Annotated in this window: 45 protein-coding genes and 1 tRNA gene (2 of these 46 cut by a window edge); 20 read left to right on the top strand and 26 right to left on the bottom strand. The window is 59.5% G+C overall.

Annotation, left to right across the window (positions count from 1 at the left end; genetic code table 11):
• Together N675_RS10385 and N675_RS10380 are read right to left on the bottom strand one after the other, a co-directional pair.
• Positions 1 to 3,561 carry the 5' portion of a DEAD/DEAH box helicase gene (locus tag N675_RS10385; RefSeq protein ID WP_038039850.1) on the bottom strand. It extends 1,488 nt beyond the left edge of the window, so only the first 3,561 of its 5,049 coding nucleotides appear in the window; it begins with the start codon at positions 3,559 to 3,561; its stop codon lies off the left edge, out of view.
• 238 nt (positions 3,562 to 3,799) lie between these two features.
• Positions 3,800 to 4,111: a hypothetical protein gene (locus N675_RS10380; RefSeq protein ID WP_038039849.1), complete on the bottom strand. Its 312-nt coding sequence runs from the start codon at positions 4,109 to 4,111 to the stop codon at positions 3,800 to 3,802.
• On the opposite strand from N675_RS10380, the gene N675_RS10375 reads away from it, so the two are divergent.
• Positions 4,110 to 4,403, top strand: a complete 294-nt coding sequence (locus tag N675_RS10375) for a hypothetical protein (RefSeq protein WP_038039848.1) — start codon at positions 4,110 to 4,112, stop codon at positions 4,401 to 4,403. The two genes, N675_RS10380 and N675_RS10375, sit on opposite strands and share 2 nt — an antisense overlap.
• A gap of 525 nt (positions 4,404 to 4,928) precedes the next feature.
• Here the strand turns inward: N675_RS10375 and N675_RS14670 are convergent.
• From N675_RS14670 to N675_RS10365, 3 genes are read right to left on the bottom strand one after another with little or no spacing between them, the layout of a single operon-like run.
• Positions 4,929 to 5,654, bottom strand: coding sequence for a hypothetical protein (locus tag N675_RS14670; protein WP_051914630.1), 726 nt, complete (start codon positions 5,652 to 5,654; stop codon positions 4,929 to 4,931).
• Positions 5,549 to 9,043 (bottom strand): Eco57I restriction-modification methylase domain-containing protein, encoded by a 3,495-nt coding sequence (locus N675_RS10370; RefSeq protein ID WP_051914629.1) that lies wholly within the window; start codon positions 9,041 to 9,043, stop codon positions 5,549 to 5,551. Before N675_RS10370 ends, N675_RS14670 begins: the two co-directional genes overlap by 106 nt.
• A 29-nt stretch (positions 9,044 to 9,072) precedes the next feature.
• Positions 9,073 to 11,988 (bottom strand): helicase-related protein, encoded by a 2,916-nt coding sequence (locus N675_RS10365; protein ID WP_038039846.1) that lies wholly within the window; start codon positions 11,986 to 11,988, stop codon positions 9,073 to 9,075.
• Between the two features lie 416 nt (positions 11,989 to 12,404).
• On the opposite strand from N675_RS10365, the gene N675_RS10360 reads away from it, so the two are divergent.
• Positions 12,405 to 12,875 (top strand): YccF domain-containing protein, encoded by a 471-nt coding sequence (locus tag N675_RS10360; RefSeq protein WP_051914628.1) that lies wholly within the window; start codon positions 12,405 to 12,407, stop codon positions 12,873 to 12,875.
• A gap of 19 nt (positions 12,876 to 12,894) precedes the next feature.
• Here N675_RS10360 and N675_RS10355 read toward each other — a convergent pair whose 3' ends face one another.
• The 3 genes from N675_RS10355 to N675_RS10345 form a co-directional block, all read right to left on the bottom strand.
• On the bottom strand, positions 12,895 to 14,382 hold the full coding sequence (locus N675_RS10355) for a M48 family metallopeptidase (RefSeq protein ID WP_038039845.1): 1,488 nt from the start codon (positions 14,380 to 14,382) through the stop codon (positions 12,895 to 12,897).
• A gap of 418 nt (positions 14,383 to 14,800) precedes the next feature.
• Positions 14,801 to 16,456, bottom strand: coding sequence for a formate--tetrahydrofolate ligase (locus N675_RS10350; RefSeq protein WP_038039844.1), 1,656 nt, complete (start codon positions 16,454 to 16,456; stop codon positions 14,801 to 14,803).
• Positions 16,456 to 17,355, bottom strand: a complete 900-nt coding sequence (locus tag N675_RS10345) for a methylenetetrahydrofolate reductase (protein WP_051914627.1) — start codon at positions 17,353 to 17,355, stop codon at positions 16,456 to 16,458. The genes N675_RS10350 and N675_RS10345 overlap by 1 nt, the downstream gene beginning before the upstream one ends.
• 1,318 nt (positions 17,356 to 18,673) lie before the next feature.
• Between N675_RS10345 and N675_RS10340 the strand changes: the two genes are divergently transcribed.
• From N675_RS10340 to N675_RS10275, 14 genes are all read left to right on the top strand, one after another.
• Positions 18,674 to 20,035 carry an ABC transporter substrate-binding protein gene (locus N675_RS10340; protein ID WP_038039843.1) on the top strand — a complete coding sequence of 454 codons (1,362 nt, stop codon included), beginning with the start codon at positions 18,674 to 18,676 and terminating at the stop codon, positions 20,033 to 20,035.
• Between the two features lie 188 nt (positions 20,036 to 20,223).
• Positions 20,224 to 21,624: a vanillate/3-O-methylgallate O-demethylase gene (gene ligM, locus N675_RS10335; RefSeq protein WP_038039842.1), complete on the top strand. Its 1,401-nt coding sequence runs from the start codon at positions 20,224 to 20,226 to the stop codon at positions 21,622 to 21,624.
• 32 nt (positions 21,625 to 21,656) lie between these two features.
• Positions 21,657 to 22,586 (top strand): DUF6282 family protein, encoded by a 930-nt coding sequence (locus N675_RS10330; protein WP_038039841.1) that lies wholly within the window; start codon positions 21,657 to 21,659, stop codon positions 22,584 to 22,586.
• Positions 22,587 to 23,330, top strand: coding sequence for a PIG-L deacetylase family protein (locus N675_RS10325; RefSeq protein WP_038039840.1), 744 nt, complete (start codon positions 22,587 to 22,589; stop codon positions 23,328 to 23,330).
• On the top strand, positions 23,327 to 23,992 hold the full coding sequence (locus N675_RS10320) for a 4-carboxy-4-hydroxy-2-oxoadipate aldolase/oxaloacetate decarboxylase (protein WP_051914625.1): 666 nt from the start codon (positions 23,327 to 23,329) through the stop codon (positions 23,990 to 23,992). Before N675_RS10325 ends, N675_RS10320 begins: the two co-directional genes overlap by 4 nt.
• A gap of 38 nt (positions 23,993 to 24,030) precedes the next feature.
• The gene (locus tag N675_RS10315) at positions 24,031 to 25,020 is read left to right on the top strand and encodes a VOC family protein (RefSeq protein ID WP_038039839.1); all 990 of its coding nucleotides are present in this window, start codon (positions 24,031 to 24,033) and stop codon (positions 25,018 to 25,020) included.
• A gap of 240 nt (positions 25,021 to 25,260) precedes the next feature.
• The gene (gene secE, locus N675_RS10310; RefSeq protein ID WP_038039838.1) at positions 25,261 to 25,557 is read left to right on the top strand and encodes a preprotein translocase subunit SecE; all 297 of its coding nucleotides are present in this window, start codon (positions 25,261 to 25,263) and stop codon (positions 25,555 to 25,557) included.
• 22 nt (positions 25,558 to 25,579) lie between these two features.
• A complete protein-coding gene (gene nusG / locus N675_RS10305; protein WP_038039837.1) occupies positions 25,580 to 26,164 on the top strand; it encodes a transcription termination/antitermination protein NusG in 585 nt (194 codons plus the stop codon).
• A gap of 24 nt (positions 26,165 to 26,188) precedes the next feature.
• A complete protein-coding gene (gene rplK / locus N675_RS10300; RefSeq protein ID WP_038039836.1) occupies positions 26,189 to 26,614 on the top strand; it encodes a 50S ribosomal protein L11 in 426 nt (141 codons plus the stop codon).
• 69 nt (positions 26,615 to 26,683) lie between these two features.
• On the top strand, positions 26,684 to 27,409 hold the full coding sequence (gene rplA / locus N675_RS10295) for a 50S ribosomal protein L1 (protein ID WP_038039835.1): 726 nt from the start codon (positions 26,684 to 26,686) through the stop codon (positions 27,407 to 27,409).
• Positions 27,410 to 27,591: 182 nt separating this feature from the next.
• Positions 27,592 to 28,122, top strand: a complete 531-nt coding sequence (gene rplJ, locus N675_RS10290; protein ID WP_038039834.1) for a 50S ribosomal protein L10 — start codon at positions 27,592 to 27,594, stop codon at positions 28,120 to 28,122.
• A gap of 53 nt (positions 28,123 to 28,175) precedes the next feature.
• Positions 28,176 to 28,574 (top strand): 50S ribosomal protein L7/L12, encoded by a 399-nt coding sequence (gene rplL, locus N675_RS10285; protein WP_038039833.1) that lies wholly within the window; start codon positions 28,176 to 28,178, stop codon positions 28,572 to 28,574.
• 95 nt (positions 28,575 to 28,669) lie between these two features.
• Positions 28,670 to 28,743 (top strand) — tRNA-Pro (locus tag N675_RS10280).
• Between the two features lie 69 nt (positions 28,744 to 28,812).
• The gene (locus N675_RS10275; protein ID WP_038040628.1) at positions 28,813 to 29,397 is read left to right on the top strand and encodes an ANTAR domain-containing response regulator; all 585 of its coding nucleotides are present in this window, start codon (positions 28,813 to 28,815) and stop codon (positions 29,395 to 29,397) included.
• Between the two features lie 8 nt (positions 29,398 to 29,405).
• On the opposite strand, the gene N675_RS10270 is transcribed toward N675_RS10275, so the two are convergent.
• From N675_RS10270 to polA, 11 genes are all read right to left on the bottom strand, one after another.
• The gene (locus tag N675_RS10270) at positions 29,406 to 30,734 is read right to left on the bottom strand and encodes a CdaR family protein (protein WP_038039832.1); all 1,329 of its coding nucleotides are present in this window, start codon (positions 30,732 to 30,734) and stop codon (positions 29,406 to 29,408) included.
• Complete coding sequence (gene cdaA / locus N675_RS10265) at positions 30,673 to 31,593, bottom strand: diadenylate cyclase CdaA (RefSeq protein ID WP_081887130.1); 921 nt, start codon at positions 31,591 to 31,593, stop codon at positions 30,673 to 30,675. The genes N675_RS10270 and cdaA overlap by 62 nt, the downstream gene beginning before the upstream one ends.
• Before the next feature lie 64 nt (positions 31,594 to 31,657).
• On the bottom strand, positions 31,658 to 33,484 hold the full coding sequence (locus N675_RS10260) for a tetratricopeptide repeat protein (RefSeq protein WP_038039831.1): 1,827 nt from the start codon (positions 33,482 to 33,484) through the stop codon (positions 31,658 to 31,660).
• A 99-nt stretch (positions 33,485 to 33,583) separates the two neighbouring features.
• The gene (locus N675_RS14665) at positions 33,584 to 34,177 is read right to left on the bottom strand and encodes an ATP-binding protein (RefSeq protein ID WP_479685945.1); all 594 of its coding nucleotides are present in this window, start codon (positions 34,175 to 34,177) and stop codon (positions 33,584 to 33,586) included.
• A 76-nt stretch (positions 34,178 to 34,253) separates the two neighbouring features.
• A complete protein-coding gene (locus tag N675_RS14660) occupies positions 34,254 to 34,997 on the bottom strand; it encodes a DnaD domain-containing protein (RefSeq protein ID WP_231578015.1) in 744 nt (247 codons plus the stop codon).
• A gap of 29 nt (positions 34,998 to 35,026) precedes the next feature.
• Positions 35,027 to 36,379 (bottom strand): replicative DNA helicase, encoded by a 1,353-nt coding sequence (gene dnaB / locus N675_RS10245; protein WP_038039830.1) that lies wholly within the window; start codon positions 36,377 to 36,379, stop codon positions 35,027 to 35,029.
• A gap of 5 nt (positions 36,380 to 36,384) precedes the next feature.
• Positions 36,385 to 36,906, bottom strand: a complete 522-nt coding sequence (gene rplI / locus N675_RS10240; protein WP_038039829.1) for a 50S ribosomal protein L9 — start codon at positions 36,904 to 36,906, stop codon at positions 36,385 to 36,387.
• 178 nt (positions 36,907 to 37,084) lie between these two features.
• On the bottom strand, positions 37,085 to 37,837 hold the full coding sequence (gene rlmB / locus N675_RS10235) for a 23S rRNA (guanosine(2251)-2'-O)-methyltransferase RlmB (protein WP_038039828.1): 753 nt from the start codon (positions 37,835 to 37,837) through the stop codon (positions 37,085 to 37,087).
• On the bottom strand, positions 37,834 to 39,240 hold the full coding sequence (gene cysS / locus N675_RS10230; protein ID WP_038039827.1) for a cysteine--tRNA ligase: 1,407 nt from the start codon (positions 39,238 to 39,240) through the stop codon (positions 37,834 to 37,836). Before cysS ends, rlmB begins: the two co-directional genes overlap by 4 nt.
• Before the next feature lie 226 nt (positions 39,241 to 39,466).
• A complete protein-coding gene (locus N675_RS10225; RefSeq protein ID WP_038039826.1) occupies positions 39,467 to 39,718 on the bottom strand; it encodes an FmdB family zinc ribbon protein in 252 nt (83 codons plus the stop codon).
• 77 nt (positions 39,719 to 39,795) lie between these two features.
• Positions 39,796 to 42,570, bottom strand: coding sequence for a DNA polymerase I (polA, locus tag N675_RS10220; protein WP_038039825.1), 2,775 nt, complete (start codon positions 42,568 to 42,570; stop codon positions 39,796 to 39,798).
• 301 nt (positions 42,571 to 42,871) lie between these two features.
• On the opposite strand from polA, the gene N675_RS10215 reads away from it, so the two are divergent.
• Genes N675_RS10215 through N675_RS10200 form a run of 4 tightly spaced genes read left to right on the top strand, consistent with a single transcriptional unit; the run spans position 42,872 to position 48,990 of the window.
• Positions 42,872 to 43,873 carry an AAA family ATPase gene (locus tag N675_RS10215; protein ID WP_051914624.1) on the top strand — a complete coding sequence of 334 codons (1,002 nt, stop codon included), beginning with the start codon at positions 42,872 to 42,874 and terminating at the stop codon, positions 43,871 to 43,873.
• 13 nt (positions 43,874 to 43,886) lie between these two features.
• Entirely contained in the window at positions 43,887 to 45,176 is a 1,290-nt protein-coding gene (locus N675_RS10210) for a DUF58 domain-containing protein (protein ID WP_038039823.1), read from the top strand.
• Between the two features lie 21 nt (positions 45,177 to 45,197).
• A complete protein-coding gene (locus tag N675_RS10205; RefSeq protein ID WP_038039822.1) occupies positions 45,198 to 48,041 on the top strand; it encodes a DUF4129 domain-containing transglutaminase family protein in 2,844 nt (947 codons plus the stop codon).
• 1 nt (position 48,042) lies between these two features.
• Positions 48,043 to 48,990 carry a ribokinase gene (locus tag N675_RS10200; protein WP_051914623.1) on the top strand — a complete coding sequence of 316 codons (948 nt, stop codon included), beginning with the start codon at positions 48,043 to 48,045 and terminating at the stop codon, positions 48,988 to 48,990.
• A 58-nt stretch (positions 48,991 to 49,048) separates the two neighbouring features.
• Here the strand turns inward: N675_RS10200 and N675_RS10195 are convergent, their stop codons facing one another.
• From N675_RS10195 to dnaN, 7 genes are all read right to left on the bottom strand, one after another.
• Positions 49,049 to 51,106, bottom strand: a complete 2,058-nt coding sequence (locus N675_RS10195) for a sodium-translocating pyrophosphatase (RefSeq protein ID WP_038039821.1) — start codon at positions 51,104 to 51,106, stop codon at positions 49,049 to 49,051.
• A gap of 173 nt (positions 51,107 to 51,279) precedes the next feature.
• On the bottom strand, positions 51,280 to 51,585 hold the full coding sequence (locus tag N675_RS10190; protein ID WP_038039820.1) for a cytochrome C oxidase subunit IV family protein: 306 nt from the start codon (positions 51,583 to 51,585) through the stop codon (positions 51,280 to 51,282).
• Positions 51,586 to 51,619: 34 nt separating this feature from the next.
• Positions 51,620 to 52,222, bottom strand: a complete 603-nt coding sequence (locus N675_RS10185) for a cytochrome c oxidase subunit 3 (protein WP_231578014.1) — start codon at positions 52,220 to 52,222, stop codon at positions 51,620 to 51,622.
• Between the two features lie 48 nt (positions 52,223 to 52,270).
• A complete protein-coding gene (gene ctaD, locus N675_RS10180) occupies positions 52,271 to 54,205 on the bottom strand; it encodes a cytochrome c oxidase subunit I (protein ID WP_038039819.1) in 1,935 nt (644 codons plus the stop codon).
• Between the two features lie 16 nt (positions 54,206 to 54,221).
• Positions 54,222 to 55,259: a cytochrome c oxidase subunit II gene (gene coxB / locus N675_RS10175; protein ID WP_038039818.1), complete on the bottom strand. Its 1,038-nt coding sequence runs from the start codon at positions 55,257 to 55,259 to the stop codon at positions 54,222 to 54,224.
• Between the two features lie 130 nt (positions 55,260 to 55,389).
• Positions 55,390 to 56,619 carry a DNA replication/repair protein RecF gene (gene recF, locus N675_RS10170; protein ID WP_051914622.1) on the bottom strand — a complete coding sequence of 410 codons (1,230 nt, stop codon included), beginning with the start codon at positions 56,617 to 56,619 and terminating at the stop codon, positions 55,390 to 55,392.
• A gap of 101 nt (positions 56,620 to 56,720) precedes the next feature.
• Positions 56,721 to 57,671: the 3' portion of a DNA polymerase III subunit beta gene (dnaN, locus tag N675_RS10165; RefSeq protein WP_038039817.1), read on the bottom strand. It continues 186 nt past the right edge of the window; only the last 951 of its 1,137 coding nucleotides appear in the window; the start codon falls outside the window, past its right edge — the gene reads right to left on this strand; the stop codon is at positions 56,721 to 56,723.

The following is a 57,671-nucleotide window of genomic DNA, read 5'->3' as shown; positions in this document are numbered from 1 at the left end:
AAGGAGGAGGTTCCGTTGCCGTAACGCTTCGTCTTGGAGACGTCGTGCTTCATCCTGTTCGGTTTGGCCCCGGGCGACGCTCAAGCGCTTATGGGCCTCATCGAGTTGTTCCGTTGCGGCCCGAAAGAGTTCGCGCCAGCGGCCAAAGGCGCGGTCGAAGCGCTGCGGCGCCTCCTCGACCAGTTGCTCGAGCCAGCGCTGGTTGAACCAGCCGTGCTGTCCGAGCAGTTCCTTGTCGCTGGGGCCAAAGATGCGGTCGAGCCGACGGAGCAGTCGCTCGCGTTGCGCTGGCCTGAGCACCAGGTGAGCGCGAATCAGTTCACGCAGTGGCAGCTCAGGGCGGTGCTCGGTGTCAATCACCGTCTCGATCGACTCGTGGAGCGCCAGACCCGATTCTGAAAGCCACTCAGCGAGCACATGCGACTGCAGAAGAGCTTCGTTGGCCAGATCAATGCGCGGAGCACGGACAGCGCCTGCGACCATCTCGTCACGGTGGCGGAAGAAGTATTGGTCGTGCTGGTTCCAGGCGCCGCAGAATGTGAGGATGAGGCCTGGTTGCCCTTGCCGACCGGCCCGGCCGCTGCGCTGAGCGTAATTAGCTGGAGTAGGCGGCACGTTGCGCAGGTGGACGAAGTCGAGGTCGGCGATGTCGACGCCGAGTTCCATCGTCGGTGAGCAGACCAGGTAAGGGAGACGACGCCCGAGGGTTGGGTCGGTGCGGTCTTCTTCGGCCCAACGGAAGCGCCGTTCCCGGCGGACACGTTCGCCGGACGCAACGACCTGGGCGGTATGCTCGCGGGCTTCAAGCGCGCCGAGTTCCCTGGCCGCATCCTGGTAGAACTGCCGGAAGAAGCGGTTTGATCGACGCTCAGCTGAGCTTGGCTGAGGCTGGGCAAGCGGGTCGAGCACTGGAGTGCCGTCACCACACTTCCAGCAAAGTGCGCTCGGTTGGAGTTGGTACGCTACCTTCTTTCCGGTACTGTCAGCGATGGGTGTGGCCCTGAGCAGGCCATAGGAGGCAAGGCGTTGGAGGATCTGGGGCATGGCGCTCTCGTACGCTTTTGCGTCGAGCCTCAGCTCACGGCAGAAAAAGCGACCAAGCGCCGTGCGTGGCGAGAGGCTGCGTGCGCCTTCATCGTCGTTTGTCGGGGCTGGCCAGATGAATCGGGTAGCCCGGCGCAGGCTTGCCTGGCTAGGATCAAGCCCCCAAAACTCGTTCAGTAGCTCGATGGCCTGCTTGCGCAGCCGGCGCTGGGCCGCCTCGTCATTGAGCAGCGGTGTGGCAATTGCTAGCTGTCGGCGCAGGTAGTCAAGAAGCACGCGGAGCAGCTGGTAACGGCGCTCGGGGGAGACAGTGGCGAGTGGCGTGTCGGCCCACTCCGTGTCGTCTTCGGTCAACTCCTCGAGCCCGACATAGTCGATGTGCAGCAAGCCCACGTCCTCGAGGTTCGGCAGGGCCACTCGCCAGCCACGGTACAGGTCTTCATAGAGGCGGTACTCCGTCAGCTCGTAGAATGTTTCCCAGACCTGGTGCGCTTGCAACGACTTTGGGTTCAGTTGGCGCTCGCGGGCAATGTCGGCCAGCTCGAGTCCCATCTGCTTGACTGTTTCCGTGGCGACGGTATCGAAGTGCAGCGTGCCGTGTTCTTTCAGGGCGGCATAGAGCGCTGAGCGGAGCACGGCGACATGCACAAAGTCGTTGAAGTGCCCGGCCTGCAGCGAGGCGTCCTGCCGGCTGTCAGTGAAGGTGAGCAGCTTATCGCGACCGCCAAGGAAGCGGGCATGGCGGAGGAGAGAAACGGCAAGGACGGTTGTTGCCGAACTGCGCCCTTCACTGGCCAGGTAGCTCAGCTTTTGGTACTCGCTTTCGCGCCGGCCATACCACGTGCCGCAGGACTGGCAGATCCAGAACCGTTCGCGTTGGAGCCATGCCGCCTGCGCTCCATCGACTTCCCCTTCGACCAATCGCCCATCAGGGAAGATCCAGACAGGGACGGGCGCCCGGTCGCGCCAGGTCGGACGCAGCCGCCCGTCGGCGTCGCGCCACTCGTCGGGAAGATCAGCGTTGCTCCATGTGGGAACCGCTTCAGCCAGGGCGAGGTAGCCGAGTACGGCTTCGCCGTCGTCGAGCTGCGTCGCCGGGGGATACGGCACGACGCAGTCATTCCGAACGGCCACCCGGTAGTACTCTTGCCCACAGACACGGCAGAAGCAGAGAGGAAAGAAGGGCCGCTCACCACCAACGTGCAATTCAGTCGAAAAGCTCCGCGAGTTCGCTGGTTCAAGCGTGGCGAAGAGCGCATGACTCTGCGCGATGAACTGATGGAGCTTCAGGGCGAAAAGCGGCTGGCCGACTGGAGGAAGCGGCTGACTGGCAGCTTCGAGCACCTGTCGGAGACGTTCGGCGCACGTGGTCGGGGGACAGCCGGTGAGTTCGGCTAATTCGGCAGCCACAGCGGCCAGCGAGCGCGGGATGCGGCGGCGCAGGCTGCCGTCAGGTTCGGGGCTGACGCCGAGCGCATACTCGAGCCAGCGTGTCAACGGGTGGCGGCGCAGTGCCTCGCGTTCGGTTGGCAGTGGGCTCTCGAGCGCTGCGGCCAGCTCAGTGGGCGTCGGCAGGCCTCCGTCGGTAGCGGGCACGAGTGTCTCTTCGATGATATCTGCTGGAGTAAAGGGGTGGCCGAAGAACCGGGAGGCGAAGTCGGCGACGACCTCCCGGCGTTCCGCAGCCGTTGCGTTGCGATGAGCGACGAGTGTGGCGCTGGTGCCGACGTGGATGACCTGGGGGCGCTCGAGTCGGGCCCGGAGCCGCCGGACGAGCAGGGCGACATCGGCCCCCTGGCGGCCGCGATAGGTATGGAGCTCGTCGAAGACTAGGAAGAAGGGAGCACGGGCATCGGGGCGGGGGTGGATGAATGGCTCGTCCTCAGGGCGGTCGAGCAAGAGTTCGGCCATGACGTAGTTGGTAAGGAGCAGGTGTGGCGGCTCGCGGCGGAGGCGCTCGCGCTCCTCGTTGGGGGTTTCGCCCGTGTAGCGAGCAAAACGCAGCGGGAATGGCTGGCCGGTGCGTGCCTCGTAGTGGCGCTTCAGCTCGCTGAGCGCTTGGTGCTGCGAGTTGACGAGCGCGTTCATTGGGTAGACAACGATGGCAATAGGGCCAGGCTCTTCAGGAAACCGGACGGCCGTATCGACGATCGGGACGAAATAGCAGTAGCTCTTCCCGGAGCCAGTCCCCGACGTGACGACGACGCTGCGGCCAGCCTGGATGGCTCGGATTGCGTGAACCTGGTGGGTGTAGAGGCGGATGGACTGGCCATCGGCCCGGCGGAAGACCTGGGCGGTTGTCGGATGCAGAATACCCTCTGCTGCCAACTCGTCGACGGTGGCGTCGCGGCGGTAGGTGGGCGAGAGTTGGATGAGCGGTTCTGGCCAGAGGTGCTGCTCGTCAAGGAGCAACCGGCGAATCTCTTCTTGAATCCGCGGATCACTGGCCACAACAAACGAGTGGATGAAGTCCTGGTAGTCCTGGAGGACACGCTGATGCACGGTAAAGATCGACACGAGCCGCTCTCCCTGCGTACAGACCGGACGGTGAAGCCAGCGCCTCGGCCTGAGCCAGCCTCAGCAGCATACGGGCTGACCAAAGGATAGCGCATACCGTCAACGAACGCGAGCGTACGAATGTCCTCCTCGCTGTTGTTGCTTCTGTTCCGCCAGGCAGCTGCACTGTGACAGATGACGTGATAACAGGCCAATGCAATTGCCGTGTGGCACTCTGTTTGTCGGGAAAGCGCACCAGTTAGAACGGTGTGCGGTAGATGATGTCACCAATCCGGATCATCTTTGGATCGGGCAGGCCACTGCCGGCGAGGCTCCCGTCGGCTCTCCGATAGCGGTGGATCACGGCGACTTTGAAGTTGCCATCAAACAGCCGCACGACTTCGGAGTGGTTGCAGTAGAATGGGTGTAATGGATCGGTCACGTGACGGCTGCGCTTTATCTCTTCGGTCAGCTCACCGCGTTGATAACGTTCCAACAACCCGCTGTCGCGGAAGAGGCGGCGTAGTTCTAGTGGCTCAACGATGATTTCGCGGGTTGGAGATGGATTCATGGATGAGCAATCCTTCCTCGAACAAGTCGCTCGCTCAATCGCTGCAGTGCTCGCTGGAGAGCGTTCGCCGGATGAGTTCGTGACAGCGGTCCTCTTGCCAGGATGGGATGCACAGCACCTTGGGCCAAGGGCGGACGAGGTGGTGGCCGATCTGGAGGCGTTGGTGGTCTGGCGGAGCGAGCACGTCCTGGATGAGGAAGCGTGGCGGACCGAACTCCGCCATGTGTTGGAACGTGTTCTTGCATGGCTTAACACCGGAACTTCCGCCACTCCCGTTGACGTTGAGGCATGAACTGCTGACCACCAGCTGCCATTGCCTATCCCGGCGCTGGACTATCTGTACCGGATTCTGGTAGCCCCTTGTGCAAATGACCCGGTCAACCAGCACAACTACCTCCTGTACAGGTGCGCATTTACATCACCAAAAGTTTATCAACCGCGTACGAACGATGCAACTGGTGCTGGTGACATGCTGTTATCCGCCCAAGCAGATCCGACGGGCTGGCGAGCACTGCAGAAGAAGCACTGCGTTGTGTTCAGCGCGGCTGGTCGGTTGCTACTCGGCTTTTGCGCACTGACGTCTTTGATGGTGTTCCTTGTTCGTCCACGTGACATGGCCCTTGCGACCCGTGTGGCAAGACCCTTGCGGCACTCGTCGAAAACAAAGACGACCATTCGTGCGGTTTACCCGGCCTGGACCCAGGCACTGTGTCGCTGAGCCACCTGCTGTGGAACTGCTATCGCGCGCTTACCGCTGCAATGGTCTCAGCGCTCGCTCAAGCGAGCGGCTGATTCATGCTGTCTCCCTGCAGACGAATCAGTTGCTGCTCGTGCCGCGGTGCCGAGCTGCCGCGTCCCCCGGCGGGGGCTGGAGCGGGGAGCGGTAGGGCTCGCCGAGCGTCTGGGCGGTGATCAGCGCGTCGTAGGCGGCCAGCACCAGCCGCGCTGTCCGATACTCGCCGAAGGAGCGCTCCTCGTTCTGCCGCAGCACGGGGAAGGTGCCGAGGACGTACTCGACCTCGCTGCGGCTGAGCCCGTAGAGGAGGAAGTACGCGGCGTCGAGTTCGGCGCGCAGCTGCGCCCGCCGCTCGGGATCCCAGCGGAAGGGCGGGCCGGCGTCGCCGAGGTCGCGCGCGAACGGCGCGAGGTCCCAGACGGTGTAGACCAGCTCGAGCACCCGCGGGCGGATCCAGTCGGCGAGGGTCTCGCCTGGGCGCCAGGGGCAGGGCCGCTCGTAGGCCTGCGGCGGCAGCACGGGGAGTTGCTTCGTCACATGGAATTTAAGGTGTGTTCCTCCGGCTTTAAGTCGGGTGACATAATCGAGAACAAGTGAATTGAAGTTTGTACAAAGTCCGGCAATCATGATCGGCGAGGATTCGTGGGGCAGCAACAAGAGAAAGGTGTCCCCCACTGCCACCCGGGGGGTGACGCTGGCGATCAGCGTGCGCTCATTCGTTGCGTTGGTGATATCCCGCCAGCCGAGGAGCCAGCCGCGCGGCCAGCCCTTGCGCGCGAGCCGGGCCTCGACCTCAGCCGCTGGCACCCAGTAGCGCGGCAGGACGACCAGTTCAGGGTCGGCCTTGGCCGCTTGCGTGAGGGCAATGGCGTCGTCCCGATCGCGCGCGGGCTGCTCGAGCCAGGGCGGGCTGCCGGACTCGGGGGCGGCGTTCCAGCGGCCGGGGCCGCCGTAGCTCGCCCAGCGGTGGTCGAACTGGTGCACGAGCTTGGCCTCGTAGAGCGGGAGATACCGCTCCTCGCCACGCACGAAGACGTTGCCGACCAGCCGGTAGCCGGCAGCCTCAAGCTCCTTGCGCGTGCGGAAGAGTCCTGAGTCGTTGGCCATATCGAACATGCGCAGGAACTCGACGCCCCACGGGTTCGGCTGCGTCGATTTCGTGACGCCGAGCGACGTTCCGAGACGGCGGAGCACCTCGCGGAAAAGCTGTCGTTCTCCGCGGTATCGCGCCACAGCACCGGCACACGCTGGTAGACCGCCCGGGTGATCTCCGCGTCGCGGCGGCTGCGGAAGACCGGGCAGGTGTGGGTGTTGGGGTTGATCAGGGCAAAGTCCGCGGGGCTCAGGCTGAAGACGCGCTCCGGATCACGCAGGTCGTCGACCCGGTGGAGGTAGAAGGCGAAGCGGGCGGGCTCGCTCAGCTCACTGTGCGTCAGCGTCAGCAAGCAGAATTTATAGCTCCGGTGCACTCCTGGGAAGATCGCGCGGCGGTTCTCGAAGTCGAAGAGGCTGACAAGCGCCCGCCTGGCGACGAGTGCTCCGAAGAGATGCTTGGTGGTGTCGTCGGTCGCGATTCCGGTCGGGATGACGAGACCAGCACGGCCATTCGCCGCCAGCATGTGCCAGGCGAGTTCAGTGAAGACGGCGTAGGTGTTGACATCGCCCCGGCCACCGTGTGGGAAGCGGCCGCTCTGGCGCACAAAGCGGCTCTGGCCCTGGGCGGCGCGGAGCGCCTGCTGGTATTCAGCATAGAGCGCTGGATCCTGGTCGGCGAGCGCGGCGATGCGGCGCTTGCGTTCAGCTGCATTGGAAGCGCTGGCAACCTGAGGGGCGCGGACGCGGAAGAACTCTTCTTCCTGTAGCTTCACTCGCTCCCATGGCGGGTTGGCGAGGACGACGTCGAAGCCGCCGTGGACGAAGACGTCCGGGAACGCGAGCGGCCAGTGGAAGAAGCGCAACTCGCTGGCCAGCGCCTGGGCTGCGCCGGTGAGGCGGGCATCGTGGAGCGTGCCGGCCAGGGCCTGGCGCACGTGGTCGGTCGTCGGCACGGTCTCGCTCTGGCGCAGGTCGGCGAAGAAGGCCGCCGTCCAGAGGTCGCAGGCAGCCTGCAGGCGGCGGAAGCGGGGATCACGCTGCAGTTGCTGGTACGCCTGCTCTTTAGCCCGCCGCTCGTCAATTGTCCGTTCGGGCATCTGCGCGACATGTTCAGTGAGACGCCCCAAGTCGAGCAGCGTCTTGTCGAAGGCGACAACGTCGGCCGTGAGGGTGAGCTGGCCAGCCCGTTCCTGGCGGTTGCGTCGCTTGATGCTGCTCGCCTTCGCTTTCTCGGCCGCGTCGTCGCGCTCGTATGCCTCGTCGGGGATACCATCCCGCAATACTGCAAGGTCGAAGACGCCGACCAGCGAGTCGCCGCACTTGATCCGGTGGTCGAGGAAGGTGAGCGGCTGGCCGGGGACATGGGCCTCGATCCAGAGCGCGACCTTGCAGAGTTCGACGGCCAGTGGGTTCTTATCGACGGCGTAGAGGCAGTGGGCAATGACGTCGCGCAGGGCTTCGCGCACGGTCTCGGGCGCTGGTTCCTGCTCGCCGGTGCGAACCCGGGCCAGCTCGCGAGCGAGCCGGCGGGCAGCGGCCAGCAGGAAGTGGCCGGAGCCGGCGGCTGGATCGCAGACCTTGAGGGAGAGGATCACCTGCTCCTGCTCGTCTTTGGTCTTTTTGCCGCGCAGCCGGGCCGCGAGCACTGGCTCGAGCGCACTGGCGACCAGCTCGCGCACGAGTTCCGGCGGGGTGTAGTAGGAGCCGGTCGACTTGCGCTCGAGACCCTGCCCCTGGACAAAGCTGAATGGCTCGCTGGCGGCAAGGTCGAGGACGGGGGCATGGTCGAGCAGGCTCTCGTAGACGGAGCCGAGCTCCTCGACGTCGAGCGCCGCGTAGTTAATGCGTCGCACGGTACCCTGCTCGTCGGCCAGCAAGGAGAGGCCGGCGAGCGCGTCGAGGAGGGCGCGGTTGGTGAGCCGCCATGCTTCGAATGGCTCAGCGCGGAAGAGGTCGCCGTCGAGCACCGGCAGGTCGAGCCGGGCGGCCAGCGGCTGGCCATCGGCTTGCGGGGTGGAATCGCGTAGCACCTGGAAGAGGGCGAGCAGGCCAGCCCAGAGGTCGTCATAGTCGTCGCGAGCCGATTCCTCGACCAGGCGGCGGAGACGGGTGAGGCTATAGCCCTGCCAGTAGATCGTATTGCCGCCGAGCAGGCCGCGCTCCTCGGTGACGAGCAAGAAGAGCAGGCGGTAAACCACGCGCAAGAGCAGCTCATAGTAGCGGCTGGCGGAGAGTTCACCGGCTGCAACCTGCTGGCGTAGCGCTTCGTTCGCCGGGTGGCGCAGGAAGCCGTTGCCGAGCGCCAGCAAAGCGCGCTCGACGCCGTCGCGTAGCCGGTCGCGGGCGCGTGCTCCTTGCTCCTGTCCCTGCTGGTGATAGCGCTCCAGCCAGCAATACGGGGCATCTTCCAGTCCGGTGGGGAGGCGGCTACGGTGGAGCAGCCGGTAAAGGACGACGAAGTCGCCATAGCGCTCGCCGCTGAAGATGGCAGCGAGATCGAACTCGACATACGTCTCAGTGCGCAGCCGCGGCGATGTGCGCAGCAGGCGGAGGGTGAGACCGTTAGTCGCGATGCCCCAGAGCTGGCCGGAGCGGTTGAGGAACTCCTGGACAAGGGCGTGAGGCGAGAGGCGCGGTCGGCCGGAGGGATCGACGCGGCCGAGTTCCTGGCGTGCCCCGGCGATGTGGACAGGCGGGGCGTCGTCGTTCTCGCCGGCCCGGTGCGAAATGGCGTAGGTTTGCCCGTCGAGTTCGTAGGCGCGTGGGTTGCGCACGAGCTCGTAGCCGAGGCGGTGAAACAGCGGGAGCACCCACTCCTCCCGGGTCAGGCTAACGGCACGGTCGTCTTTGGGCACGCGGGCGAGGCGGCGCTGAAAGACGTCCCACCAGGCGAGGGCATCACGGTAGGCCTCAGCGATGTCGTCGCGCAGGGCGCGGTCGTCGGGGAAGCCGAAGTCGCTTGGGCGCTGACCGTCGAGTGAGGTCGGATCGGTCCGCAGCTGGTCGAGCAAGTCGGGGACGAAGAGCCCACCGACCAGACGCACACCAGCGCTCGTCTGGGCTGGCGCACTGGTCAAAGGGCGTTCCAGAGTAAGGGCCATGACGATCCTCCTCTCAAACAGTCAGCAGGTTATCCCAGCCGCGGCTGTGCGACCAGCAGGGCGACAAGGTCAGGCGGCCAGAGCGGGTGGACGTCGAGCCCGCGCTTGCTGGCTTGGGCTGCCTCGCGCACCCGTTGGTATGCCGCACGCAGTGCCTCGGCTCGGCGCTCGAGGAGCATGCCCAGCGGGCCGTGTGGTTCGGGCTGGGTCAGGAGCGGCGCAAGCGTGTCCAGGGCAAACGCGGCGAGTTCGCGCCGTTCGCCGAGCGCGACCTCGGCCTCAGGGCGCGCCTGTTCCAGCAGCGGCAGGGCCTGGTCGGGCTCGAGCCAGGTTTCAGCGAGCAGGTCGTAGCCAACGACGAGCGCTTCCTCAAGCACGGTGTCAGGTCGGTTCGGCCGGCTGACCGCGTAGCGTACCCGGAGCAAGGCCAGGGCCGTGACGGCGCGCACCAGGCTCGTGCGGACGACACCCACCCGCGCTACCGCGGCAGTGGCCTGTCCGCTGAAGGCGAGCTCGAAGAGATAGCGTGCCAAAGTGGCGACGAAGGGATGGTTGCGGACCAGGGCGGTCACGCCGGCCGGCGGAGGATCAGCGAAGGTGATGCGCCAGCGTCCGGCGCGCTGGTCACGGGGGAGGGCGAGACGGAGCGCATCGGGCACCGTCACCAGCGCAGCCGGGCTGAGGTCGATCGTCCATACCCCTGGCTGCGCCTCGTCGGGCACAAAGTGGAGCCCGAGGCGCTGGCCGGCGCCGAGCACGAAATCGCGAACGTCAGCTTCCGTACCGAGGACGGCATCGCAGGCGTTGAGTTCCTCGATTGCTGCTGCTGGGTCGATGGCGGCTTGTGCGAAGCGGGTGCGGCGAGCCCGCTCGCGTTGGGAGTCTTCATCCCAGCGTTGGAGGAGCTGTTCGGTCGGGTCAGGGCCGAAGGGGAGCGCGAGCTGGGCCTGGCGTGGCCGCTCGAAGAGACGGTGAACGAGCAACTCGGCCAGCCAGCCTTCGTCCTCAGGCACCGGCACGTGTACACCGAGGGCCTGGCGGATCTGGGTCGCCTTGCGGATCAGCACCTCGACAACTTCGGCATCGACGGGGTTATCGCGGCCATAGTAGCGGACGGCGGTCACGGTGGGCTGCGGCTGGCCAAAGCGGTCGACGCGCCCCTCACGTTGCTCGAGCCGGTTCGGATTCCACGGCAGGTCGTAGTGGATAACGGCGTCGAACCCCTCCTGCAGGTTCACGCCTTCGCTGAGGCAGTCGGTCGCCACCAGCACCCGACGCGGCGCCTGCAGCAATTCGGCGACACGGGCGCGGCGCTCTTCGTCGCCGAGGCGGCCGGTGACACAGCCGACGGCGGCATCAGGGGCAGCGGCAGCCAGCGCCTGCTTCAAGTGCGCTGCCAGATACTCTGCCGTGTCGATGAAGATGCACCAGATGACCGGGTTGCGGCCCTGCTCGATCAATTCGCGGACGATCGCGATACACTGCTGCAATTTGGAGTCGTCAGCCGGGGCGATTGCGCGGGCCAGCCGCTCGAGTTGGCGAAGCCGGCGCTTGGTTGCCTCCGCGAGGCCGTTTGGCGCAACGATTGCGGCTTCGAGTTGCGTGGCCGGTACTTCGTCGCTCGGAAGACGCTCGCTCGGGTCGAGCGCGAGGCCGCTACGGTCGTCTTCCTCGCTGCCCTCATCTGCCCAGAGGAGGGGGATGAGCGCTGTCGCCTCGTCGTCGTGGGCGGCATGGCGGCGTGCGAGCGCCTCGGCACCGGCATGGGGGCTCGACATCACGCAGCGCAGCAACGTGAGGGCGGCCCACCACTGGAAACGGCGCTGGCGATCGGGTAAGTTCCGGCTGCGCTCAACGAGGTCACGGCAGAAGGCGAAAGTCTCTTCGAAGAACTGGCGGTACGGTAGCGACAACGTGTAGGTGCGCTCGATCGCCTGGCGTGTGGGGTAGAGCGTGCGGGCTTCCGGCCACTGGGTGATGATGTCGGCGCGGGTGCGCTGGATGAGGTGCCGGGCCAGTTCACGCTGCTGCTGTGGCGTGAGCTGGTCGAGTGGCCAGCTGGCAAAACTCGGGTTAAGCAAGCCGAGCAAACGCTGGAAGGCATCGCGGATACCGCTGTGTGGCGTAGCCGTCAAGAGGATCAGATGGCGGAGCGGATCGCGTGCCAGTTTTGAGACGAGTTCATAGCGCAAGTGCCGCGGGTCGCGCTCGCCAGCACCTGCGGGAACGACACCGTGCGCTTCGTCGACGATGACAAGGTCGGGCGGGTGCTGCAGGAACGGCTCACGGTTGCGCGGCAGCTTGAGAAAGTCGATGCTGATGACCGTCACCCGGTAGTGCTGGTAGAGGGAGCGGCCTGGGGGGAGCTGGCGCTCGAGCTGGCCGAGTGTCGCTGGGCCGACAATGACCGGTTCGAGGTGAAATTTCTCGCGTAACTCAGTCGCCCATTGGTCGCAGAGTGCAGGTGGGCAGAGGACGGCCAGCCGCTGGGCATCGCCCGCATCAAGAAGCTCACGGGCGATCAGGCCCGCTTCGACCGTCTTGCCGACACCGACGTCGTCGGCGATGAGTAGTCGCACCGGGGCGAGGCGGAGGGCCATGAGCAACGGGACAAGCTGGTACGGCCGTGGCCGCACGCTGATGCGCCCTAGCGAGCGCAAGGGTGCCGCTCCTTCCCGCAGTTGCAAGCGCGTGGCCTGCCAGAGCAACCGCACTGCCTCGGCATCGGCGATGGCCTGGGCGTCGGGCATGGGGAAGTGATCGGGCTCGATGCGCTCGCTCGGCACGGTGTGGCCAAGTAACTGGGCGAGCTCGCGGTGGACGATGATGGCATCGTCCGTCGTGGCAGTGAGGGGGCGTAACACGAGCGTCGCCACGTCGTCGCCAGGCAGCACCACCCACTGGCGATGGCGAAACCGCACCACAGACCCAGGCTGCACGCTCATCCCGCCACCTCCTTGTGCCTTCCCCGAACAGGATGACCGATTCACCTGCAGGGCGTCAAGACGTGCATCACGTGATGATGTCGACGTCTCGGTGCGGAAACTGAAGGAGAGGCACCTGAGCGCGGGAGAACGGCTCGAGTGGGAAGCAGTGGAAACGGTAAAGGGGGAACCCACCATCCTGGCTCCCCTTCACGTTCGAAGGCGGTACACGAAGCAGTGGAAATAAGGGGAACCCCACCCTTCTCGTTTCCCATGCATTGATACTAATGGTGGCTGGAGACATCCACTGCGGAGAGTGCGAGGCGTGGACGGCGATCGGCATGCCGGTGCTGCCATGCGCTGCGACGCGCCGTCTGGGTGGTGCACGGCGCCGCGGAGCCAAAGAGGCCCACGGTGGAGAGAGAGGAGGAACGGCTGTGACCGCGTCAAACGAACTGCCGCCTCCGCCCAACGATGGGCAACGCATTGTGATCGTCGAGATGCCGAGCCGTGGCCCAAGCTTCCTGGTTACCCTGTTCTGGTTCATCTTCATCGGGAGTTGGGCCTCGTTAGCCTGGTCGTTGCTGGCCTGGTTGCTGATTGTGCTGATTCTCACCATGCCAATTGGCTTGGCCATGATCAACAACGTGCCCCGCATTGCAACGCTCCGTGAGCCAACGCGGCGGACAACCGTGGAGCAGCGTGCGGGCATCGTGCTCGTCTCCCAGCAGGAACTCCCGCAACGGCCGTTCTGGCTTCGAGCCGTCTACTTTGTCCTGATCGGCTGGTGGCTCTCGCTGCTCTGGATCGTCCTGGCCTGGCTCTGTGCAGGTACGCTCATTGGCCTGCCGCTGGCGATCTGGCTCTGGAACCGCCTGCCCGCGGTGACGACGCTGCGGCGCTTTTAGCCTACTCGGTCCGCTGCCGTCAGGCGGTGGGTGGCGGTGGTGGTGTACCAGCGGCATTGGCGTTGCGCGTCAGTCCAAGAAGCTGGACGAGTTGCGTGGTCAGCTGGTGTTCGATAACCGGGTACGCTGGCACCAGCAGGCTTGCCGGTTGGGCGGGGAGGCTCGCCTGTCGCCAGACTTCATGCAGGGTGAGGCCAAGCGCCTGCAGCCGCTGAGACAGTGGCGGATGGCGATCGACCGGGTGTCCGACGTGCTCGGCTGCGACCCAGGCCGGTGGCGCGGGCTGGCTGAGTTCCCCGGCGACGCACACGGCCAGTGCGGTGCTCACCGGGGGAAGATTCTCGCCCTTGCCGGTTACTAGCATGCCGGCATACTGCTCCCAGGCCACGGCAGCCACGCCCACCTTGACCAGGGCGGTTGCGATGGCCCGTGCCCCAGCGAGCTGCGCGGCCAGCGCGTCGGCACGCAGCTCACGCTGGCGCGAATAGTGCGCACTGGCGAGCACAAAGTGCCCAGCGGTGAAGGTGAACAGCGGGATGCACGGCAGGATGGCCAGTGCGCGCACGTCGCGGCTGATGGTCTGTCGCAAGTGGCCCAGCGCGGTGAGTGCTCCCTGCAAGGCTGGCGCGAACTCACGGGCATAGCGCGTGTCGGCCCCGTGGAAGTGCGCGAGTTCGTGCCCAATGACTGCCGCCAGTTCATCGGCGCTCCATACGCGGAGAAGGGGGAGGGAGAGGCAGAGCGTGCGGCCGTGCACGGTCCCGCTGGGTATCTGCACCGGGACTTCAACAGCATAGCAGTTCGGTTCGAGCGTCAGCAGGAGCTGGTCGGGGGCAGCGGTGCCGACGTACTGCGCGACCGTATCAACCAACCGCCAGAGGGCGGGGGCGTCGACCCGGCTCAGCGCAACGGCGAAGGGCTCACGCTGGCTGAGCGGCTTGCCCCAGGTGAGCGCCAGCTTCGCCGCCCGCAACGCGGCCAGTCCACTCACGATGAGCACGCCCAGGGCAAGCCGGCCGAAGAACAAGCCGAAGAAGACCATCGGAACCAGTGCAACGACGATGCCGAAGAGGACGGCGTAGCCTAACCCGAGCCCCGCGGCCGTCAGACTGGTGAGCTGGACTGCCTGCCGGAACAGGCGTGGGAGCTGGGTCGGGTCGCGCTGGGCGTGCCTGGCACGGTTGGCCACCACGACCAGCAAGCCGATACTGACCAGCCCGCCAATCACCCCGCCGCGCCGCACGATCGTGCTCAACGTCACTAACATGCACCAGTCCTCGTTGAGGAGTTGCCGCGCGCAAGCCGCCTGCGCTGTCGGATAGGCGCGGATGACCTGCGCAGCCTTGCTCCCCAGCCGCTGCCGAACGGCGTCCTGATACTGTCCATTCAGATGGTGATTGACGCAGGCGCCGCTCAGCCAGAACAGTACTGGCACGAGCACCACCAGAAGCCAGAGGGCGCACTCGCTCCCGCCTGCCTCAGCATTTGCCTGTGGAGACGCCGACATCGCTTCACCCCTCCGCAATCGTCAGCCGCCGCAGCCGACGATGCCGTATGATCGACCAAAATGCGAGAAGACAGGGGTTCCCGCGCCATATCGTTCCAGCCTAGGGGATGGCCGCGACCAACGTCGAGCCCAAGCCGCACGTTCTTGCGCCAGAACATTGCAGCCTCGTGGAAACTGTCTCGACCAGCACGCGACCAGCCAGAGCAGCCCAGCAGGGACACGAGGACGAGGCTGGTGGTTCGGGTATGGACAAGTCGTAGCACCGCGCTGAGATACTATGGGCAGACCGGGAGTGGCCAGGCGACGTGAGCAGGACGCGCCTGGCCACGGTCAGGCGAACAGATCGTATGCATGCGTTGGACGATGTGCCGCAGCCTGAGTGCCGCGCTTCGGATGCTGGGATGTCGAGGAACGCGGCTCAGCGCAAGCCGTGAATCGTCCCGTGTTCGTCAATGTCGATCTCAGCCGCCAGCGGATGACGGCCGAGGCCGGGCATTGTCTGGATATTGCCGAGCAGCACCGCTACATAGCCCGCACCCGCCATCAGGCGCAGCTCGCGTACATCTACTGGGAAGCCCTCAGGTCGGCCAATGAGTTTGGGATCGGGGCTGAGTGACATCGCCGTCTTCGCGAGGCAGATCGGCAGCCGGTCGTAGCCGTGCTCGGCCAGCAGCGTAAGCTGCCGCCGGGCGGCCGTGCTCCAGCGCACTGTGCCTGCCCCGTAGAGCGTGCGTACCACTGCTTCTACCTTACGTTCCAGCGGCCAGTCAGGCTCGTAGAGCGGCTGGAAGTGTGGGGTCGGCGCAGCCGCCCGCAATACAGCCTGGGCGAGTTCTACCCCGCCCTCACCGCCACGGGCATAGACGTCAGCGACGGCAGCATCGGCGGCGCCGAACTCCTGGGCGGCGGTTAGCACGCGCTCAAGCTCGCGCGGAGTGTCGCTTGGAAAGCGGTTGACGGCTACCACGACTGGCACGCCAAACGTGCGCAGGTTCTCGATGTGCTTGGCTAAGTTCACCAACCCGGCCTCAAGCCCAGCCAGGTCTTCAACGCCCGACTCAGCCTCACGTGCACTGCGCCCACCTTGGATTTTGAGAGCGCGCACTGTAGCGACAAGCACGGCTACGTGCGGTGCTAACCCGCTTGCTTGGCACTTTAAATGGAAGAACTTCTCCGCACCGAGCTCAGTGCCAAAGCCTGCTTCTGTTACCACCACGTCGGCCAGGCGGGTGGCGATCACGTCAGCAATAACGGAGCTGTTCCCGGTCGCGATATTGCCGAACGGCCCTGCGTGGATGAACGCAGCCGTGCCCTCCAGCGTCTGCACCAGGTTGGGCTTCAGTGCATCGACCAGCAGGGCGGCCATCGCGCCTGCGGCACCGATCTCCTCAGCCGTCACTGGCTGGCGGTCGACGGTGTAGCCGAGGACGATGCGGCCGAGCCGTGCGCGCAAGTCACGGTAGTCACGGGCCAGCGCGAGGATCGCCATAACCTCGGAAGCGGCGGTGATGTCGAAGCGAGTGACTCGCGCCAGGCTCTCGTCGTCGCCGAGGCCGACGACGATGCGGCGCAATGCTCGGTCGTTGAGGTCGAGTACTCGTGGCCAGCTGATTGTACGCGGATCGAGGGCAATCTGGCGGTGGGCAAGTGCATTATCGAGTAAGGCAGCACAGAGATTGTGAGCCGTGGTGACGGCATGGCCGTCGCCGGTGAAATGCAGAGCTAAGTCGGGGAACGGGACGACCTGCGCGGCCCCGCCACCTGCGCCCGCGCCCTTTGTCCCGAAGGCTGGCCCGAGCGAGGACTGCCGGATCGTGATGGCTGAGCGCTTGCCGAGCCGGCCAAAGGCTTGACCAAGCCCGACTGTGACGGTAGTCTTCCCCTCACCGAACGGTGTTGGATTGATCCCACTGACCAGGACATACGTTGCCGTCGCCTCGGGAAGCCGCTGCAAAACGTCGAGCCGCACCTTCGCCTTGTAAGGCCCGTAAAGTTCGATCTCGTCTTCCTGCAAGCCAAGCTCGGTCGCGACCTCGACAATCGGGCGCAGCCGCTGTGTCTGTTCCACTGCCATCAGTCTCTCCCTTCCACTGTGCAGCCGAGTTCCGTCTGCTTGGCCGTAACCCAGCGGAGGACACCTTCGACAGCGTTGAACGTGCTCCAGTGGATGCCCACGATACCGACCTGCGGCGTCGGAGGTCGGCGTGCCAGCTCGCCGATGAGCTGCCATGGATCGTACCGCATGCCGCCGGCAAGCAGGTGGCCGACAAGCCCGCGTTGCTTCTCGAGGTAGCGGAGTGAGTTGCCCAGACCAAGCCGCAACCCAATCCGGAAGAGCCGATCGAGGCGAAGAGTGCCAGGCAGGCAGAGATAGACCGGCAGGCGGAACCCAAGCTCGCGCATCTGGCTTAGCCAGGTGAGCACAGCATCGGGATCAAAGCTGATTTGCAACACGGCATAATCAGCCAATTCCTGCTTCGCCAGCAGGGACGCACGCAGCCGGTCATCCGGGATGGACGGATGACCCTCCGGGTAGCCAGGCACCCCGAGGCGCTTTGGTCCATGACGCAAGGCACGGAGGGCCTGAAGTAAGGCTAGGCCATCGGGAAAATGACCAGCCGGCTGTTTCTGGTCCCCCCCAACGACAAAAACCTCGTCGATGCCGACAGCCGCAAGTTGCTCCCAAAGGTGGTCCAACTCATCCTGATCGCGGATTGTCCGTGCAGCCAGATGAGGTACTACCCGGACCCCATACTGTCGCAGCACTCGGCTTGTCTCAACCGTGGCTTGGGGACCCTGAGCAGGCGATGCCGTGACCGTAAATGTCAACGTGGGCGACGGCGGAATCTTGGTGAAAAGGTCAGCGACATTGACGCCGGGCAGAACTTCGAGCCGCATCGTAGACAATACCTGGCAAACCCACTGACGATGGAACACTTCCTCCGGGGTGGCGGCTTTGTGCCACTCGCGCATTCATGGTATCCCTTCTGCTGTTCACCCCATAGCGGCAGCCTAGCGAGGGCAGTGCTGCAGGGCATCTTGCTGTCGCTGCAGGAGGAGTCACGCTCCTCCGGCCAACTGATGGCACTGCGCCTGACTTGCCAGAGAGGCTGCAAGTCAGTCGACAGTCAACACAACAGGCAGGCCCTGCTCGCGGCCAGCGGCTTGCAGTTCATTGCTTTCGTCGCTGCCGTCCTGCCCTCTAGTGGCAGCGCGACTGTCCATAACCGACAGCCGCAACGTAGACCGTAGCGAGTCGCTGCAGGCTCTGCAATCGCACTGTTCACTCTTGCTGAACATCATCTCTGCCGACCGTGCCCGGCAAATGGAGATAGCTAATATTCCAGCCTGCAGAACTAGCTACAGTGGCTGAATTGTATGGAGAGAGCAAGCAGTGGGTGACCAAGATGGGTAGAAAAGGGGAACGGTGACGAGACCGTATCCATAGTATTGACAAATGCAGACAAACGGTATGGTAGTACGAGCAAACCGCACCCTGATGTTCGGCTTCGTACGAAAGGTGTTACATCCTGTCCTGTGTGGACTGGGTACTCCCACTACTTTAGTTCCGCAGCTTTTGCTGTCTAGCAGACGCTGGAGTAAAACAGCGAACGTCTTACCGATGCGCTGGTCGATACCTGTCTCTTCTGCGAGAGGGCACATACGGTTCCGAATGTTACCCTTGCCAGTAATTGCAGCCGGTTGTTTCTTCTCTGACTAACCTATTCTCGTGACCGCTGTGCTGCAAAGGTGGTGAGTTGATGACGTAAGCGGCCGCATTATCCTCTGTTTGTTCAATCTAGCTGGACTTCCGCGATCCAGCCTGGGCCAGCGAGCAGTTCTTGAGCGGACCTATGCCCGCAATGCTGGCCCAGTGATGGCTATGCCAACAGCACCACTCTTGAGAACCGATCAGGGTTGAAGTGCCGGGCTCGCTGACTGGGACAAACACGGGGACTGACACAGACAGTGCCGCCAGGCTCCGCTGGCCCACTACCTGAATACGCGGCCTAGGTCAGTGAGACTATGCTAGGTGCTAAAGAAGACTTGGGTGTAGTATCGGGCCTGTCCCATGGTCTACGGTGGTCGTGCAGCCAGATGACGCACCAGACCGTTCGGATACCTGTGCATGTTCCCTTCGCTCCCACGCCATGCTGATCCTGCAAATTACCTCAGCTGTCCACCATTGTTGAACATGGTGCTTGCCTGTCCTAACCCCGTAACCATAAGGTGGTACAGCAGAATCAGAAGTGTTCCATGGGTGGGCATGGGAACTGAGGAGGAATCCTGAATGGAAAGCAGGCGCCCACTGACCCGACGAAGAATGATCCAGTTGCTTGGTAGCGGCCTCGTTGGCAGCTGGCTGCTCAGTGCGTGTGGTAGTGGCGCGTCAACAGTGACCCCAACCCAGGCGACGAGCAGCAGTGCTGCAAGCCCGACAGCTGCTGCGAGCACGTCTACGGCTAGCCAAGCTGCAACCGCTCCTACCTCTGTGGTCACCATGGCGACAACTCCGACAGTGATTACAAACACCCAGGCAAGCGGACAAGGGCCAGTGGTAATTGGCGTGCTTGGCGACATGACCGGTGTTTACTCATCACTTGGGCAAAACATGGTACGCGGCATGCAACTCTACTTTGATCAGGTGCAGAACAAGGCAGGTGGACGATCCATCGATCTTCATATTGAGGACTGCGCGAATAGTCCGGATCAGACACTTTCCAAAGCGCGCAAACTCGTCGAGCAGGATCGCGTCCACATTCTGACCGGCGTGACCCTCAGCAACGAAGCCGCGGCTATCCGCGACTACGTCGTGCAACAGCAGGTACCCCTGATCGTCGCCAATGCTGGATTGCAAGGCCTCACTCGTGATCCCAAGATGCGTAGCCCTTACATTTTTCGTGTCTCTTTCGCTAACGGTCAGTATGAGGCACCGTTCGGTGACTATGTGTACCAGAAACTCGGTTACAAAAGTGTCATCCTCACGGCTCTTGACTACGCGGCCGGTCATGAGAAGGCTGATGCGTTCCGCAAGCGCTACCAGCAAGCTGGCGGGAAGGTCGTCGGCGAGGTCTATGCACCAATCAATACGCAGGACTACGGGCCATACCTACAACGCATTCAACAGTATCAAGCTGATGCCGTCTGGGCATTCTACTCGGGCGCGGATGCCGTACGCTTTGTCCTCCAGTTCACCGACTTTGGTTTACGGGACAAGTACACGCTGACCGGTCCTGGAGACCTCGTCGATGAAAACATTCTTAGTCAGGAGGGGGATGCTGCACTGAACGTCATCACGTCGCTCCACTATTCGCCGCTTTATAACTCACCTGAGAACAAAGCGTTCGTCGATGCCTTCCGTGCTAAGTACAATGCCCAGGCGAACCTCTTCGCCTACCAGGGCTTTTTAGCAGCGCGAGTTATTGTCGAAGCGTTGAATGCAACCAACGGGAACGTCGAAGACAAGCAAACGTTCCTCCAGGCGCTCCGTCAAGTGCACTTCATCGGTCCAGTCGGCGAGTTCCGCTTCAACGCCGAGTCACAAGGGCCGATCATTACCGTGCTGATTCGGAAGGTTCAGAAGTTACCGGATGGGAGTTATGGGAATGTTGTGATTGACACGATCGGAAACGTCGATGACCTTTCCTTCTAGACTACTCGACTAGAGGTCAGGTCTGAGTAGATGGCTGACCTAGTTAACAAGGATTCCCTGGTACAGCTGGGGCAAGTACGAGTGCTGAACGACACTCGGAGCGATGCCGCGATGACGTGTGAGGTAAGGGCGTTGCCCCTGATATGAGCAGATCTTCACGATCAGATCGGAGAGGAGCGAGGAGCACGATGACAGGTGAGAAACCTCGAACGTTGCAGGATATTGTCAGCAGCGTACCGAATATTGTCGACTATCTCTACAACAATCAGACGGGAGCACGGGTCTACCCCGTAGTGCGGCCAGAGTACTCGAACTGGCGGGACGAGCAGCACGCCTGGCGCGAAACTGTCTGCCTCTTTGACCTCTCGTATCACATGACCGACCTCTATGTGAGTGGTCCTGATGCTTTTCGCCTGCTTGAGCATCTAGCAATCAACAGCTTTCGAGGATTCGAGCCCGGCATGGCTAAGCAGATGGTCGGCTGTACCCCAGCAGGCTATGTCATCGGTGACGGCATCCTCTTTTATCTCGAACCTGAGCGGTTCCAGCTTGTCGGCCGCCCTTCGCTGCACAATTGGGTGCAGTATCATGCCGAAACCGGTGGGTACAACGTTACGGTCGAGCGCGACGAGTGGTCGGTCACGGACCCGAACCGGCCGCGCAAAGTCTATCGCTATCAACTCCAAGGCCCTGCAGCTGGCATGCTCTTAGAGAAGCTGCATGGGGGCCCGCTGCCTGAGGTGCCCTTCTTCCACATGACCTGGCTCACGATCGCCGGCCATCGCGTTCGCTTGCTCCACCACGGCATGTCAGGGGTAGCCGGGGGCGAACTGTTTGGTCCGTTTGAGGAAGGACCAGCGGTTAAGGAAGCGATTCTCAAAGCTGGCGAAGAGTTCGGCATTCGCCACGTTGGCTCACGTGCCTACGCGACCAATACGCTTGAATCGGGTTGGATTCCTTCGCCATTGCCCGCGGTCTACACCGGTGAGGATTTGCGGGGGTATCGCGAGTGGTTGCCAGCGACGAGCTATGAAGCCACTGGCTCGCTCGGCGGGAGCTTTGTTGCTCCACACATTGAGGATTACTATCTCGATCCCTGGGAGTTGGGCTACGGACGGTTGCTAAAGTTTGACCACGACTTTATTGGACGCGAGGCCCTGCAAGCCAAGGCCACTGAACCACACCGCAAGAAGGTGACCTTGGCCTGGAATGGCGAGGACGTGGCACGGGCGTTTGCTACCCTCTTCACCAAGCCGAAGGGAGAGCGTGCCAAGTACATCGATCTACCGCTCTCGCAGTATGCGACTTGGATGTATGACCAGGTACGGAGTCAGCATGGCGAGGTCATTGGAATCTCGACGTTCTGTGGCTACAGCTCAAACGAAGGGAAGATGCTCTCGCTAGCGATGCTTGATCCAGCATACGCTGAGCCAGGAACCGAAGTCATCCTCGTGTGGGGTGAGCCAAACGGCGGTTCGCGCAAGCCGTCGGTTGAGCAGCATGTTCAGGTCGAGCTGCGGGCAACGGTCGGCCCGGTGCCATACTCAGCGGCTGCTCGAGAATACCGGGGAAAGGTTGTTCGGCATTAAGCGACGCAAGCCTGGTCGTACGAGGAGCGAACGTGAGCGACGCAGCAGTATACCCGAGGCCATCGGCACGGGCGCGGAAGTTGGTCGAGGGTGCAGTAGACCTTCACATTCATATTTCTCCTGACGTTATGCCACGGCGCATTGATGATCTTACTCTTGCCCACCGCTTTCGCGACCTCGGCCTTGCTGGCTTCGTACTGAAGTCACACTACGTGCCAACTGCGGAGCGAGCAGCAGTGTTGCGTAAGGCTGTGCCAGAGGTTCACGCGCTTGGCTCGCTCACGCTGAACGCCGCGGTTGGAGGGTTGAACCCACTCGCCGTCGAGATCGCCGCACGCGAGGGGGCGCGGATCGTCTGGCTGCCGACTGTTGATGCGGTGAACGAACGGCAGCACCTGGCACACCACCAGGGACCGTTACCCCAGTGGGCACAGTTGCAGGAAAGTCTTCGCGCAGCAGGGTTCGAAGCAGCACCAGTTGCTGTTGTTGACGAGCAGGGCCAGCCTCTGCCAGCGCTTCACCAGGTGCTCCAAGTTGTTGCCAAGCACCAGCTCGTTCTGGCAACCGGGCACCTGAGCCGTGATGAAATTATGGTGGTGGTAGCCGCTGCCCGCGCAGCTGGGATCCGCGATGTCATAATCACGCATCCCGACTACCCGACCCAGGCGCTGAGCAGTGCAGACCAGGTGGCCTTGGCCGAAGCTGGCGCCTGGATTGAGCATTGTCTTGCCCCCATCCTCAGTGGGAAAGTGGCCTGGGAAACCTCTATTGCCCATATCCAGGCGGTGGGCCCGGAGCATGTTGTTCTAAGTACTGACCTTGGCCAACCGGCGAATCCGCCGGTGGAGGACGGCCTCGCGCTCTTCGTCGACCGGCTGCTGGCAGAAGGGTTCAGCGAGGACGCCGTGTGGACGATGGCGGTGCGCAACACTCGACGTCTCGCGTTCGGAGAGGAGCAGTAGGTGACCAAACGGCTGCTCGTCGTGGGAGCACACGCGGCCGACTTTGTCTGGCGAGCTGCTGGAGCCATTGCTCTAGCGACTGCCCAAGGAGCACAGGCAACGGTCCTCGCACTGTCCTATGGTGAACGGGGGGAATCTGGCGAACTCTGGAAGGAGCCAGGGCAGACTGTTGAACGGGTCAAGCAGATTCGCCACGAACAAGCTGAACGTGCTGCGCAGATCCTGGGGGCACAGTTCGTTTGCTTCGACTTGGGCGACTATCCCCTGGAAATTGACCGGGCTGCTCTGGAGCGGCTGGCTGCCTTCATTCGCGATGTCGGGCCCGATATCATTATCACCCACACACCACACGATCCCTTCAACCCCGATCACCCAGTCACACACGATGCAGTGATGCGAGCACGACTCCTTGCGTCGGGCGCTGGTGTCGCCAGTGCATTTGAGACGGTGAAGCCCCCAGTTGTCTACTGCTTCGAGCCGCACCAGCCTGAACTCTGTGGCTTCACGCCGAACGTCTTCCTTGATATTACGCCAGTCTATGAACAAAAAATCATGGCGATGCAGCAGATTGGCTCACAGCAATACCTCCAGCACTACTACACTGAGCTAGCAGAACGCCGCGGTAACCATGCCCGACGGATCTCGGGGGATGCAACGGTTCGGTATGCCGAAGCATTCCAGCGCATCACACCAGCCGTCGTTCGCTGGCTACCGAGCCACGATGAGGGAGAGGTATCCAGATGACGACGGAGATACCTGAGGACCAACTTGGCTCGTGGTGTGCTGAACTCGCTGAGCTTGGAGTTGCGACAGTCTATGAGGCTTCAGGCCGGCAAGGATTGATTGATGTGCCACTGACGCCAATTCTGCCTGGCGCGCAGGTCTGTGGCCCGGCCCTGACTGTGCTCTGCGGCCAAGGAGATAACCTCATGGTGCATGCCGCAATGGAGCAGGTGCGTCCCGGTGTTGTGCTCGTCATCACGATGCCTGAGCCGGAACCGGTGGCGCTGGTCGGAGAACTGCTGGCGCTTCAGGCCCAGGTGCGGGGTGCCGCTGGGTTACTCGTCGATGCCGCTGTGCGCGATGTTGACCAGCTGCGTGCCATGAAGTTACCCGTCTGGGCGCGCTTCATCCGCGTGCGGGGGGCGACGAAAGAAAAAGTCGGCGCGCTGAATGCTCCCGTAGTAATTGGCGGGGCGAGGATCGAGCCGGGAGATCTCGTTGTCCTTGACGATGACGGGGCTGTCACCGTAGCCCGGGCACGGGTACCTGATGTGCTGACTGCTGCTCGCGCCCGGGCAGCGCGTGAGCACCGGATGCGTGAAGAACTCCGGCGCGGAGCACTGTCCTACGACTTACATGGCCTACGTGCCGTCGTTGAAGGGCAACGAGCTGCGCAGGGATGACCCTGTGAGCGCGCCGAGGCAAGGTAGGAGGGAGACTGATGGACGACGTACGATTCTGGCTTGACGAGCCGCGATTCGATGTCGCACATCTGGCCCATGTCGAGCTGTTGACGCCAGATCTTGATGGTAGCGTTCGGTTCTTTACTGACTACGTAGGGCTCTCGATCAGTGGAGAACGGGGACATTCAGTCTATCTGCGAGGCTGGGACGATTACGCTCACCACACCCTGAAACTGACGGCTGGGCCGACGGCCGCGATGGAACACTTTGCCTATCGCACGACATCACCCGAGGCACTGGCACGTTGCGTTGCATTAGCTGAACAAGCTGGATTGGGCATTGGCTGGATCGACGGCGATGAAGGACACGGACCTGCCTATCGCTTCCGGACAAGTGATGGGCATATCGTCGAGCTCTTATGGGAAGTTGAATGGTATCAGGCGCCACCGACCCAGCGACCCGCTCTGAAGAACCAAGCATCACGGTTTCCAGCGCGTGGCTGCAATGCCCGACGGCTCGACCATATCAATCTCTTCGCTGCCGACGTGCGGTCGACACGACTCGACCTACAACGTGTGCTAGGACTACGCTTCACTGAGGCAATCATCTTCGACGACGGCAGCGAGAAAGGAGCCTGGCTAACAGCGAACAATAAAGGCTACGAGGTCGCAATCACCGAAGATCAGACGGGTGCGCGAGGGCGCTTTCATCACGTCTGCTACGCCGTGGACACGCGCGAAGAAGTACTGCGGGCTGCCGACATTGCTATTGACCAAGGGGTGCGCATCGAGTACGGCCCGCACAAGCACGCGATCCAGCAGACCGTGTTCCTCTATCTTATCGAGCCAGGTGGACACCGGGTTGAAATCGGCTGCCCGGGCGCCCGGCTTGTCCTCGCGCCGGACTGGACGACGGTAGTGTGGAGCGAGGCTGAGCGGAAACGTGGCCAAGCGTGGGGACTTGCCACCGTCTCAACGTTCCACACCTATGGCACCCCACCGGTTGATCCTGTCGCTGCTGGGCGGTAGTTCAACGCAAGGACGGGCGCGGCGTGTAGCCCATAGCGCATAGCCGCATACCCATACCCGCGCTGGAAAAGCGGCGAGATGGTTCACTATCAAGGGGACTCGCTCTTCTGGCCCTGTTTGCAGGATCCTTGTGCCGCGCGTTTCGTACGTTCTCGCTCAACGAGGATGCCCTTCGCGTGTCTGCGGCAAATGTGTTACACTCCCGATGATGACGGTGCTGCGGTTTTTAGGGAAAGCGCGATGGCAACAAAGACAGATACCCAAGCAAGCACCAAGGCCAAGGCGGCGAAAAGTGCCCAAGTGAAGAAGCCTGCGAAAGCACAGGCTCGGCCGCGCGCGCAGCGGACACGCCTTGCGGCCGTCCGACAGCTGATTGTTGACGTCCGAAGCGAGATTAAGAAGGTCACCTGGCCTGATCGTGAGACCACGCGGAACTTGACGCTCATTGTGATCGGCCTGTCGGCGATCCTCGGCTTATTGCTTGGCGGTGTTGATGCGCTGTTCGTTCGCCTCTGGGATCTCATCCAAGCACTCTAAACTTTGAGGAGTATCGAAGGCTATGCCACGAACCTTACGTGAGCGCCTGTTACAAAAGCGTGCAGAATCAGCGGGGGAGCAACCGGGGAAATGGTATGTTATTCATACCTATTCCGGGTATGAGAACAAAGTTCGCCAGAACCTGCTCCACCGTATCGAGACGATGGACGTCGCTGATAAAGTCTTCGACGTCGTTGTGCCCGTGCAAGAAGAAGTGGAAATTCGCGGTGGGCAGCGGCAGACTGTCGAGCGGAAAGTGTTCCCCGGCTATGTGCTCGTGCGCATGATTCTTGATGATGAGTCATGGCACGTTGTCCGGAACACCCCGGGAGTTACCGGGTTCGTTGGGGTTGGCAACCGGCCCGTGCCGTTGGACGATGCTGAGGCCCAAGCGATTTTGTCAGGGACGAAGACCGAAGCGCCGAAGGTTAAAGTCACGCTGATGCCAGGTGATCCTGTGCGGATCATCGATGGGCCCTTTACGGACTTTCGTGGAGTTGTCGACGAGGTTGATTACGAGAAAGGCAAGGTCCGCGTCCTGGTTTCCTTCTTTGGTCGCGAAACGCCAGTGACGCTCGATTTCCTCCAGGTTGAGCGTGAGACATAGTGTGAGCGGGAGGGGAGATCTCTCGTGGCCAAAAAGGTTCGCGCAATCGTCAAGCTGCAGCTTCCGGCGGGCAAGGCAACGCCGGCGCCGCCGGTCGGCCCAGCCCTGGGTCAGCACGGCGTTGCGCTCATGAACTTCGTGAAGGAGTACAACGCCAAGACGGCTCACCTCACCGGCCAGATTATCCCCGTGGTGGTCACCGTCTATGAGGATCGCTCGTTCACGTTTGTCCTCAAGACACCACCGGCGGCTGACCTGCTGCGGCGGGCAGCCGGCATTGAAAAGGGTGCAGCTGACCCGAAGCGACAGAAGGTCGGGCGGGTCACGCGCGAGCAAATTCGTGAGATTGCCCAGATCAAATTGCCGGACCTCAATACGCCTGATCTTGAAGCTGCCATGCGGCAGATTGAAGGGACGGCTCGGAGTATGGGCATCGAAATCGTTGGATAGCGCACGCGCGACATTGCGGAATCAGGTGTGGGAGGAGCGTTCTGCTCCGCGAGAACCACGGAGGGTGCTATGCCAAAGCATGGGAAGCGCTACCTCGAAGCGCGAAAACAGATCGAACCCGGCAAGCTCTATCTGCCCAAGGATGCTGTTGCGCTGGTGAAGCGCATCGCGTACGCCGATTTTGATGAGGCGATTGAGCTCCATCTCCGCCTCAACATCGACCCCCGGCAAGCTGATCAAAACGTCCGCGGCACGGTCGTCCTGCCGCATGGCACTGGGCGTACACCGCGCGTGTTGGTCTTCGCGGTTGGCGAGGCGGCACGCGTTGCCGAAGAAGCTGGGGCCGATTACGTCGGTAGTGACGAGCTCATCCGGCAAATCCAGTCGGGCTGGCTTGAGTTTGATGTGGCCATCGCCATGGCTGATCAGATGGGCAAGGTTGGGCCGTTGGGGCGCATTCTCGGTCGCCGCGGCTTGATGCCGAACCCACGTGCCGGCACAGTGGTGCGTGTTCCCGAGGACTTGCCCGGGGTGATCCAGGAAGTGAAGCGTGGCCGCATCGAGTTCCGCAATGACCGTACGGGAAACATTCATACCGTCATTGGCCGGAAACATTTTACTGATCAGCAACTCCTGGAGAATCTGTATACCTTCGCTGATGCAATTAACCGTGCTCGGCCAGGTGCAGTTCGCGGTCAATTCATTCGCTCAATGACGGTCGCCAGCACGATGGGCCCGGGCGTTCCGCTCGATGTCAGCCAGACGTTGGCGGAAGCCCAGGAGTTTGTTGCGTAAACCGGTAGGTGTTACACTTCGCTGCAACGACATGTGCGCCGGAGACGGTCGGGGCGTTTGCGCTTAATCATCCGACCTGAGGCGCGGGGAACGATGGAGCGCAGTATGTTGCTCCCCTGCGTTGTCTGCCCGGCGCAGGGGAGCCTCGTTTTTGTGGGCATTCGCATGGGAAGGAGGGAGGTGTGCCCACACCAGAGAAGGCTCAGCAGATCGACGAGATTGCCACGATTCTGGACCAGTCGCAGCTAGTGATTGTGGCGGATTACCGGGGCCTGACGGTTGCTGACTTGACGGGATTCCGAAGCCAGCTTCGACAGCACGATGCCAAGTTACGGGTGGTCAAGAACACGTTGACGCGGATCGCTGCTGAGCGGGTCGGGACGACAGTCATGACGCCGTTGCTGGAGGGCCCCACTGCCCTGATCTATACCACCGGTGATCCCGTGGCGACGGCAAAGGCGGTCAACGACTTCGTTCGTTCCTCGCGGATCCTGACGGTCAAAGGGGCACTGCTCGGCCGCCAGTTGCTGAGCCCGCAGGATGTCGAGCAGTTAGCAACGTTACCATCGCGCCCGGAGTTGGTGGCGAAGGTTGTCGGTGGTCTTCAGGCACCGCTCTACGGATTGGTCAGCGTGTTATCCGGTCCCGTGCGTTCCCTGCTCTATGTCTTGCAGGCGCGTGCACGGCAACTGGAAGGCGAAGCGGCAGCGTAACCGCGTGCCGCGTGACGTGGCGTACTGAGGAAGCAGAGTAGGAGGGACAGACGATGGCAGTTGGGCAGGAAAAAATTGAGGAGATTATCGCGGCTATTGAGCAGATGTCCGTGCTTGAGCTCTCGCAGCTGGTGAAGGCGTTGGAAGAGCGCTTTGGGGTCACCGCGGCGCCGGTTGCCGTTGCAGCCGCACCAGCAGCGGCTGGCCCAGCGCAGGCAGCTGAAGCAGCCGCTGAAGAGAAGACCGAGTTCGATGTGGTGCTGACCGATGTCGGACCCAACAAGATTCAAGTGATTAAGGTGGTGCGCGAGCTCACGCAACTCGGCTTGAAGGAGGCGAAGGATCTCGTCGAGTCGGCTCCCAAGCCGGTCAAGCAAGGTGTCACCAAGGAAGAGGCCGAGAACGCCAAGAGCAAGCTCGAAGCTGTTGGAGCCAAGGTCGAGATCAAATAGCCGATGCGGTGGTGGTGCGTGCCGCGAGCGGCAACTGGCCAATCGCGGCACGCACGCTGCGCTCGTTCGTGTGCTATACTCGAAAAGCAAGATTCCGGGGCGTGGCGCAGCCCGGTAGCGCACCGGTATGGGGTACCGGAGGTCGGAGGTTCAAATCCTCTCGCCCCGACGAAGCGACGCCTCGCAGGAGACTGCGAGGCGCTTTTCCAAAGCTGGCAGGATAACGGGAGTCGAGGCAGTGCCAGCCCGTATCGTCATTGCGGACGATGAACCAATTATCCGGCTTGATCTCCGCGAGTTGCTGACCTCCCTTGGGTATGACGTCGTCGGCGAGGCTGCAGACGGGCGTACCGCGCTTGAGCTGGTGAGCAAGCTCAAGCCCGATCTGGTTATCCTTGACATCAAAATGCCTGAGATCGATGGCATTGATGCCGCCGAGACGATTACACGCGAAGGGCTGGCACCGGTTGTCTTGCTCACGGCCTACAGCGAACGTGACCTTGTCGAGCGGGCAAAGCGAGCCGGGGTCGCAGGATACCTCATCAAGCCATTCCGCGAGAGCGAAATCATGCCCGTCATTGAGCTGGCGCTTGCCCAATTTCACGAGATGCAACGGCTCGAGCGGCAGGTCGTTGAACTACAAGAAGCGCTCGAGGCGCGGAAAGTCATCGAGCGTGCCAAAGGGATTCTCATGCAAGTCCATGGGCTGAGCGAAGCGGAAGCGTTCCAACGTATGCGTCGGCTCAGCATGGACAAACGCAAGCCGATGCGTGAGATCGCCGAAGCGATACTCCTCGCACATCAAATCGAAAGTTCTTCGTAGCTACCTCGCTACGGGTTCTTCGGCGTTGGCGTTGGCGCTGGTGTCGCCTGTTGTTGTGCTGGGCTCACCGAGACCTGTACGGTGTCTGGCGTTACCCGCTGGAACTGAACACCGGCTGGCACACTAACCCGCACCGGAAGCTGGAAGACCCCATTTTCTGCGTAGTTCACATCAACCGTGACCACAATATCGCCTGCAGTCAGTGCGTCAATCAGGGGCCGATCTCCAGCGACGTCGACGCTTACGGTTGATGGTGTTACGTCGACTTTCGTTCCTGGCCGTACGTTAATTGGCGTAATGGGCACATTTTGGATCGTCTTCGTTGCGCTTGCCTGACGCACTTGCACCGCGACATTGACCGTTTTGCGGTCGACCTGCACGCCAGCGGGGAGATGCGAAAGGTCCAGCGGAACGTCCCAGAAGATCTTGGACTCGCGTAACCCGCTGACATCGATTGGGACGGTAGTCAGATAGGCGACTTGATTGACGGCATCCGGCGGGCCATCAATGACCACTTCGTCGTTGGGGAGAACCGTGGGTGGCCCAGCGAGTTCATAGCCTGGTGCGAGACGATCAGTGCCGACGAGCTGCGGAATCACCCGGCGAATGGAACCCCGAACGTCGACGATCACGTGGACGGTGACTGACGACGGTGAGATCTGCACTCCTTTCACCGCATTCCCATTGGCATCAACGACCACCGGAGTCGCAGTCGCGTCGAAGCTGCCGGCTTGTCCTTGGATCTGCACGGTCACTTGTGCCTGCACCACTTGATTGACCAGAGTCTGGGGCCCAGAGACTGAGACGGTCTCTGGGGTCACAGTCAGTGACTTCACCACGATATTCGGTGGCGTACTCGTTGGCCCTTGTGGCTGAACGGGTATGCCGTCACGCTTGGCAAACTTGTCGATTTGCACCGTCACTTGTGCAGGAACCACGTCCTGCACGCGAACAAAACGGGGAGCACGAACGTGGACGGGAAGTGTGTATGTGCCTGGCGCATGCACCGAACTAAAGTCAACAACCGCCGTCACGCTGCCGCTTTCGAGTGCCTGCAATTCGCTCTGTGGGCCTTGAAGCCGGACCTCGACCGTAGGAAGCTCACTGAGAATAGCCAGGTCAGGGCTGAGATGCTGGGTGGTGAGCTGAACAGCCGGAAGTGTTCGCGCAATTTCCGGATCGTTCCGTTCCGTTACCCAGGCCCAGAGCGCAAAGGCCAGGACAAGCGAAATGACGAAGCGGGCGAGACTGTCGGCGCTGAAGAGGCTACGAAGACTAGCCCACGCGCGATGGAGCCTTGGCTTGTTGCTCAGTCGTTTCAGGCTGCGTACTTGCATCGTCTTTTGCACCATCACTGAGGAGTCGTTCGGGTTCGGCCTGGCTCACGCGTGGCTGGACACGCTCAGGCACTGGCTCGAGGCGGAGCAGCACGCGGAGCATGCGGCGCAACCGTTCGGGGTCGAGGTTGCGGTGGAGGCGCCCACTATAGGCAAGGGAAATCTGCCCTGTTTCTTCTGACACGATTACGACGACTGCGTCGGATTCTTCGGTGATGCCTAGGCCTGCGCGATGACGTGTGCCAAGCTGACTGTCCAATGACGGGTTATCGCTCAATGGCAAGACACAGCCAGCAGCAATGATCCGGTTACCGCGGATGATGACGGCGCCATCATGCAGCGGCGAATTGGGGAAGAAGATGTTGACCAGCAATTGCCGGGTGAGCTGGGCGTCGAGGGGGATACCACGGTCTGCGTAGTCCTGCAGACCAGTCTCACGCTCGATGACAATTAACGCCCCGTAGCGCAACCGAGAAAGCTGGGTCGCGGCACGCACAACCTCTTCCACAACTTGCTCAAGCTGCAGGTCGGGCGCTGATGAGAACAATGGAGAGCGAAGCCAGGCACTGGTATGGCCAAGGCGCTCAAGTGCCCGCCGCAGCTCAGGTTGGAAAACGATGGGAATAGCGACGATGATGGCTGGAAGGGCGCGACTCAGTAACCAGTTGAGGGCTTGCAGATGGAAGAGATTCGCTGCACCAACAACTGCGCCAATGAGAATAAGCAGACCGCGAATGAGCTGGGCAGCGCGGGTTCCTTGCGCGACCCAGAGCAGCCAATAGAAGATCAACGCGACCGAGAAGATGTCGACAAGGGCACGGAGATCAAGGCGGGAAAAGATCCATGGCAAATTCGGCATCATCACTCGCTTCAGGGTGGGCCTGCTCGCCAGTTCTTAGCTTCATTCTAGCATAGGTGTTCCTTTATGCGTCTGCCGACCGTTGATGCTGCGATAACGCTGCATGCCGCGCTTTTGCGATGGCATCGTTTGGCGTGAGTGCCAGCAAACGCCGATAGACGCGCTCGGCCTGCTCGATTTCTCCAAGTGAGACAAGGAGCTCACCAAGTCGGTGATAGCCTTCTGGGTCCTGCGGATCCAGGGCGACAACCTGGTGGAGTGCGGCAAGGGCGTTCTCTGGTTCATTGCGGGCGATGGCAAGCCGCGCGATTTCTCGCAGTTGGGCTTTCGCGTGATCGCGCTGCCCGATCTGGATAAATGCGGTCACGGCAGCGTGCCGAAGCGTCAGATCATCCGGAGCAAAGGTGATGAGTTGCTCGTACAGCCGTGGAATACGTGGCCAGGCCGACGGAGACATCAACGCAAGCTCGGTTGCGCGTTGCAGCAACGCGCTCGCTGCCCCGCGATAGCCACGGGTGCCGAGATGAAGCGCGAGTTCTTCAAGGAGATTGAGCGCCGGCTCGATCCCCAGTGTTGCTGCGGCGTGAACGAATGTGTCCCGCACACCCGCGTCATCAGGCGCAAGGACAACGAGTTCGCGAAGGGTCTGCACATACCCCCGAATGTCGCGCTGCTGTTGCTGGATCTCCGCGACCTGCCGAAGAATCCGACGAGCGTGCTGGGGTGCGCCCCGTTGGATGAGGAGGCGCGCGTATGCTTGCGCTTGCGCGGGCGCGATCGTGGCTGACGCAACCAGGTTGGCAACGATCTCGGCTAGTTCGTTGAGCTTACCGGTTTGGACAAGGAGCCGGCACAGAAGCTCGGCAATGACCGGCAGTGTTACAGGTGGTGTGACGAGGTGTGCGAGCGTTCCAACGCCTTCGGGATGGCGTTGGAGCAATGCAAACGCGGTGTGGATTGGCTCCAGCGCTGCCTGGTGATGGCCAAGCGCAAGCTGGGCGTAGCCTGTCATGACATGCCCAAGGAGCTGGATACGCCAGTCGGCGGCAGCGCGCAGTGTTTCGCCTGCCTGTGCAGCAGCGCTGATGTTGCCACTCGCCAGCCATAGGCTCGCTGTCACAAGCGAGGCAGGCAATGCGGGTGGAAAGAGCGCAAGGAAGGGCTGAAGCGTGCGCAAGACTACATCGACGTCAAGCTCCTGCTGCCGCACGCGTTCGAGCAGGTGCTGTAAGGTTTCAATCCCCTCCTCCGGAGCGCGAAGCGTGTGCCAAAGGAGGGCCAACGCCCACTCCTGACTGGTTTGTGGGGTGGGAACGGGCTCAGGAGCATGTTCCGGCACGCGGTGTGTTGCCAGGAGATGATGGTAGACAGACGACCACCAGGCTGGAGGCCGGTTGGTGTGGGTGAACCACTGCTCGGCAAGGTCTCGTGCTCTGTCACGATCTTGGTCTGCAAGGAGCGCAAGGAGCGTTGGGAGATAGGTGTCCTGTTCTATCGCATCTCCTTCGGTGATGAGGTGCGTCGCCACAGCACACAACGTCTGAGGATCGAGTGTTTTCACGAGATGCAGCTGTAGTCGGGAGAGCGCACGGCTCAGTTCCGGAACAGGCTGCAAGGCAGCGACGGCCTGCAGGCGTTGACAGAGTGTTGCGGCGTGCTCAGGCTCGTCATCCAGGATCAGGAGTTCAGCGAGGGTCGCGTAGAGCCCAAACTGCTGGGGGTGCTCGCCAATGGCGCGCCAGAGGAGATCGCGCGCACTCATGCGCTGGCTGGCTAGGGCTGCCTGCATTGCCTGACGCTGAGTTTCCGAGAGGACCTCTGGCTGATTGAGTGCGCGTTCCCAGAAGGTGACCAGTGTTGCGGTTAAGGGGTGAGCCTGAACTGCCGCCATCCTTGCGCCCTTTCGCTGCATCTGCCTGTTAGTGTGAGCATGGACTGTGCCGCGACGAACGCAAAGGGGAAATTCGTCCCGATTATTCCTGACGGTTTCCTAGGGTAAGCGCAGCCGTGCGCGTCGCAGACGGTAGTCGCCCGCGGCAATGTAGACATGCCGGCAGATGGCTCGATCGCAGAGGCGTGAGCGGATGCGTGGATCGAGCCGGTCAAGATCACAGTTCGTTGTGATGATGGTCGGTTTGTGCAGGTTATAGCGATAGTTGAAGATCTGATAGAGCTTTTCGGCCGCCCATGGCGTCGTGTGCTCCGTTCCAAGGTCATCAAGGACGAGGACGCTGGCATTCCGGATCTGCTCGAATCGCTCGTCATAGGTCGTCGTTTGGTCAGGCGCAAACGCGGCTCGCAGATAGTCGAGCAAATCCGGCACAACAGTAAAGAGCGGGAAAAGCCGCTGATTCTCGAGCAAGTAGTTCGCAATAGCTGCAGCAAGATGGGTCTTCCCGCATCCGTATTGACCGATCAGCAGAATCCAGCCGTTAGGATTCCGTGCATAGTCGAGGCACGCCTGATAGGCTTCTTGAACACCCGGAACGAGCGGATCGAAGCGATCGAATGTCAAGTCCTCCAGATGAGCAAGGCCGCTGAGTTCCTTATACAGGTCCCGTTGAAGCCGCTCTCGTTCCTGAATCTTGCACTCGCAGGGAATAAGGCGGCCAAAATTCGGGTGGCCGTATGGGACATCGAACCGAAGGAAGCCCGCGCCCTTACAGACCGGGCACGTCTCGCTCTGGTCGGAAGAGCGGCGCGTATTTCCCGGTGAGGTATTTCGCTGGATCAAGCGGTTCGGCAGTGGAATGATTTCGCCGAGTGGACGCAGTTTCCCGTCCTTCCGCCGCCCACCGTTCCAGAATGCGTTGAATGTACCGCCAGTGCCGTTTTCCATAGCTTACCGCCTCTTCGATGGCGTCCTGTACCCACTCGACCGGATATTCCTCAAGCGCTTCCGCAATTTTTTCAGCAAGCAGGGGCGTGAGTGGCCCGATATTCTGTTCGTAGAGCTGGAAGACTGACGGCCGTACTGGTTCAACGAGGGCTGGGCTACTCGTTGGCGTTGGCCAGGGAACAGTATGGTATGCCAATTGGTGCACGTACTGATGCGCCTGTGTCGTGCCAAGGAGGAGCCAGTTTGTGGCCGCGCCAGTCTGGGGATGGCGAACCAGGATGCGGACGAGCAATCCATGTGCCACGGCGCGTTCAATACCACGCTGAATGGCTTCGTCGGCGGAACTATCCGTGCCGACGGGATGTAAGCCGCGGTGCAGCGATGGATGCTGGCGAACCCACTCCTCTGGTGCCGCGTAGAAGGGCTGACCTTCGAGCTGTGCCGTTGCAATGAGCAAAATGACCTTCAGCTCGGCGAGATCCCGCACTTCTCGGATCACGCGCTCGATGAAGGAGCGTGGCAGTATGCTGATTTCTGTTGGCGCTGCACCAAATGGCGTTGACACACGTTCCTCCAAGCGGTTATGGGGAACTCCTATTGATCTGGATCGCGGTAGAGTTCAAGATCAGCAAAGCGTGCGGTACGATCGAAGAATCGCAAGTACACCGTATCCGTAGGGCCATTGCGGTGCTTGGCAACGATAACCTCGGCAATCCCGCGCTTGTCAGTATCAGGATGGTAGAGTTCTTCGCGGTAGATGAAGATGACAACATCCGCATCCTGCTCAAGCGAGCCGGATTCGCGCAAGTCGGACAGCAATGGCCGGTGGTCGGTTCGCGTTTCAACCGCGCGGGAAAGCTGCGAGAGTGCAAGCACCGGAACGTTGAGCTCACGCGCAAGCTCTTTGAGCCCCCGTGAAATTTCGGAAATTTCCTGGACACGGTTATCAGTCCGGCGTGCTTGCATCAGTTGCAGGTAATCCACGATGATGAGGTCAAGTCCATGCTCGGCCATGAGCCGCCGAGCCTTACTCCGCAATTCCATCACGCTAATGCCGGGTGTGTCATCAATAAAAATGGGGGCTTGGGCGAGGCGTCCAAAGGCGCGCGAGATCAAATCCCACTCTTGCTCATCGATATAGCCGAGACGGAGGCGGTGAGTATCGACGCCCGTTTCCATGGCGAGGAGTCGCTGCACCAGTTGTTCGGCCGACATCTCAAGGCTGAAGATTGCCACCGTCTTGCCGTGCTTGGTTGCTGCGTTGTGTGCAATGCCAAGCTGGAACGAGGTTTTCCCGACCGACGGCCGTGCCGCGAGGATGATCAAGTCAGAACGTTGGAGCCCGCCGGTGAGCTTATCGAGGTCAGTATAGCCAGTGGGCACACCAAGCACTTCGCCGCGGTGTTGTTGAATGTAGTCGAGCTTATCAAAGTACTGCTCAAGGACATCGCCGACGGTGACAAAATCACGCGTCGTTCGCCGCTGGGATACGTTGAAAATAGCGCGCTCCGCTTGTTCGAGCGCCTCTTCGACGTCGAGATGCTCACTGTACCCGATCTTGATGATTTCTGCCCCAGCTTCGGTCAACCGGCGCATTGTTGCGGTACGCTCGACAATGCGCCCGTAGTATTCGACATGCACCGCGCTGGGCACGACTTGCAGTAACTCTGTCAGGTAACTGACACCTCCACAGGCCTCGAGCCGGTTAGTTCGCTCGAGCTCATCGACAACGGTGACAAAGTCGGGCGGAATGCGTCGATTGTAGAGGGTCAAAATAGCCTCGTAGATAAAGCGGTGACTGCTCCGGTAAAAGTCATCAGGCCGAAGGAACGACGCGACGCGAATAATCGCGTCGCGGTCGATCAGCAAGCTTCCTAAGACGGCTTGCTCGGCTTCGATGTTATGGGGTGGCAGCTGTTCAATCGGTTCGGCTGCCACGTCCGCCATACGCGTTATCCTTCCGATTCCTCCGTAGCCTGAGCCGTTGCTGCGGTGGAAGCTGCTGGAGCCGTCGTCTCTGCCGCTTCTTCCGGCGAGGTGACGACAACGGTGACAACCGGGCGCAGGCGACCTGCGAGTTGGACAGTTACCGGATGCTCCCCAATTGAGCGAATTGGCTCATCGAGGAGGATACGGCGTCGATCAATCGCTTCGCCAACAGTTTCACTGAGTCGGTCAGCAATGTCCTGCGCGGTGATCGAACCATAGAGCCGGCCTCGCTCACCGACCCGCGCAGCGATAACAATCCGTAGGCCATTCAGCCGCTCAGCAAGCGCACGTTGTGCTTCTTCTTCGCGTGCGATGCGTCGCCGCTCAGCAGCCAGGCGTTGTTCGGCCGCCTTTAAGGTTGAGGGGCTCGCTGGCTCGGCTAACCCACGCGGGATGAGGAAGTTTCGCGCATACCCGTCAGAGACGGTAACAATTGCACCAGCTTCACCCAGCGGGTTCACATCTTGGAGCAAGATGACCTTCATACGATTCCCTCGCCTCCTCTGCACCACGCCTTACTGTGCCACTCTGTCACGGTACTCTGCGTACGGACGCGAGGTCTTCGCGCCTTACTATACCGCAACTGTACTCGTGCGTGCAAGCACACGCACGCTCCTTACTCTACCAGATTCAGGAACGAGCCCGAAAAACGGGCGCTTTAGTCTACAGTGATTCGCGCCGGAGGAGTTCGTAGAGGGCAATGGATCCAGCGACCGCTGCGTTGAGCGAGCTGACGTGACCGCGCATCGGGAGAGCTACCTGTACATCGGCTTGCCGTAGGAGCGTTGGCGCAAGTCCCTTGCCTTCTGAGCCAACAAGCAATCCAACAGGAGTCGGAATATCAGCGGTGAAGAGATTGTGCGCTGTCGGCCCTGGCTCAAGTGCGACGAGCCAATACCCCGCTTCGCGGAGTTCTCCAAGCGCCCTGCTTAGATTGACCACTTGCGCGACGAGCAGATGTTCAACCGCGCCTGCTGACGCGTTGACAACGGCGGGCGTGATACCCGCCGCCCGCCGCTCGGGGATGATGATGCCAGCTACAGCGACGGCATCTGCTGTGCGCATGAGTGTCGCCACATTCTGTGGGTCTTGAAGATGGTCAAGGACGAGGATTGGGCGACGGTGGGATTGTGCAAGGATGACGTCAAGGTGGACATAGGGATATGCGCTGGTCTCAAGAAGCACGCCCTGATGATTGACCTGGCCCACATACTGCTCAAGTTGGTGCCGTGGAACAAGGTGTACCCGGATACCACGCTCCATCGCGGCCGTCATAATGGCTTGGACGCGACCGTGGTGTTCCGTCCCTTGTGCTACCAAGAGTTGTCGGTGGCGCCTTCGGCCGTGCAGCGCTTCCCAGACAGCGTTCCGCCCGTAGAGCCACTCCTGTGACCGTGATGGGGGTGTCGATGTCATGTCCAGCGCCAGGTTGACCCTTGCGGGGTATCTTCGACCGTCACCCCAAGTTCGTTGAGGCGATCGCGAATCCGGTCAGCGAGCGACCACTGCCGCTGCTCGCGGAGTGCTGAACGCACTTCAAGCAGAAGTTCGATGAAGGGTTCAGCTTCGCGCCCACGCGGTGATTCAGGCTCATCAAGACGCAAGCCAAGGACACCAGCGAGTTCATAGAGTGTGGCTTGAGCATAGCGAATGCCGGCACGGCTCGCACCCGTTGCCTGGGCGCGGTTGATTGCGCGAGTAAGTTCAAAAAGTCGGGCCAATGCTTCTGGGGTGTTAAAATCATCATCCATTGCTGCAACGAATCCGGTGCGAGTCTCATTCGCGTGGCGAACAATCTCCTCATCCGGCGGCGCTGGTAACGGTTCGTCAGGCTGGTACCCGCGAACGGCACTTTGCAGACGTGCCAGCCCGCGCTTTGCCGCGGCGAATGCTTCTTCGGTGAAGGCAAGTGGACTGCGGTAATGAGACGTAAGGACGAACAACCGGAAGGCTTGCCCGCCTCCTTGTTCCAGTAGTTCACGAATCGTGATGAGATTGCCCAATGATTTGCTCATTTTCTCGCCGCCAAGCTGCAGCAGCCCGTTGTGCAGCCAATATCGAACGAACGGTGATTTTCCGGTAAATGCTTCTGATTGGGCAATTTCATTCTCATGGTGAGGAAAGATCAGGTCTGCGCCTCCACCATGGATGTCGATTTGTGGGCCTAAGTGGCGATAAATCATCGCGCTGCACTCAATGTGCCACCCTGGACGTCCCGGGCCCCAGGGACTTTCCCATGCTGGTTCGCCTGGTTTGGCCCCTTTCCAAAGCGCAAAGTCCATTGGGTGTTCTTTGCGTGGATCGATTTCAACCCGTGCTCCCGCGAGCATCTCGTCAAGGGAGCGTCCAGAAAGCTTGCCATAGTTCGGGAACGCGCGCACGCGGAAAAAGACATCGCCACCTTCGACCGGATAGGCATAGCCTTTATCAACGAGCCCCTTGACCATTTCGATGATGGTTGGGATTTCTTGCGTCGCTCTCGGATAGATCGTTGCTGGTTTGACATTGAGCGCAGCTGTTTCGTCGAGCCAGTCCTCGATCAGTTGCTCTGCCAGTTGCTGCGGTGGAATGCCGAGTGTCGCTGCCCGCTGAATAATCTTGTCGTCAATATCCGTGAAGTTGGTGGCGTAAATAACCTGATAACCTGAATACTCGAGATAACGCCGGATGGTGTCAAAAACAATCGCTGACATTGCGTGGCCGATGTGCGCGTCAGCGTAGACCGTCGGTCCGCAGACGTACATGCGCACAATGCCTGGCTCGAGTGGTTCAAAAGGAACCTTGACTCTCCCAAGTGTCGTCGTAATCTGTAACCCCATTGATCACACCTATCCACCACCGCACTGACCTTCGCTGGACTATTGTGCAGGCCAACTGCTCGATTGCCAAGGGTAGTGCGGTGATAACTATGGTATGTCGGATTTGCCGCAAGTCATGATGCTCCTACGATGATGCAGCAATGTCTTCGATGCTGTGAACAGAAAAGAATGGAGAGGCAAGCCCTCTCCATGAAGTTCTTCGGATTTGTGTGTTTGTCGAACGATGCTAGTCGTTCTTGCTCTCCGATGTTGCGCTCGCAGTCTCGCGCTTTTCCGCACCGTCGCTGGATGCGCCGTTGCTCTTGCGGTTATCGGTAACGTAGAAACCTGATCCCTTGAAAATAATGCCAGCCGGGAACAGAAGTCGCCGCACGCTCTGACCACACTGCGGGCAGGTGCGCACGGGCTCATCACTAAAGCGCTGGGTCACCTCAAAGCGATGGTGGCAGGCTGTGCACTCGTATTCATAAATTGGCATACACTCACACCCTCCACGTCCCGCACACCACGTTCGCTGTTACGGATTGTACTGTCTCGTCGCGCATTGAGCAAGGGCTACTGCGCTAGTTTGATTTGCAGTGGCTCAAGGTCAGCCCAGTTCGGGCCCGCTTTGGCTTCGACCACGAGTGGCACCCGCAATGTCACGACCTGTTCCATCTCGCGGATGACGAGGGATGCAAGCTGAGTGACTTCCGATTCGGGTGCCTCAAAGAGCAATTCATCGTGCACTTGAAGAACCATGCGACTGCGTAACCCGTGCTCGCGAAGCTGGCGATGAATGCGAAGCATCGCCAGCTTCATAATGTCGGCAGCCGTGCCCTGTAGTGGCATGTTGACAGCGATCCGCTCGGCTGCTTGGCGTCGATTTGGATTGCTTGACGTAATATCCGGGACATAGCGGCGTCGGCCGAAGAGCGTTTCGACGTATCCGCGTTCGGCTGCCTGCTGTTTGACATTGTCGAGATAGCGCTTTACTCCTGGGAACCGCTGAAAGTAGCGTTCAATGAAACGCTGGGCTTCGCTTCGACTCATGCCAGTATCACGCGCGAGCCCAAATGCTTGCATGCCGTACAGAATGCCAAAGTTGACGACTTTCGCGATCCGGCGAAGTTCCGGAGTAACACTCTCGATGTCGATCCCAAAGACTTCGGCTGCAGTGGTTGCATGAATATCCTTGCCTTCCGCAAAGGCCGATAAGAGCGCTTCGTCACCGCTAAAGTGCGCCATGAGGCGAAGCTCAATCTGCGAGTAGTCACACGAGAGAAATACCGCTGGTTCATCAAAGAGTCGGAACGCTGGCCGGTTATCGGCGATGAAGGCTCGACGCACCTGTTGGCCAATGTCACTCCGAACCGGGATATTCTGCAGGTTCGGGTCGGACGAACTGAGTCGGCCTGTTGCGGCGACCGTTTGGTGGAAGATCGTATGGACGCGACCGGTTTGCGGGTGCACCTGCCGTGGTAAAGCGTCGATATACGTTGATTTGAGTTTGAGGAGCTGTCGATATTCGAGAATCGCATCGACAATTGGATGACTTTCGCGCAGGGTTTCGAGCACGTCTTGACTGACCGAGTAGCCTGTTTTCGTTCTTCGTCCCCGCGGGAGTCGCAGTTCTTCAAAGAGCACATGCGCGAGTTGCTGGGTTGAATTGATATTGAAAGGATGCCCAGCAAGATCGTAAATGCGGCGTTCCAGCTGGCGGAGTTGTCCAGCAGTATGGTGGGAAAGTGTTGCAAGAAAGTCGGTATCGATAGCGACTCCCGTCTTTTCCATGTCGATCAGGACGTCAATCAGCGGCAATTCAATCTCATGGAAGAGGCGATCTTGCTGCTGCTCGGCGAGGGCCGGACGCAGTACGTCAACAAGGCGATAGGTCGCTTCTACATCAGCACAGGCATACCGGGCGGCGTGTGCAATGTGTGTTTGGTCCATCGTGAGTTGAGCTCGCCCTTTGCCAATCAGCTCTTCAATCTGCTGCATTTCAATCCCGAGCTTGGTAAAGGCAAGCTCCTTCAATCCCAGCGCGCTTTCACCGAGGAGATACGCGGCAATCATGGTGTCAAAGTCGATGTGCGGACGCGCAAAACCGGCTCGCTCCAGGACAAGCGCGTCATATTTCCCATGGTGGGCGTAAATGGTGAGATCTGGTCGTGTGAAGTGGGGGCTCAGGGCATGGTGGACCGCGTCCCGTGACAGTTGTGCGTCGGCGCTCGCGTGGGCGAGGGGAATGTAGTAGCTACGCTCGGGGCTTGTCGCAAGTGCAATGCCGACCAGTTCAGCATACATGGGGTGGAGAGCTGTTGTCTCGACATCGAGCGCGATTGCGCGCGTGTGGGCGATATCTTCCTGCAGCCGTGCTAAACTGTCAGGATCGCAAACAATCTGGCAGTGCTGCGCAAGAGGAGGCTGCGCTGCTGCAGTCTGAGGCTGAGCATGTCGCGGTTCCGGCAACCGATTGACCAGGCTCCGGAATTCAAGCTCCCGGAAAAGCTCAAGGACGCGGTTGCGGTCGAACAAACCAAAGCGGCATTGTTCCCAGTCAATCGTCATTGGCGCATCGCGAACGATTGTCGCAAGGTCCCGACTTTGCCATACTGTTTCGCGATGCGTAGCCAGGGCTTCACGAATCCGTGGTGGAGTAATTGCCTCAAGGTGCGCGTAAATCCCCTCCAGTGAGCCGTACTGTTGAAGCAACTTCGTTGCCGTCTTTTCGCCGATTCCTGGAATACCAGGAATGTTATCTGAACTGTCGCCAACCAGCGCCTTAAAGTCCGGGATGCGTTCGGGGGGGATCCCGTAGCGTGCAAGCACCGCCTCTCGGTCAAAAATGCGAAATTCACCAAAGCGTTGCCGTCCAGGCAAAATGGCTTGGACATGGCCGTTCACAAGTTGCAACAGATCGTTGTCGCCGGTCACGATGACGACGTCGAAACCTTGCGCAACAGCCTGTTGGGCAAGTGTTCCGATGAGGTCGTCAGCTTCATACCCTTCTTGAGCAAAGATGGGAATACCAAGCGCCTCAACGACTTGCCGAATGCGTTCCATTTGCTGTCGCAGGTCATCTGGCATTTCTGGCCGGTGTGCCTTATATGCGGTGAACTGGTCATGGCGAAAGGTTCGGCCTGCGTCGAAGCAAACAACGACATAATCGGGTTTCAGTTGGTTGAGTGCTTCCAACAGCATACTCGTAAAGCCAAAAACGGCGTTGGTTGGCTCTCCTTTGCTTGTTGTCAAAGTATCTGGCAGGGCATGAAAGGCACGGTACGCGAGGCCATGACCATCGACGAGGAGCAGACGTGGCCGTTGCGTTGCGGAGCGCCCAGATGGCATACCATGTCCTCCTTACATTCTTGTCTCTGCGATTATACGGACGCAGCGCTTGTTCAGCGGGCGTTTTCTTTTTGGTTACAGTGGGGTGCTTTCATTCTGTGGGGATGTGAGCCGTCTGTGCCATGGCGGCAATTGCTATAATCACGGTTGCCTTGCGAAAGGGGCAGTCAATGACGCAACGTGCACTATCATTCAGGCGGATTCCTCTCCGTCTGCTGTGCACGGTGAGTATTCGTGCATGAATCTGTCGGCTATGCGCAAGCGTTGTGATGCACTCGTGCCCTGAACTTAAGGAGTGGCAATGAGTAGTGTTGATGTCCAGGAGCTTGCGACGCGGATCAGCGAGAACGTCGAGCGCGTGATCGTTGGCAAGACGCGTGAAGTCCGACTTGTCCTTGTTGCACTGCTTTGTCGCGGACATGTCCTCATTGAAGACGTGCCGGGTGTTGGGAAGACGGTTTTGGCCAAGGCGATTGCGCGGAGTATTGGCTGTAGCTTCAAGCGAATCCAATTTACGCCAGACTTGCTTCCATCTGATGTCACTGGTGTAAGCGTCTATAACCAGCAGACTGGTCGGTTCGAGTATCGACCTGGTCCAATTATCGCCCAGATTGTGCTCGCTGATGAGATCAACCGGGCAACGCCGAAAACACAGTCAGCGCTCCTTGAAGCGATGGAGGAAAACCAGGTCACTGTCGACGGTGTTACCTATGCCTTGCCTGTTCCATTCATTGTGTTAGCGACCGAGAATCCGATTGAATATGAAGGAACGTTTCCGCTGCCAGAGGCACAGCTTGACCGTTTCCTTATCCGGCTTTCTCTTGGATACCCAAGTCATCGTGGTGAAGTCGAAATCCTTGATCGTCAACATTATCAACATCCGCTCGAGCAACTTCGCCAAGTGGTGACGGTTGAGGAACTCGTTGCAGCCCAAGAAGCCGTTCGTCATGTCCAGGTTGATGATCTCTTGAAGGAGTATATTGTCTCGCTGGTGGAAGCCACGCGACAGCATGATGAAGTCTATCTCGGTGCTGGTCCACGCGGGTCACTCGCGCTCTATAACGCTGCGCGAGCGTGGGCCGCGATGCAGGGACGTGACTATGTCATTCCCGATGACGTCAAAGAGCTTGCTGAGCCAACCCTTGCTCACCGCATCATCGTCAATCCGGCTGCCCGCATGCGCAATGTTGATAGCCGGTCCATTGTCCAGGACGTTCTTGCGCGTGTTCCTGTTCCGGGTTCTCAGCCGGTGCGAGCTGCTCAACCGGCATCACCGTGGGCACGCTTACCATTTCACAGTTAGCTGAGTGTTGGCGATGAACTGGATAAAAGTGACGGCGCTGGCACTGCTGCTTCTCATACTGGCACAGCTTAATCGCTGGTCAGTTTTCGACAAGCTGTTCTTCATGTTGCTCGGCCTCTTACTGCTCTCCTATCTCTGGAGCCGTCTTAGCCTGCGTGGCCTCGTGCTTACTCGCCAGACACTCTCTGATCGTGCCCAAGTCGGTGACTTATTAATAGAACGCTTGCGTGTGGAAAATCAGAGCCGCTTCTCGAAGCTCTGGGTAGAAGTGCTGGACCAGTCAACACTACCAGGCCATCAGGTAAGCCGTGTCATTCGTCTTGGACCGCACGATGTTGCGAATTGGAAAGTGCAGACGTGGTGTGCTCGCCGTGGCCGTTTTCGCCTTGGACCAATGACGTTGGCAAGCGGCGATCCGTTTGGCCTTTTTTCGGTACGTAAAGTTGTTCCATATGAACATGAACTCATTGTGTATCCAGCGACGGTTGATTTGACGGGTTTTCGCTTACCCTTCGGTGAATCAACGGGCGGAAACGCTCTACAGCGACGCACTCCATTTGTGACTCCCAATGCCGCTGGCGTGCGCGATTACGTGCCAGGCGATAGCTTTAACCGTATTGCATGGTCAGTCACGGCACGAACCGGTCGACTGATGGTGAAAGAGTTTGAGCTTGATCCTTCAGCTGACCTCTGGATTGTTGTTGATGGTGATAGCCGCTATCATGTCCGTGCTCCTGCGCCCGATCATCTGCCACCCGCTGTTGCGGGAACAAGCAACGGTCGTCTTCCGTTACGCTATTGGCTGGATTCGACGGAGGAGTATGCCGTGACCGTTGCGGCCTCACTCGCGCGGCACTTTCTCGATCAGAATCACGCTGTTGGCGTGATTCTCAACACGCGCGAACCAGTTGTTGTTCCAGCTGATCGAGGGGCACGGCAACTTGTCAAAATTCTTGAGCACCTGGCCGTGCTGCAGGCAGACGGCATGCGGAGACTTGATCAGGTTTTGGCGGAAGACCTTGGGCTTGTCAATCGCCGATCGATCCTTGCTGTGATCACGCCATCGCCCGAAGAAGCATGGGTGCGTGCCTTGGTTGACCTCGCCGAGCGGCAGATCCGCAGTATTGCTATCGTCATTGAGCCGAGCACGTTCACAAGCGGAAAGCCTCAAACGCTTGCACCAGTGGCGAGTTTAGCTGCACTTGGGGTTCCGACTATCCTGATCAAGTATGGTGATGACATCGCGCGAGCACTGACGTCCCCAGCCTGGTCAGCAACCTTGGCAACCAGTAACTGGGCCTAGCGGGTGAAAGGAGTGTACGGAATGTCGGCCGTGTTCAGCCGGCTTCGTCCAGCAAGTGGCTGGATGTCTGTCTGGTTAGTGCTGGGGATCTGCTGGCTGGCGGCGCTCTCAACCGAACAAGCGAATTGGAGCGATGATCTCCAGATTTTGCCTATCATTACGGTTCTTGGTGTTATAGCAAGCCTTATTCTCGCCGCGTTATCAATTCCTGAGTGGCTTGCATGGCTTGGTAACCTCGCGATCGGTGCTGTTGTTATTGCATGGCAGCTCGTTGGCGTATTGCCTGATTCCATCGGCGGTGATCGTGCGAAGCTTGCGTTCCTTTGGGAACGGTGGAGTGAATGGGTATACGCCGTTCGCCATGGTGGCCAGGCGCAGGATTTCTACTTGTTTCTGGCACTCATGGCAGTGTTGCATTATCTCATCGGCGCATTCCCCGCTTGGCTCGTCTTCCGACGCCAGCATGCCTGGTTGAGTGTCATTGTTCCAGGAATCGTTCTTCTTACGAATCTTGGGTTCTCCCGTCAGGTTTCGGTGGCACTGCTCATTTTCTATCTCTTGTTTGCGATGATTCTCGTTGGCCGCGTCCACTTCGCGCTTCGGGAGTTGCGTTGGCGACGCCTTGGTATCCCATACACACCGTCATTGATCTGGCAAGCACTCTGGACACTCAGCTATCTGGCTCTTGGTGTGCTCGTTTTGGGCTGGATCGTCCCGTTTACGACCCGCAATGATGGAATGTCGTCAATGTGGCAGCGCGTCAATGGGCCGTGGATTGAGACACGAAATACGCTGGCCCGTTGGTTTCCTTCCATCCGCGGACCGGGAGGAGCATTTGGTGTCGGTGGCTTCGCAAGCTTCAGTACCAGTTTTGACGTTGGCGGGCCGCTGCAACTGAGCAATGATCCGGTCTTAGTAGTTCGCGGCGATGTCGCTCCCTACCTGGTTGCGCAGCGCTACAGCACGTTTACGGGGCGGACCTGGATTGCTGATGTCGCACCGGAGTCACGGACTTCTGTGAGCAATCCGCCTGCATCGGTAGTACAGTCGAGTACCGCTTCCTCGACACCAACGACGCCGATGCTTGATTTACCGGCAAATCAGCCCCTTCCTCAGTCGGCATGGGTAGACCAAGCGCGACAACCGCATACGTTCCAAATCGAGATTCTTTCGCCACGGGGCCCAGTTTTCTTCACCAGCGGTGACCTTGTTTCCCTTGATCAGCCGTCGCGCGTGGAATTGAGCTGGTTTAGCTATAACCGGATGGTCATCGATGTCCAGCAAGCATCAGCTGCTTCAGTCTCACCAGTTCTCTGGCCGCTCGTTCAGTTGCTCCAGCAGGCGGATTTTACGCCACCTCCGGCTACGCCAACGCCTCAGGCGACCCCCTCAGGGGAGCAGCCCTCTCCAACACCGTCAGCAACCGAGTCGTCATCACCGACGTTAGCGTTGCCAGCAGAATGGAGTGCAATTGCCCAACAATTGCAACAGTTGCGGACGCAGGGCATCCGAGTTCACTTCTTTATTGGTCCAGTAAACCAGCACTATCGTGTTCGATACATAACGGTTTCAGGTATGCTTCCTGATTACAACGATGTAACTGCTGCATTTGTCCAGGATACGATGAAGAAAGGGACGCAGTATACCGTTACTGCTCGATTTAGCACGGCAACACCTGACCAGTTGCGCAAAGCAAGTGAAGCCGCCCCTGTTCAGGAACCCAATCCTTCCGCTGCCTGGCTGCCTCCACGGTATCCCTGTGCGAGTGGGATTCCGAATTGCCTTGCGTCGCTCATTAGCGAGAGTACAACGTTTGTCCCAGGCGATCAGGGCGTCATTGTGACCGACTGGGGGATTTATCCCGAATCGATTTACCAGCGCTATACGCAACTTCCATCAGTTGTTTCTGATCGCACGCGCCAACTGGCCCAATCGCTTGCCGCCGGGAAGACCAATGCATACGACGTTGCGGTCACGATTGAGCAATACCTCCGCCAGCACATTACCTATAACGAGAACGTTCCGGCCCCGCCGACTGATGACGTCGTGGACTATGTCCTGTTTCAGCGACCAGAAGGCTACTGCACCTACTACGCCAGTGCTATGGTCGAACTGCTCCGGATTCTCGGCATTCCGAGTCGTCTCGTCACCGGCTATTATCCTGGCGACTTTGATCCGCAGGTCAATGGGTTCCTCTATCGTGACCGAAATGCGCATGCCTGGGTCGAAGTATTTTTCCCGGGCTACGGCTGGATTACCTTTGAACCGACTGCGGCGCGAGCCATCGTTGGTCGCGGCGAATTCAACGCGCCGAATAGCACCAGCGGTTCTGATGTCCTGAGTGGGACAAGTGGTGTCACCTCAGCTGTTGATGAGCGCCGAGCTGAACTGAACGATCCCTTCGCCGCCGAAGGGTCAGGAGCGGTCGGTCCAATTCCTGATCAGAATGCCGCAGCGCACTCGCGCACGTCGCTGATCTTAGCAGGAGTTGTGCTTGCGGTGTTGCTTCTCTTCTCGTGCTTTACGCTTGCGTGGTCGTGGGGAACGCGCGGATTGCGCCCGGCTGCGCGCCTCATGCTGAAAGCGCAACGAGCAGCACGCTGGACAGGCATTCCTTGGCGCGCAAGTTTGACGCCGTATGAATTTGCCCGCCTTCTTGGCCGCGTTTTTCCTGAAGCGCGATATGCAGCTCGTCTTCTTGCTGATCTCTATACTCGCGAACAATACGGCAAACACACCTTATCTGCTGAGGAACTGCAGCAGGCACAGCATGCGTGGACAGTCCTGCGCGGTTGCTTCCTCCGCCGTGTCCTGTACTTCTGGCGCCGCGATCGACAGATTGTCTGGGAACCGCAACGGGTATAGGATGGGCCGGGTCGTCGTTGTCGGCAGCATCAACACCGATCTCGTCGTTCGTGTTCCGCGGTTTCCCCAACCGGGTGAGACCCTGACGGCGAACGGCTTCGCCGTCTATGGCGGTGGCAAAGGGGCAAACCAGGCCATTGCTGCCGCGCGCTGTGGTGCCGAGACGATCTTTATCGGCGCTGTTGGTGATGATGCCTTTAGTCATGAACGGATCCGTGATCTTGAAGAAGAGGGCATTGACATAACGCGTGTACTGCGACGTCATGGCGTGCCAGGCGGCGTTGCGGTAATTCACGTCGCTGACAATGGCGAAAATACCATTAGTGTCTTTCCAGGGGCAAATGGGACCCTATCGCCCACAGATATTCGTGATCTTTGGATAAGCAATCTTCTGCCTGATGCTGACATCTGGTGTGCTCAGCTGGAGATCCCAGCGGCGGCTGTGCTTGAAGCCTTTCGACTTGCGCGCGGGCAGGGGAGCACGACGGTGCTCAATGCAACCCCGCCAGCAGGGATGATTGACGAACTGTGGCCATTCATCGATGTGTTGATTGTGAATCGTGCCGAAGCAGCGCAACTCAGTGGCCTGGCTGACGATGCTCCTGTCAAGCTTGCTGCTGCACTCCGTTCACGTGGTCCCAGGGTTGTCGTCGTCACACTTGGTCAGGAGGGTGCACTCTTCTGCTTTGAGCATCAGCAATTCCTTGTCGAAGCACCGCGTGTTGCTGTAGTCGACACGACGGCCGCTGGCGATGCCTTCATTGGCGTGCTAGTGGCACTTCGCGCTGAGGGATGGTCCTGGGCGAACCTTGCCCCCTGGGCTGTGTGGGCCGGGGCAATCGCAGTGCAGCGAGCGGGTGCGCAGCCTTCCCTGCCGACACGAGCTGAAATTGCAGACGCGGTTGCGCGCCAACCGCTTCACAATAATCTCGTCGACCATGCCACATAAATACCCCCACCGTCTGGAGTGGAGACGGTGGGGGTATGTCTTCGAAGTGGAACGATGACTACCAGCTGAGTGCTGCGACCAGCAGAAGGGCAACGATATTGACGACCTTGATCATCGGGTTGACGGCTGGCCCAGCGGTGTCCTTGTATGGGTCGCCGACAGTATCGCCGGTAACAGCGGCCTGGTGAGCAAAGCTGCCTTTTCCACCCTGTGCTCCCGCCTCAATGGCTTTCTTCGCGTTGTCCCACGCTGCGCCACCCGTGGTCATCGAGATGGCAACGAAGAGACCGGTGGTGATTGAACCGATCAAAAGCCCACCGACTGCCTCTTTGCCAAGTGTCAGGCCAACAATGATCGGACCGAGCACTGGGATCAGCGCTGGGACAAGCATCTCGCGCAAAGCCCGACGCGTCACAATGTCAACAGCGCGGCCATACTCTGGTCGCGCGCGCCCTTCAAGTAAGCCCGGAATTTCCCGAAATTGCCGGCGTACTTCTTGAACTACTGCGCCGCCAGCCTTGCCGACAGCATCCATCAGAATGCTTGCGAAGAGATAAGGCAACGCGGCGCCGATGAGCAGGCCAATGACCACCCGTGGATTGGAAAGTTCAAACTGCACCTTACCGCTGATTTCAAGGAAGTACGATGCAAAGAGGACAAGCGCTGCCAGACCTGCTGATCCAATCGCGTAGGCCTTGGTGATGGCCTTCGTTGTGTTGCCAACCGCATCAAGCGGATCGGTCACGTCCCGGACACTGTCCGGCAGTTCCGCCATCTCAGCAATGCCACCAGCGTTGTCGGTAATTGGACCGAACGAGTCGATTGCCACGATCATGCCGGTCATTGAGAGCATAGCCATTGCCGCAACGGCAAGTCCATACAGCCCAGAATACGGAGCATTTGGCGTGACGGTGAGGTTGTAGGCAGTGTAGATTGCCAGCGCGATTAAGACAATCGGCAAGGCAGTGGCTCGCATTGACACTGCAAGTCCGGAGATGATGTTGGTTGCGTGTCCTGTTTCAGAGGCAAGGACAATCTGCTTGACGGGGCTGTATTTTTCTGAAGTGTAGTACTCCGTGAAGATGACGACACCAATGGTAACGATCAAGCCGATCAGAGCACACAGCCAGAGCTTGGTTGTTGCTGAGAGTGCTAGCGTAATGCCATAGAGCGTCACTGGGGTATTCGTAATCACCGTGTTTGAGCCCATCAACCATGCGGTAATGGGGTAGAAGAGAATTGCCGCAAGAATCATGCTTGCCGCAAGCCCTTTGTAGAGGGCCCGCATAATTGAGCGGCTCTGATCGAGGCGAACGAAGAAGGTGCCGATAATCGATGTCACGATTGATGCTGCGCCAAGGACGAGGGGAAAGACGACAGCTTGCTCGTTGTGAAAAACGAGATGACCAAGGAGCATAGCGGCAATAGCGGTTACGGCATAGGTCTCGAAGAGGTCAGCTGCCATGCCGGCACAGTCACCAACGTTGTCTCCGACATTATCAGCAATAACGGCCGGGTTGCGCGGGTCGTCTTCCGGAATGCCTGCTTCAACCTTCCCCACGAGGTCGGCGCCAACATCAGCAGCTTTGGTATAGATTCCGCCACCGATGCGCGCAAAGACCGAAATCAAGCTTCCACCAAAGCCGAGACCGACAAGCGCGTCAACGTTGCGCGTGACGGTATAGAAGGCGCTTACCGCGAGGAGTCCGAGTCCGGCAACCAGCAAGCCAGTAATCGAGCCGCCACGAAAGGCGACACGAAGTGCGGATTCCAGCCCGCGCTTGGCTGCTTCGGCCGTCCGGACATTTGCCCGCACCGCGATGCTCATGCCGATGAAACCAGCAAGCGCTGACGCAATAGCGCCAATGAGGAAGCCAATTGCCGTCGTTGGGCTCACAAGCAGCGCAAGAAGAACCGCGATGACGATTGCGACAATTGCCACAACAGTGTACTGGCGACGCATGTAGGCTTCCGCGCCTTCTTGGATTGCGCTAGCGATGGCACGCATACGCTCGTCGCCAGCTGGCTGAGCCAGTACCCAGCGTACTAGAGCGGCGCCATAGAGAATTGCCGCAAGTGCAGCCACGATTGCAATGACAAGTCCAGTTGTGACCATGCTACACGTTCCCCTCCCACCAAGCTGCACACGTCATCACCAAATATTTTAGAACTAGGCAGAGAAACGCCGGCCCGAGCCACGTGTGCGTCCCAGGCCGGACGCGTTGACGAATCTTGCCGTGGAAAAGCCAGCGGCTGTTCGGTCAGGAAAGCTCCTTCCTTGCAACGCTGCTAGAGCTTGTAGAGTGCAATCATCGTTACAATGATCGCCATCGCGACGAAGAGCCCCCAGCCAAAGACTCCGCGAAGCAGTGGGGGATCGAATTTCAAATGCATGTAAAATCCAACAACCAAGACAAATTTTATAGCAGCGAGAGTGAGCAAGAGCGGAATCATAACTGGTCCAAGAACATGTTGCAGGTAATAGGTTGCTACTTCAAAGACGGTGACAATCGTGAGGACTACGGCAACGCGCACATAGGTCAATTGCGTTGGGTGAGACGACTGTGTAGCTGATGCTGGCGCTCGGCTGGCCATTGCTTTCCTTGCCTTTCCTGCTGCCCGGACAGCCCTAGTATGGAATCAGGTACACGAGTGTGAAGATGACAATCCAGACAATGTCAACAAAGTGCCAATAGAGCCCAGCAACCTCGACGCGCTCAGCGTTTGCTGGAGTAAGCTTCCCAAAAAACGACATCAAATTCAAGATGAGCAGCCAGATCACTCCAATACCGACGTGTGTGCCGTGAAATCCGGTGAGGACAAAGAAGGTCGTGCCAAAGAGATTTTGCTGCAGCGACAGGCCGTGGCGGTAGAACTCGGTGAACTCATAGTATTGGCCGCCCAGGAAAAGCGTGCCAAGAACGGCAGTTGCTGCGAGCCAAACCCGAAACCGGCGCATATTTCCGTGCTGAATACCGTGAAGCGCGAGCACCATGGCCAAACTACTCAGGAGCAGAACTGCAGCGCTCACCGAGGTGTAAGGGATGTTGAGGACATCCTGAGGATACGGCCCCTGTACGCTCCGCCCACGGTACGCCATGTAGACCCAAATGAGAGAACCGAAGAACATGCAGTCGGAGGCCAGGAAGGTCCACATGAGGAGCTTGTTATTTGAAATACCGGTGTTTGTCGCGTGTTCTTCCGGAGCGTGGCTCACTGCCGTTCCGCTCACGGGTTACTCCTTCCTCTCCTGCAACGTGCCGTTTGCCAATCCAAGTGTTTACGCATGCTCAGGGGCGTGGCTACCATGGATTGGCTCGAACGCCCAACCAAGCAAGCTAATTAACACAATGACCGCGCCAATACCGATCACCGGGAATCCAAGACTATGGAATGACTCGCTTCGGTAGACAATCCCACCGGCCGCCATAATTGTCAACCCGATTGACGTAATAAGCGGCATCCACGATGGATTGGGCAGATGCATCATGAGGAGTGCGTCGTCTTCTGCATGATGGGCCTCACTGTCAGGCTGACCACCAGCGATAGGTGGCTGCGTAGCTGGTTGTGGACGGCGGGTCGGCTGATGGCTGGTTCCATACTTCTCAAGCCACCACGCTTCACGGCCACGAACGATTGGGATTCGCGCGAAGTTGTAGGCTGGAGGAGGCGACGGAATAGACCACTCAAGTGTACGGCCATCCCACGGATCTGCTGGTGCTGTTGCTGGCTGGCGGAAGGTCTTCACGACATTGACAAGGAAGATCAAGAAACCAAGAGCCTGGATATAGGCGCCGATGGTCGCCATCAGGTGCCAAGGCTCATACCCGAAGCCAGCTGGCCATGTGTAGTATCGCCGCTCCATCCCATCAATGCCGAGGAAGTGCATGGGGAAGAAGGTCAAGTTCATACCAATGATCTGGACCCAGAATTGAATCTTGCCCAGCCGTTCATCAAGCATCCGTCCGAACATCTTCGGGAACCAGAAGTAAATGCCCGCCAGAATGGCCGTGAGTGAGCCAAGTCCAAGTACGTAATGGAAGTGGGCAACAATGAAATAGGTATCGTGCTGCTGGTAGTCAAGTGGCACACTGGCATGCATGACACCAGAGATGCCGCCAATCGTGAAAAGCGGGATGAAGGCAATCGCATACAGTGCTGCTGTCGTGAAGCGAATTGATCCACCCCAGAGTGTTCCAAGCCAGTTGAAGATCTTGACGCCGGTCGGGATCGCGATCAGCATGGTCGTTGTCGCAAAGACTGCATTCGGAACAGTGCCCAGGCCAACGGTGAACATGTGATGTGCCCAGACACCAAACGAGAGGAAGGCGATCGCAATGCCGGCAAAGACGACGAAGGGGTAGCCAAAGAGTGGCTTTCGGGCAAACGTCGGCAGAATTTCGGAGATGATTCCCATTGGCGGCAGAACGAGGATATACACCTCAGGATGGCCAAAGATCCAGAACAGGTGCTGCCAAACGACTGGATCGCCACCAGCGGCTGGGTTGAAGAAGTTCGTCCCAAACAGCCGGTCAAACATGATCATGAAGAGACCAACAGTCAGGGATGGGAAGGCAAGCAAGATGAGGACGGAAGTGACCAAAGTCATCCAGACGAAGACTGGCATGCGCATTAAGCTCATGCCCGGAGCTCGCATGTTGACAATCGTGACGAAGAAGTTCAGCGCTGACACGAGCGTGCCGATGCCGAGCAACTGGAGGCCGAAAACCCAAAAGTCGATATGCAGCCCCGGTGTGTAGCGAATATCGCTGGTAAGTGGCGTATAGCCGAACCAGCCGCCATTGGGTACTGCTCCAAAGAGGAAGCTACTCAGCATCAAGATGCCGCCAAGCGCGAAGGTCCAGTAGCTGAAGGCATTAAGCCGTGGGAAAGCAACGTCACGAGCACCGATCATGAGTGGGACAAGCACGTTGAAGAACGCCGCATTCAGCGGCATCACTGCCATAAAGATCATGATGGTGCCGTGCATGGTGAACAGTTCGTTGTAGGTTTGTGGGCTTAGCAGCTTGTTTTCCGGTACAGCAAGCTGCGTTCGCATGATGAGTGCGAGTAACCCCGCAATGAGCAGGAAAGCAAATGCTGTCCAGAGGTAAAGAATGCCAATCTTCTTATGGTCAACGGTCGTGATCCATTCAACAATCTTCGACCGCCGACCGTAATGGGCCCGTTCGAGTCTCACTGCCGACTCGACCATGGAATCCTCCATCCCCTCACTTTAGGCTCTCGAGGTATGCGACGAGGGCCTGCACTTCATCCGGCGTCAGCTTGCGCGGGAGTACCATCTTCGCTCCAGGTTTGACTGCTTGCGGGTCAGTCAGCCATTTACTGAGGTTTTCCGGTGTATTTGTCAGTATCCCACCTGCAATGATATCACGGCTCCCAAAGTGCGTCAGGTTTGGTCCAACTTTACCCTGTGCCTGGGTGCCATTGATCATGTGGCAGCCGATGCAGCCATTACTGGGCGTAAAGAATATCTGCTGACCTTTGACTGCGAGGGGGTTATTGCTGACATCAGCCGCTGGCTGTTGCTGTTGCTTGACCCAGGCATCGAATTCTTCCTGTGTTTGCACAATAACGCGGAAGCGCATATTCGCATGCTGGTCGCCACAGAATTGGGCGCATTGCCCTTGGTATTCTCCAGTCTTCAGCGGCGTGAATGACCAGAGATTGGTTTTCCCTGGGATCGCATCACGCTTCCCTGAGAGTTCCGGTGGCCAGAAGCTATGAATTACATCGGCTGAGGTCATTTCAAGCAGAACTGGGCGGTTCACCACGATATGAAGATCGTCAGCGGTAACAATATTGTAATCGGGATACTGGAACTCCCACCACCACTGGTGGCCAATGACTTTCACTTTAATGGCATTGGGGCCTGGATCACGATCGAACGCGAAGATGTTGGAAATCGTTGGCACGGCAATCACCGCGAGGATAACTACCGGGACAAGCGTCCAGGCAATTTCAAGTCTGGTATTCCCGTGAATTTGTCGGGGTAACCGTGTCTCGCCAGGCCGCTCGCGGAAGCGAATCAAGGCGATCGTAAGCACTACTGCGACAACCAGGAAGACGAGAACGGAAATCCAAAAGATCCAGATAAACATGTCCCAGATGGTCTTGGCGTTGTCGCCAGCCGGCAACGCCGTTGACGCTGGCCCTCGCCCGACGACACCGCAGCCTGCCGCTGCTAAGGCTACCGCCCCAATGATGGACGCTTGACGTAGCCATCGCCATACTGCTTGGCTTTTCATCGCGCTCCTCACTACACGTACGACGCCGCCTAGCCACGGGGCCAACTGGCCACCTCCTATATCCTACCCGTAACTGTTTGTCCTGTCACGAGGATTGTGCATGCATTCACAGGCCTTTCATGGCGCCGTCTTACCGCATATCGACAACGTCTTGGATAAGGTGTGGCGATGAGGCTGCATCGACGGTAACAGTCCAGCAGGGAAGTGCGGCAAGTGCCGGATGATTGAGGGCTGCACTGCTGACTGCGGTAATAATGCGCTGCGCTGGTAAGGGCGCGAGTGCTTCGAGGAGAGTGTTTTGGTTGATGGGATCAAGCTCGGAAAGCACGTCGTCGAGCAGCAGAACCGGATATTCTTGTGTCGCTGCGAACACGAGCTCAATTTCAGCAAGTTTCGTCGCAACCACTGCGAGTCGCTGGATCCCACGAGATCCGTAGTCGGCGAGTGGTTCGCCAGCGAGAAGAAATTGCAGGTCATCCCGATGCGGCCCAGCGAGCGTGACGCCACGTCGAAGTTCATCAGCCCGCATCTGCTGTAAGAATGCGCTGTAGCGCGGAGAAAGTGTTGCTTGTGCGTCTTCTCGATCCAGCACACTCAATTGCTCAAGAACAGGCGGTGGCAACGGAAGCGATGCGTGATAGCGAAGTGAAAACTCCTGCTGGTTCCGGCTAAGCGCGCGAAAGGCACGCTGTGCAGCGCGCGAGAGTTGTGCTATGTACTGGATGCGCGTGGCAATAATGTAGCTCCCGTGCACGACAAGTTGCTCATCCCAAAAGGCAAGTTGTTCTGCTAGGGTGCGGCTGTTGTTTCCGTGCGTAGCAAGATGTTTGAGTAAGCTATTCCGTTGTTCCAAAATGCGGTGATAGCGACTCAACGCCTGGAGATAGAGCCGGTCGATTTGGGAGAGGGTGATGTCGAGATAGCGCCGTCGCAGTGAAGGTGAACCGAGGACAAGGTCAAGATCTTCGGGGGAGAACAACACAACACGCAGCGTACCAACCGCATCAGTTGCCCGTCGCGGAGTGCCGTCGATCTTCGCACGCTTGCGGGCTGTACCACTGTCTTCATCGATCGTAATCGTCACTTCGAGTGTTTGGCGATCACCTTCCTCAGTCAGCAACTGAGCGACAAGGCGAGCGTATGGCTGCACCCCGAGGTCGCGCCCACTGTCTCGATGAATAAGCTGCCGTTCCGTACTTGTGCGAAATGAGCGGAAGGTGGCAAGCACGTAGAGTGCTTCGAGTACTGAGGTCTTCCCTGCTCCATTGTGACCGATCAGCCGAATCCCCTCCGGAGGAAGAGAGAGATCAAGTCGGTGAAAGCAACGAAACTCCTCCAAATGGAGGTGGGTGAGGTACACGGTTACCTCCGCTCAGCGCGTTGCGCTGTGTCAAGCATGCCAACTCGTTGCGATCATTACAATGATCGCAACGCATCCCTGGAGCATTACGGTATCTGGCTTTAGAGTGTGCCAAGCACCATCGGCATAATCACATGGACAAAGGAACTATCACCGACCGGACGAAAGACACCAGCAGCGTTTGGGGTTGTCATCTCAAAGGCGATTTCAGGTGTTTTGATAGCCGAAAGGATTTCAAGAAGATAGCGTCCATTAAAGGCAATTTGTGCTTTGGGGCCTTCGACACGGGCGGTGAGCAGGTCTTCATTTTCTCCTGTCTCGCTTGCCTCGGCCGAAACGATTAACAGTCCCGGGTCGAGTTCGCTATCACCGGGCACAAGCTGAAGGCGCACTACATCATTATTGGCCTGAGCAAAAATCCGGGCTCGTCGAGCTGCCGTGAAAAAGTCATCCCGCCCAGTAATGACGCGGGTGTTCCAGGTTTTCGGGATAATTTGTCGGAATTCAGGGAAATGTCCGTCAATTAAACGGGTAAGGAACTCGAGACGGCCAACGCGCGCGAGTAGTTGACTGCGGCTTGGGGTAACGAGTAGTTCAACAACGTCGCTATCATCGACGCTGCGCGCCAGTTCGTTCAAGGAACGGGCTGGTACGATGACGGCGAGGTTGTCTGCTGCTGGTTCGTCGAGTTCGGCTTCACGCACGGAGAGACGAAAGCCGTCAGCTGCCGCAAGAGTCACGGTCGTGCCTTGAAATTCAAGGTAAACACCAGCAAGCACAGGCCGACTGTCATCGGTTGCTGCCGCAAATGAAACTTGGCCAACCATCTCTTTGAACAATTCACCGGGGATGCGTGCTGTTGCTTGCTGGTCACCAAACGTTGGCAGTGTAGGGAAATCATCGGGGGAAAGCCCTTTAATTGAGGCTTTCACTTTGCCGCAGCTGATGGCAAGCGTTAGCGGATCAGTCGTTTCCATGGAGATAGAATCTTTGGGCAGGGTGTTGACAAAGTCGCTAAAGACATCAGCGCGAATGGTTAACTGTCCCCCTTG

This window comes from Thermorudis peleae (assembly GCF_000744775.1).
Taxonomy (GTDB): Bacteria; Chloroflexota; Chloroflexia; order Thermomicrobiales; family Thermomicrobiaceae; genus Thermorudis; species Thermorudis peleae.
Note: the sequence above shows the minus strand (reverse complement) of the source record. Positions and strands in the feature narration are given on the sequence as shown.

Coding starts and splice junctions, on each gene's coding strand:
- N675_RS10375 (WP_038039848.1), top strand. CDS start 4,110: ATGGATGAGCAATCCTTCCTCGAACAAGTCGCTCGCTCAATCGCTGCA.
- N675_RS10380 (WP_038039849.1), bottom strand. CDS start 4,111: ATGAATCCATCTCCAACCCGCGAAATCATCGTTGAGCCACTAGAACTA.
- N675_RS10370 (WP_051914629.1), bottom strand. CDS start 9,043: ATGGCCCTTACTCTGGAACGCCCTTTGACCAGTGCGCCAGCCCAGACG.
- N675_RS10365 (WP_038039846.1), bottom strand. CDS start 11,988: ATGAGCGTGCAGCCTGGGTCTGTGGTGCGGTTTCGCCATCGCCAGTGG.
- N675_RS10355 (WP_038039845.1), bottom strand. CDS start 14,382: ATGTCGGCGTCTCCACAGGCAAATGCTGAGGCAGGCGGGAGCGAGTGC.
- N675_RS10350 (WP_038039844.1), bottom strand. CDS start 16,456: ATGGCAGTGGAACAGACACAGCGGCTGCGCCCGATTGTCGAGGTCGCG.
- N675_RS10345 (WP_051914627.1), bottom strand. CDS start 17,355: ATGCGCGAGTGGCACAAAGCCGCCACCCCGGAGGAAGTGTTCCATCGT.
- N675_RS10340 (WP_038039843.1), top strand. CDS start 18,674: ATGGAAAGCAGGCGCCCACTGACCCGACGAAGAATGATCCAGTTGCTT.
- ligM (WP_038039842.1), top strand. CDS start 20,224: ATGACAGGTGAGAAACCTCGAACGTTGCAGGATATTGTCAGCAGCGTA.
- N675_RS10320 (WP_051914625.1), top strand. CDS start 23,327: ATGACGACGGAGATACCTGAGGACCAACTTGGCTCGTGGTGTGCTGAA.
- N675_RS10315 (WP_038039839.1), top strand. CDS start 24,031: ATGGACGACGTACGATTCTGGCTTGACGAGCCGCGATTCGATGTCGCA.
- secE (WP_038039838.1), top strand. CDS start 25,261: ATGGCAACAAAGACAGATACCCAAGCAAGCACCAAGGCCAAGGCGGCG.
- nusG (WP_038039837.1), top strand. CDS start 25,580: ATGCCACGAACCTTACGTGAGCGCCTGTTACAAAAGCGTGCAGAATCA.
- rplA (WP_038039835.1), top strand. CDS start 26,684: ATGCCAAAGCATGGGAAGCGCTACCTCGAAGCGCGAAAACAGATCGAA.
- rplL (WP_038039833.1), top strand. CDS start 28,176: ATGGCAGTTGGGCAGGAAAAAATTGAGGAGATTATCGCGGCTATTGAG.
- N675_RS10270 (WP_038039832.1), bottom strand. CDS start 30,734: ATGCAAGTACGCAGCCTGAAACGACTGAGCAACAAGCCAAGGCTCCAT.
- cdaA (WP_081887130.1), bottom strand. CDS start 31,593: ATGCCGAATTTGCCATGGATCTTTTCCCGCCTTGATCTCCGTGCCCTT.
- N675_RS10260 (WP_038039831.1), bottom strand. CDS start 33,484: ATGGCGGCAGTTCAGGCTCACCCCTTAACCGCAACACTGGTCACCTTC.
- dnaB (WP_038039830.1), bottom strand. CDS start 36,379: ATGGCGGACGTGGCAGCCGAACCGATTGAACAGCTGCCACCCCATAAC.
- rplI (WP_038039829.1), bottom strand. CDS start 36,906: ATGAAGGTCATCTTGCTCCAAGATGTGAACCCGCTGGGTGAAGCTGGT.
- rlmB (WP_038039828.1), bottom strand. CDS start 37,837: ATGACATCGACACCCCCATCACGGTCACAGGAGTGGCTCTACGGGCGG.
- cysS (WP_038039827.1), bottom strand. CDS start 39,240: ATGGGGTTACAGATTACGACGACACTTGGGAGAGTCAAGGTTCCTTTT.
- N675_RS10225 (WP_038039826.1), bottom strand. CDS start 39,718: ATGCCAATTTATGAATACGAGTGCACAGCCTGCCACCATCGCTTTGAG.
- polA (WP_038039825.1), bottom strand. CDS start 42,570: ATGCCATCTGGGCGCTCCGCAACGCAACGGCCACGTCTGCTCCTCGTC.
- N675_RS10215 (WP_051914624.1), top strand. CDS start 42,872: ATGAGTAGTGTTGATGTCCAGGAGCTTGCGACGCGGATCAGCGAGAAC.
- N675_RS10210 (WP_038039823.1), top strand. CDS start 43,887: ATGAACTGGATAAAAGTGACGGCGCTGGCACTGCTGCTTCTCATACTG.
- N675_RS10205 (WP_038039822.1), top strand. CDS start 45,198: ATGTCGGCCGTGTTCAGCCGGCTTCGTCCAGCAAGTGGCTGGATGTCT.
- N675_RS10200 (WP_051914623.1), top strand. CDS start 48,043: ATGGGCCGGGTCGTCGTTGTCGGCAGCATCAACACCGATCTCGTCGTT.
- N675_RS10195 (WP_038039821.1), bottom strand. CDS start 51,106: ATGGTCACAACTGGACTTGTCATTGCAATCGTGGCTGCACTTGCGGCA.
- N675_RS10190 (WP_038039820.1), bottom strand. CDS start 51,585: ATGGCCAGCCGAGCGCCAGCATCAGCTACACAGTCGTCTCACCCAACG.
- ctaD (WP_038039819.1), bottom strand. CDS start 54,205: ATGGTCGAGTCGGCAGTGAGACTCGAACGGGCCCATTACGGTCGGCGG.
- coxB (WP_038039818.1), bottom strand. CDS start 55,259: ATGAAAAGCCAAGCAGTATGGCGATGGCTACGTCAAGCGTCCATCATT.